Annotated in this window: 41 protein-coding genes and 4 pseudogenes (1 of these 45 only partly in view); 22 read left to right on the forward strand and 23 right to left on the reverse strand. The window is 44.4% G+C overall.

Annotated features, from left to right (window positions below):
• The 13 genes and pseudogenes from groL to F7734_RS14325 form a co-directional block, all read right to left on the reverse strand.
• Nucleotides 1-101, reverse strand: partial view of a chaperonin GroEL gene (gene groL / locus F7734_RS14260; RefSeq protein ID WP_155745333.1) — the 5' end (the start) only. 1,540 nt of this gene lie to the left of the window's left edge; only the first 101 of its 1,641 coding nucleotides appear in the window; the start codon lies at nucleotides 99-101; its stop codon lies off the left edge, out of view.
• Nucleotides 102-183: 82 nt separating this feature from the next.
• Nucleotides 184-495, reverse strand: coding sequence for a co-chaperone GroES (gene groES / locus F7734_RS14265; protein WP_155745334.1), 312 nt, complete (start codon nucleotides 493-495; stop codon nucleotides 184-186).
• A gap of 535 nt (nucleotides 496-1,030) precedes the next feature.
• Nucleotides 1,031-1,156, reverse strand: a pseudogene (locus tag F7734_RS63435) (methyltransferase); the annotation flags it as partial.
• Between the two features lie 109 nt (nucleotides 1,157-1,265).
• On the reverse strand, nucleotides 1,266-3,050 hold the full coding sequence (locus tag F7734_RS14275; protein ID WP_166481678.1) for a reverse transcriptase/maturase family protein: 1,785 nt from the start codon (nucleotides 3,048-3,050) through the stop codon (nucleotides 1,266-1,268).
• A 490-nt stretch (nucleotides 3,051-3,540) separates the two neighbouring features.
• Nucleotides 3,541-4,104 carry a CmcJ/NvfI family oxidoreductase gene (locus F7734_RS14280; protein ID WP_347566203.1) on the reverse strand — a complete coding sequence of 188 codons (564 nt, stop codon included), beginning with the start codon at nucleotides 4,102-4,104 and terminating at the stop codon, nucleotides 3,541-3,543.
• A 145-nt stretch (nucleotides 4,105-4,249) separates the two neighbouring features.
• Nucleotides 4,250-5,089, reverse strand: coding sequence for a sulfite exporter TauE/SafE family protein (locus tag F7734_RS14290; protein ID WP_155745336.1), 840 nt, complete (start codon nucleotides 5,087-5,089; stop codon nucleotides 4,250-4,252).
• Nucleotides 5,090-5,957: 868 nt separating this feature from the next.
• Nucleotides 5,958-7,142, reverse strand: coding sequence for an LLM class flavin-dependent oxidoreductase (locus F7734_RS14295; RefSeq protein ID WP_155745337.1), 1,185 nt, complete (start codon nucleotides 7,140-7,142; stop codon nucleotides 5,958-5,960).
• A gap of 146 nt (nucleotides 7,143-7,288) precedes the next feature.
• Complete coding sequence (locus tag F7734_RS14300; protein WP_155745338.1) at nucleotides 7,289-8,068, reverse strand: class II aldolase/adducin family protein; 780 nt, start codon at nucleotides 8,066-8,068, stop codon at nucleotides 7,289-7,291.
• A gap of 62 nt (nucleotides 8,069-8,130) precedes the next feature.
• Nucleotides 8,131-9,096 carry a TauD/TfdA family dioxygenase gene (locus F7734_RS14305; RefSeq protein ID WP_155745339.1) on the reverse strand — a complete coding sequence of 322 codons (966 nt, stop codon included), beginning with the start codon at nucleotides 9,094-9,096 and terminating at the stop codon, nucleotides 8,131-8,133.
• A 319-nt stretch (nucleotides 9,097-9,415) separates the two neighbouring features.
• The gene (locus F7734_RS14310; protein WP_155745376.1) at nucleotides 9,416-10,486 is read right to left on the reverse strand and encodes a glycosyltransferase family 4 protein; all 1,071 of its coding nucleotides are present in this window, start codon (nucleotides 10,484-10,486) and stop codon (nucleotides 9,416-9,418) included.
• A gap of 415 nt (nucleotides 10,487-10,901) precedes the next feature.
• A pseudogene (locus tag F7734_RS14320) lies at nucleotides 10,902-11,306 on the reverse strand (glutathione-dependent formaldehyde dehydrogenase); the annotation flags it as partial.
• Nucleotides 11,270-11,398 carry a hypothetical protein gene (locus F7734_RS65270; protein WP_279239713.1) on the reverse strand — a complete coding sequence of 43 codons (129 nt, stop codon included), beginning with the start codon at nucleotides 11,396-11,398 and terminating at the stop codon, nucleotides 11,270-11,272. The gene F7734_RS65270 and the pseudogene F7734_RS14320, both read right to left, overlap by 37 nt.
• Before the next feature lie 185 nt (nucleotides 11,399-11,583).
• Complete coding sequence (locus F7734_RS14325) at nucleotides 11,584-12,696, reverse strand: L-dopachrome tautomerase-related protein (RefSeq protein WP_155745340.1); 1,113 nt, start codon at nucleotides 12,694-12,696, stop codon at nucleotides 11,584-11,586.
• 141 nt (nucleotides 12,697-12,837) lie between these two features.
• Here F7734_RS14325 and F7734_RS60700 point away from each other — a divergent pair, with 141 nt between their 5' ends.
• Nucleotides 12,838-13,029, forward strand: a complete 192-nt coding sequence (locus F7734_RS60700; RefSeq protein ID WP_166481897.1) for a hypothetical protein — start codon at nucleotides 12,838-12,840, stop codon at nucleotides 13,027-13,029.
• An 18-nt stretch (nucleotides 13,030-13,047) separates the two neighbouring features.
• Here F7734_RS60700 and F7734_RS14330 read toward each other — a convergent pair whose 3' ends face one another.
• From F7734_RS14330 to F7734_RS14340, 3 genes and pseudogenes are all read right to left on the reverse strand, one after another.
• Nucleotides 13,048-14,226, reverse strand: coding sequence for a zinc-dependent alcohol dehydrogenase (locus F7734_RS14330; RefSeq protein WP_155745341.1), 1,179 nt, complete (start codon nucleotides 14,224-14,226; stop codon nucleotides 13,048-13,050).
• Between the two features lie 34 nt (nucleotides 14,227-14,260).
• Nucleotides 14,261-15,433: pseudogene (locus tag F7734_RS14335) on the reverse strand (zinc-dependent alcohol dehydrogenase).
• A gap of 7 nt (nucleotides 15,434-15,440) precedes the next feature.
• Entirely contained in the window at nucleotides 15,441-15,923 is a 483-nt protein-coding gene (locus F7734_RS14340) for an SRPBCC family protein (protein ID WP_038089550.1), read from the reverse strand.
• Nucleotides 15,924-16,960: 1,037 nt separating this feature from the next.
• On the opposite strand from F7734_RS14340, the pseudogene F7734_RS14345 reads away from it, so the two are divergent.
• From F7734_RS14345 to F7734_RS14355, 4 genes and pseudogenes are all read left to right on the forward strand, one after another.
• Nucleotides 16,961-17,236: pseudogene (locus F7734_RS14345) on the forward strand (helix-turn-helix domain-containing protein); the annotation flags it as partial.
• Between the two features lies 1 nt (nucleotide 17,237).
• On the forward strand, nucleotides 17,238-17,678 hold the full coding sequence (locus F7734_RS60705) for a hypothetical protein (protein WP_166481904.1): 441 nt from the start codon (nucleotides 17,238-17,240) through the stop codon (nucleotides 17,676-17,678).
• Nucleotides 17,650-18,201, forward strand: a complete 552-nt coding sequence (locus tag F7734_RS14350; RefSeq protein ID WP_347566200.1) for an ABC transporter substrate-binding protein — start codon at nucleotides 17,650-17,652, stop codon at nucleotides 18,199-18,201. The genes F7734_RS60705 and F7734_RS14350 overlap by 29 nt, the downstream gene beginning before the upstream one ends.
• 111 nt (nucleotides 18,202-18,312) lie before the next feature.
• Nucleotides 18,313-19,101, forward strand: coding sequence for an ABC transporter substrate-binding protein (locus tag F7734_RS14355; protein ID WP_155745344.1), 789 nt, complete (start codon nucleotides 18,313-18,315; stop codon nucleotides 19,099-19,101).
• 66 nt (nucleotides 19,102-19,167) lie between these two features.
• Here F7734_RS14355 and F7734_RS14360 read toward each other — a convergent pair whose 3' ends face one another.
• Complete coding sequence (locus F7734_RS14360) at nucleotides 19,168-20,298, reverse strand: LLM class flavin-dependent oxidoreductase (RefSeq protein ID WP_166481906.1); 1,131 nt, start codon at nucleotides 20,296-20,298, stop codon at nucleotides 19,168-19,170.
• A gap of 374 nt (nucleotides 20,299-20,672) precedes the next feature.
• Entirely contained in the window at nucleotides 20,673-21,329 is a 657-nt protein-coding gene (locus tag F7734_RS14365; protein WP_155745346.1) for a class I SAM-dependent methyltransferase family protein, read from the reverse strand.
• 278 nt (nucleotides 21,330-21,607) lie between these two features.
• Between F7734_RS14365 and F7734_RS14370 the strand changes: the two genes are divergently transcribed.
• From F7734_RS14370 to F7734_RS14390, 4 genes are all read left to right on the forward strand, one after another.
• Nucleotides 21,608-22,582, forward strand: a complete 975-nt coding sequence (locus F7734_RS14370; RefSeq protein WP_347566201.1) for a sulfonate ABC transporter substrate-binding protein — start codon at nucleotides 21,608-21,610, stop codon at nucleotides 22,580-22,582.
• A complete protein-coding gene (locus tag F7734_RS14375; protein ID WP_155745348.1) occupies nucleotides 22,567-22,755 on the forward strand; it encodes a hypothetical protein in 189 nt (62 codons plus the stop codon). Before F7734_RS14370 ends, F7734_RS14375 begins: the two co-directional genes overlap by 16 nt.
• A 1-nt stretch (nucleotide 22,756) precedes the next feature.
• A complete protein-coding gene (locus F7734_RS14380; protein WP_243146881.1) occupies nucleotides 22,757-23,665 on the forward strand; it encodes a DMT family transporter in 909 nt (302 codons plus the stop codon).
• A 326-nt stretch (nucleotides 23,666-23,991) separates the two neighbouring features.
• The gene (locus F7734_RS14390) at nucleotides 23,992-24,675 is read left to right on the forward strand and encodes an HAD family hydrolase (protein WP_155745349.1); all 684 of its coding nucleotides are present in this window, start codon (nucleotides 23,992-23,994) and stop codon (nucleotides 24,673-24,675) included.
• Here the strand turns inward: F7734_RS14390 and F7734_RS14395 are convergent.
• Both F7734_RS14395 and F7734_RS14400 read right to left on the reverse strand, forming a co-directional pair.
• Nucleotides 24,661-25,092 (reverse strand): deaminase, encoded by a 432-nt coding sequence (locus F7734_RS14395; protein ID WP_166481907.1) that lies wholly within the window; start codon nucleotides 25,090-25,092, stop codon nucleotides 24,661-24,663. The two genes, F7734_RS14390 and F7734_RS14395, sit on opposite strands and share 15 nt — an antisense overlap.
• Entirely contained in the window at nucleotides 25,089-26,102 is a 1,014-nt protein-coding gene (locus F7734_RS14400) for an NADP-dependent oxidoreductase (protein WP_155745350.1), read from the reverse strand. The genes F7734_RS14395 and F7734_RS14400 overlap by 4 nt, the downstream gene beginning before the upstream one ends.
• Before the next feature lie 363 nt (nucleotides 26,103-26,465).
• Between F7734_RS14400 and F7734_RS14405 the strand changes: the two genes are divergently transcribed.
• Both F7734_RS14405 and F7734_RS14410 read left to right on the forward strand, forming a co-directional pair.
• Nucleotides 26,466-27,494, forward strand: a complete 1,029-nt coding sequence (locus tag F7734_RS14405; protein WP_155745351.1) for an aliphatic sulfonate ABC transporter substrate-binding protein — start codon at nucleotides 26,466-26,468, stop codon at nucleotides 27,492-27,494.
• A 110-nt stretch (nucleotides 27,495-27,604) separates the two neighbouring features.
• Complete coding sequence (locus tag F7734_RS14410; RefSeq protein ID WP_155745352.1) at nucleotides 27,605-28,195, forward strand: carbonic anhydrase; 591 nt, start codon at nucleotides 27,605-27,607, stop codon at nucleotides 28,193-28,195.
• Between the two features lie 222 nt (nucleotides 28,196-28,417).
• Here F7734_RS14410 and F7734_RS14420 read toward each other — a convergent pair whose 3' ends face one another.
• Nucleotides 28,418-29,062: a Uma2 family endonuclease gene (locus tag F7734_RS14420; protein WP_155745354.1), complete on the reverse strand. Its 645-nt coding sequence runs from the start codon at nucleotides 29,060-29,062 to the stop codon at nucleotides 28,418-28,420.
• A 304-nt stretch (nucleotides 29,063-29,366) separates the two neighbouring features.
• Here F7734_RS14420 and F7734_RS14425 point away from each other — a divergent pair, with 304 nt between their 5' ends.
• The 10 genes from F7734_RS14425 (at nucleotide 29,367) to F7734_RS14470 (ending at nucleotide 38,322) form a co-directional block, all read left to right on the forward strand.
• Complete coding sequence (locus tag F7734_RS14425; RefSeq protein ID WP_155745355.1) at nucleotides 29,367-29,948, forward strand: pyridoxamine 5'-phosphate oxidase family protein; 582 nt, start codon at nucleotides 29,367-29,369, stop codon at nucleotides 29,946-29,948.
• 310 nt (nucleotides 29,949-30,258) lie between these two features.
• Nucleotides 30,259-30,876, forward strand: a complete 618-nt coding sequence (locus F7734_RS14430; protein WP_155745356.1) for a nitroreductase family protein — start codon at nucleotides 30,259-30,261, stop codon at nucleotides 30,874-30,876.
• 352 nt (nucleotides 30,877-31,228) lie between these two features.
• Nucleotides 31,229-32,860, forward strand: a complete 1,632-nt coding sequence (locus tag F7734_RS14435; RefSeq protein WP_166481908.1) for an FAD-binding protein — start codon at nucleotides 31,229-31,231, stop codon at nucleotides 32,858-32,860.
• A gap of 303 nt (nucleotides 32,861-33,163) precedes the next feature.
• Entirely contained in the window at nucleotides 33,164-34,030 is an 867-nt protein-coding gene (locus F7734_RS14440) for a CmcJ/NvfI family oxidoreductase (RefSeq protein WP_155745357.1), read from the forward strand.
• 24 nt (nucleotides 34,031-34,054) lie between these two features.
• The gene (locus F7734_RS14445; RefSeq protein ID WP_243146882.1) at nucleotides 34,055-34,849 is read left to right on the forward strand and encodes a sulfite exporter TauE/SafE family protein; all 795 of its coding nucleotides are present in this window, start codon (nucleotides 34,055-34,057) and stop codon (nucleotides 34,847-34,849) included.
• A 101-nt stretch (nucleotides 34,850-34,950) separates the two neighbouring features.
• Nucleotides 34,951-35,898, forward strand: coding sequence for a D-2-hydroxyacid dehydrogenase (locus tag F7734_RS14450; RefSeq protein WP_155745359.1), 948 nt, complete (start codon nucleotides 34,951-34,953; stop codon nucleotides 35,896-35,898).
• 76 nt (nucleotides 35,899-35,974) lie between these two features.
• Nucleotides 35,975-36,175: a hypothetical protein gene (locus tag F7734_RS14455; RefSeq protein ID WP_155745360.1), complete on the forward strand. Its 201-nt coding sequence runs from the start codon at nucleotides 35,975-35,977 to the stop codon at nucleotides 36,173-36,175.
• Nucleotides 36,172-37,011 carry a hypothetical protein gene (locus tag F7734_RS14460; RefSeq protein ID WP_155745361.1) on the forward strand — a complete coding sequence of 280 codons (840 nt, stop codon included), beginning with the start codon at nucleotides 36,172-36,174 and terminating at the stop codon, nucleotides 37,009-37,011. Before F7734_RS14455 ends, F7734_RS14460 begins: the two co-directional genes overlap by 4 nt.
• 11 nt (nucleotides 37,012-37,022) lie before the next feature.
• On the forward strand, nucleotides 37,023-37,826 hold the full coding sequence (locus F7734_RS14465) for a hypothetical protein (RefSeq protein WP_155745362.1): 804 nt from the start codon (nucleotides 37,023-37,025) through the stop codon (nucleotides 37,824-37,826).
• A gap of 229 nt (nucleotides 37,827-38,055) precedes the next feature.
• Nucleotides 38,056-38,322, forward strand: a complete 267-nt coding sequence (locus tag F7734_RS14470; RefSeq protein WP_155745363.1) for a hypothetical protein — start codon at nucleotides 38,056-38,058, stop codon at nucleotides 38,320-38,322.
• Between the two features lie 37 nt (nucleotides 38,323-38,359).
• On the opposite strand, the gene F7734_RS14475 is transcribed toward F7734_RS14470, so the two are convergent.
• The gene (locus tag F7734_RS14475) at nucleotides 38,360-39,025 is read right to left on the reverse strand and encodes a class I SAM-dependent methyltransferase (protein WP_155745364.1); all 666 of its coding nucleotides are present in this window, start codon (nucleotides 39,023-39,025) and stop codon (nucleotides 38,360-38,362) included.
• A 120-nt stretch (nucleotides 39,026-39,145) separates the two neighbouring features.
• Between F7734_RS14475 and F7734_RS14480 the strand changes: the two genes are divergently transcribed.
• On the forward strand, nucleotides 39,146-40,375 hold the full coding sequence (locus F7734_RS14480; RefSeq protein ID WP_155745365.1) for a sulfate ABC transporter substrate-binding protein: 1,230 nt from the start codon (nucleotides 39,146-39,148) through the stop codon (nucleotides 40,373-40,375).
• A 170-nt stretch (nucleotides 40,376-40,545) separates the two neighbouring features.
• On the opposite strand, the gene F7734_RS14485 is transcribed toward F7734_RS14480, so the two are convergent.
• A complete protein-coding gene (locus F7734_RS14485; protein ID WP_243146883.1) occupies nucleotides 40,546-40,884 on the reverse strand; it encodes a PEP-CTERM sorting domain-containing protein in 339 nt (112 codons plus the stop codon).
• Nucleotides 40,885-41,255: the final 371 nt, after the last annotated feature.

A 41,255-nucleotide genomic window follows, 5' to 3' on the forward strand; every position in this document is an offset into this window, starting at 1 on the left:
CCTTTCGGACCGAGGGTAACAGCTACTGCCTCAGCTAGAATATCAATTCCTTTTTCTAATGCACGACGAGCATTTTCGTTGTAAATGATGCGCTTTGCCATATTTGTCCTTTGTTATTTGTCAGTTGTCCTTTGTTATTTGTCTTTTGTGTTGTACTAATGACCAATGACCAATGACCAATGACTATGAAACAATTGCCAGAATGTCCTTCTCAGACAACAAGACATACTCTTCCGTACCAAGCTTGATGTCGGTACCAGCATATTTGGAGTAGAGGACTCGATCCCCAACTGCAATATCAATTGCCTGACGGGTACCATTATCATTAAGCTTGCCAAGACCGACTGCAACAATTTCACCTACCTGAGGCTTTTCTTTAGCGCTATCAGGCAGAAGAATACCGCCCGTTGTTTTCTCTTCGGACTCACTAACCTTGATGAACACCCGATCGCCTAGAGGCTTAACAGTAGATACGCTCAACGCTATAGATGGCATACAAAATCCTCCAAACTCACAAATTAAGGTGAACGAACGATGTAATGCTATGAACTAGCGCAGGTGGACTTTGGTTCAATAAAAAATTAACCGATTGGGAAGAAAATTCATCATGCGTCATGTTTCTCAAATTTAACGCTAGACGTGGACGATTTTTTGGATGAAACCAATCTGATTAACAGCGAGCAAAGTTAGAAATTGCTGGTAGTTCATACTTAAACACCAGTAAGTTTATCGGATTACTGGCTTTTGTATATTAAGTATAATGTCATATAGTCTTGTAAAAATCAAGCAGCTTAGAACAAGAATTAGCAGTTGCCGTCGGCAACTGCTAATTGTTCAGTAAAATCTTGTCCAAAGCTTTCTAGAAAAGCTTTTAAGGGTGAAGGGCGTATCGTGCTTCACTCCTTCACCCTGGGGAAAGGCATCTTATTGAGAATGACCCTGAATCCCTGGAAAACCTGTGCTTATCCTTGACTGGAATAGTTTTTCAACAGTTGGCTAGACGCGATAAATCGCTGTCTCTACAGAAAATTTATTCATAAAAAACTATCGTCCGTAATTCAATACTCTGACGTGGTGGGGCATCCAGAGGGCTTGTGGGATCGTCAAATCCAGTATGAGCAGCAAACCTTGCCCTTCCATCCTCTGCGGAGTCAAAAGTGGGTAGCTAGCTAGCGAGGTTTCCAATTATTGGCTCCTTTTCCAACTAGCCCCCGCCGAACCGTGCTTACGAGTTTCCAGGTACACGGCTCTCCAGTATTCCATTATCATGAGACTTGTTTACCTGCGGGGTTACCTGCGTGTATAGCATCATGGCATTGAGGGCAGACCATCAAAGTTTTTCTCCTACGTGCGGACATGATTTGCATCCATTGCGGTTTTTCTTTTCTACCTTTGGTTTTGAGGTCTTTGAGGGCGCGAATATGGTGAACTTCAATATCACCTCTTGCCCCACAAATCTCGCATTCATCAGCTTGAAGCCGTTTAATCAGTTCATTTCTGAACGCGGGCTTTCGCGCTCGTGGCAGGTCTTCTATGATTGTTTTTAGGTTGCGTTTTAGTGGTATACCACCGAAACGAGCCACTAAGGGTTTCTTGCCTTCTCTTGGGACGGTGATTTCGACACACTTTCTTAGACCGTGTGGCAGTTTTACCGTCTTGTGATACTTCGCGCAAATTTTAGCCACGCTAGTTTTGTGTTTACAAGCAAGAGTTTTCATCAACGAACTCCACATAACCCATTGGAGTTTTTGGAGCCACGCGATGTTTTGAGCAAGGCTGTAGAATTGTACGTACCCTCTATATTCTGATTGGTAAATGTTGATGATAGTGAAATCATCATCATTTATTAATTCAGGGCGGTGAATGGGTTTCCCATTTCTCATATAGAGAGAACATTTTTCTTCTACAAAGCTTGTGGGAATTCTTAGTCCAGTAATTCCATTAATTGAGCGCTTACCATTGGTATGCTTAGTGTCGGAATATTGAACTAGAATTTCGTAACCTAAGAAGTTCGCTGCTTCGTTTCTAGCATGAGTAATTAAGGTCTTTTCTTTAGATAATTCTAGCTGAAGATTTTCCGCTAGAAATGTCTTCAATTTTTCCTTGATTTCTTTTGCCTCTTGAAATGAACCAATGAATCCAAGTAGAAAATCATCAGCGTACCGCACATAATTTAGCCTTCTGTATTTAGGGTCACGAACATCTTTGGAAGGCATTTGCTGGTATTGAATTTCCAGTTGACGCGCTTTTTCAATTTGTCCCTTCTTCCTGTAATACCAGGCAAGTTTTACGAGTTTTGAGTATTCCGGATTTTCTGCCCTTGCTTTACCTCTTGTATACTCTGGGATAAGTGTCCGTTCGATAAATTTATCGAATTTATCAAGATAGATATTGGCGAGTATGGGTGATACTATCGCGCCTTGCGGTGTTCCGCTGAGGGTGGAGTGATATCTCCATTGCTCACAATAACCTGCCTTGAGTAAGTTTTCAATCAATCTCAGGAAGCGGTTATCTTGGATTTTCTCGCACAGAATTGACATTAAGATTTTATGGTCTATGTTGTCAAAACAGCCTTTGATATCTCCTTCAATAAACCACTTGGTTCCTTGCCAAGTGCGGTCTATTACTGTTAGCGCCGTATGGCATCCGCGTTTTGGTCTGAAACCATGACTGTTGTCGGAAAATTGGGGTTCATAATACGCTTCTAATATTAAACGTACTACTTCTTGAACCAATTTGTCTTTCCAAGTAGGAATACCTAGTGGTCGAGTTTTCCCATTTTTCTTGGGAATATTAATTCGCCTCACTGGTGTCCATCGAAAGCGTTCATATCGAATCTCTTCGATAAGAGTTTCAATCTTTTTCATGGACATTCCGTCAGCAGTTTCCTGAGTTATCCCAGGCGTCATTGCTCCAGCATTTTTATAAATGCGGCTATACGCTAAAAGGTACAAGTCGGGATTGAACAACTGTCTGTAGACATCATCCAGTGGTAAACCCCGGTACCCCCTGTCTCGGATTACATTTAACACCGTTTCGGCGTTTCGCATCTCGCGTACCTCTCGGTAACAATGTAAGAAATACCTGTTCCCCTTTGCCATGTGGACGGCTTTCCCGCCCTCGGACTACTATGGGAACTCTGTAGTCATAGGACTCGCGTCCCATAGACCATCCCGCGCTTCATCAACTCGGTACGTATCAGTGTGATTTAGGTGTCCCACTCATTCGTTAAGCCATCTCATCGGTGGCTGACTTCGTTTAAAGAAGTTGTGTGGTTCAAATGCTTAAAACTACACACAAACGATTATTCCTTTTAGGCGTTGTAGGAATAGGTAATCGAGTATACCGTCAGAATTGGGCTTCAGATAGTTTAATCTTCACCTTGTCACACAAGTCTTGCCGAACAATGGTTTTAACGCCTTCTCTCCATTTCCGGCTTTACCAACATGCTGTTGTCCCTTTTGTCTTTCGACTCCAGGTAAGTTGGTTGACTTAGAGACATTCTTCTTAGTCTCTCCCAACTTGGTTGGGAATACCGCGTTAATCGTCGCGGCGCACGCACTTAATAAATAGCGCTTCGTCTGGTTGCATCTGCGGGAAGTAGAACCATTTATGTGACGGGTTATAGGTGACTGAGTAGGTTTCGCCAGCGTAATTGCGGTACAAGAGATCTCCAGCCACAAGGTCTTTTGGTGCAATGCTTCGGGCGTCGCACACTGCCAATGGTGATTCCTCAATTGGTGCAATCGCTCGCCAAATATTAATCAGTGCAAATCTTTTTTGCAGCAATTTATCAATGTTATCTATCCCCTGCTCTGTCAACACCTTGCGTGCGCGAGTATAGCCAGATTTGGCTGTAAAGTCATTATGCACGTGCTTGACAGGCCCCCTGATTTCGTTCTCGTTTGGTCGGGAAAGTTGAGCGTTACGCAGAGTGCGATCGAAGATGAAAATCTCAGTTGCACCTACGACATCTTTTAAGAGTTGCTTAGCTTCAGGATAATAGACGTTGCGGATTTCATCTTCATCATAGAAATCGCATGTAACACGTCTACGCCTAGTAGATTTACTACTTAGTACTGACGAAATTAGTTGTTCAGAGATTGCTCAGCGGTTGGATATTAGCTTGTCCCTTTCTTGTCACCACTTGAAAGTTTTGACAGAAGCAGGTTTGGCAAAAACCTACAAAAAAGGTCAGACAAGGTATTACTCCCTAGATCGTGTTGTTTTAAATAGTACCTTAGAGAGTTTAAACATTCATAATTTTTAGCCAAAAAGCAGCACTAGAACCAGAAATTAAAGTCACAAAGTTGCTATTCTCTGAGTCCTGTTGTTGCTGGGATTTTCGCAATGTTATAACTGCTAAGATAGCAACTACTGTGAGGTAGATACGTCGTAACCAGACATTGCCTAATTTTAGAGCCATACGACCTCCAATTACACCACCTATGAACATTACAGCACCAAGGATTATTCCAAGTTGATAATCTATTAATCCTTGGTTTATGAAAATAAGGGTAGCTATAAGTGAGGAAAAAATATTAATCAGTTTAGTCGTCGCTATTGCTTCAACAAAAGTCATACGAAATAACATTACATAGACGGCAGTAAGTAGAGTTACATAACCACCACTGAAAAAACCACCATAAATACCAAGTAGAAAAGTGGCTATATAGCCTGCAATTTCTGCTCTTGGTGAAGGTACCCCTTCTACTGGGACTAGTCCTGCATTATGGTTGGTAATTGAAAATAGAGCGACTGCTATCATAGAGACAGAAATAACAAGTGGCATTGTTTTTGATGGGACAACGAGAACAAGCAATGCTCCTAAAATCGATCCAATGAGCGTCAAGAATATCAGTAATGGTAAACGTCTAGTATTAATCACGTTTTTCCCAAAAAAAGGTAGTGTTCCACCAACACTCATTAAGGTTAATGCCATCATATTAGTAGCTATGGCAATACGCGGCTCAACTCCAAACTCAAGCATGACTGGTACAGTAATTAGGGAAGTACTCCCAGCGATCGCGCTAATAATGCTAGCTCCCAGAAAAATTCCAGCAAGAATCAGTATTGATGAAACACTCATAAGATAGCAGTCTTTTATTGTTATTAATAACTATCTTGAAAGTATTTTTGCTGTTTATCAAGTCTTTTAAATTTTTCGCTCATTTTACCTACTTAGTTAGTACTAAATAAAAGTATTGGTAACAAATAAGTTGGTAAAAAAGATACTAAAACCAAATAATTAAATTGGAGTAGCAACATCTCAAGAAAGACGAAGTTAGTGGCAAAATGTTTGAAAATAAACTAGTATTCCACGATAAATATTTTCACAGCTTAAGTTGGTATAGCTCCCCAACTTTTTTGATAAGTCGAGGAGCTAGCAAATTTCAAAATCAATGTAATTCAGTACTAGTAGTTCACCACATAAGTTTTGATGGGTGAACAATTTTTCATTTCTCGTTCCTAGGTTCTACCTAGGAATGCATTACTAGAGGCTCTGCCTCGTAACAGAGGAGGCAAAGCCTCTCAATCAGGCGTTCCCAGGCGGAGCCTAGGAACGAGGTGATATAAAGTTCCGACTCATTTTCTTTTCCTCTTCCTTCGCGCTCTTTGCGTCTTTGCGGTTTTTTAATCACTCCTCAAATTCAATGTGATGAACCACTAGAACCTCTATATACTGTGATTGATAGTGTTCAAGCTAGAGGAGAAAATGGAGATTTCAAGACGCAAAGTATAAAATTTTACTAAAATTTTTAATAAACTTATTGGTTCGGTCTCAAGCAGCATCAATTTTAGCTAATGTTGTATCAATTGCTTTATCCCAATTTGGTGATTGTTTGATAAGTCCAAAACGAGCAAGTCATTAGGACTGGTTTATCAGTTCTTGACGATACTCTTCTGTTGAGGGTTCAAATATTAAGTGACGACAACCTAAACTTGGTACAAGTAATTTATAATCGAAGACCAGCCTGTTTCATCAGAGGTAGGATGCGATCGCCAAAAAATTCTAGGTCTTTCTTAAAGTCAAAAAAGCTCAATTGCAAGCCGTTAACACCAGCCTTTTTCAACTGTACAAACTGCTCGACCACCTGTTCGGGTGTACCTATGACCTCAATGTTACCACCAATAGCCCGACGTTTCGGTGCGTCTATACCCCGGCGACCCTTCCAAGCGTAGGCATCGCTGTCAAATCTGCTAAAACCCAAAGGTGCATCTGAATCAGCATGGGCGACTATAGCATCGTGGTAAGCCCAAGTTTCGCGCTCCCTTTCGCGGCTGATTACCATAGGGTTGAGGAGCGTTCGCACCTCGCGTCCAATGTCACGTGCTGCCTGCTTGACTCTTTCAGTATGTGCAGGCAGCACTTCGATGGCACTGGCGAAGTCCGAACCCCCTGGACTGGTGATGAACACAATGTCAGAATAGCGTGCGGCAAAGGAAATGCCAGCGTCTGAGCCTGTGGCATTGACAAGCACTGGACGACCGTATTTAGGCTTAGGTGTAACGAAGGCACCATTAAGTTTCCATGAAGACTTCCCTTCAAATGAGAAATTCTCGTCGTCACCCCACAGGCGTTGCAGCACTTCAATGAACTCGGCTGCTAGTTCATAACGGTGGTCATGCTCAATGCGTTTCCAACCAAACATCTCGTGTTCAACAGCGCGGTGTCCAGTGACCACATTGATGCCCCAGCGACCCCCTGAGATATGGTCTAATGTTGCACCATACTTAGCTAAGTGCAATGGATGAATTGGCCCATATAACACATGAATAGTAGAGATTAGTAGGATCTTTTGTGTCAGGCTTGTTAGAGCAGCTGTGGTAACAAAAGAGTCCAGTGCTTGACCGTTGAACACGCCGCCATAGCCACCTTTGGGTAGCCATTGTGACAGCGCAAATACCAAGTCAAAGCCCAGCGCCTCAGCGTGCAGCACCAGATCTTTATTGTATTCAAAGCTCCAGTCGGTGGTGCGTGGTAGTTTAGAGGCGCTCCAACCTCCTGCCTGGATTGGCAGAAATAACCCAAGCAAGACGGGCTGCTGCAATGCTTGGGAGAGGGGGCTGAGAGGAAAGTCTGTCGGAGCCGCAAAGCGATCCCAACCGACAATCGAACCGGGGCGGTGGTTAAGGGTCATCCTTCAGATTGTCTGTATAAACGGTTACGCAAATTTCTTCTACCAAATTGAAGAAGAATGCAACAGATGGTCTGGTTGAGATTAAGTCTAAGCAAGGCTTTCTCAATCCAAAATCCAAAATCCAAAATCCAAAATCCAAAATGGTATTAATCCAATAAATCTGGTTGATCGTGAGTAATTTCATCCCACAAATACTGGAATCCGCGCCAACCTGCTTCGTGAGTTCCGTTACGTTTTTGAATCCCTAAAGCGATATCGTGGTCAATAAGAATGGGTTTACCGACAGATTCTGCTAGCAATTGGGATTTAGCTGCATCTTCTAAACGGATGAACCACCAAGCGGCTTCGTCTACACTGCGTCCTACCGTTAATAATCCATGATTGCGGAGAATCACACCTTTGCGATCGCCTAATGCTTGAGCAATGCGTTTTCCTTCACTTGTCTCCAACACAATACCTTTAAAATCATCAAATAAAGCATGATCTTGGTAGAAGGCAGCAGAATCTTGGGTAATGGGATCGAGCAATCGACCTAGTGATGACCACGTCTTGCCATAGAAGGAATGAGCATGAGCTGCAGCAATGACATCTGGGCGGGCTTCGTGGATTTGTGAGTGAATAGCAAAAGCTGCTTGATTGAGTGCGCCATTACCTCGAACAACTTCACCTTGAGGATTGACCAGGATCAAGTCTGAAACACGAATGCGACTAAAATGAATCCCAAAGGGATTGACCCAAAAATGGTCAGTGAGTTCGGGGTCACGGGCTGTTATGTGTCCTGCTAGCCCTAGGGCAAAATCGAAGCGAGCAAAGACTCGTAAAGCTGCTGCCAAGCGTTCTTGGCGATGACGACGCTCTGCTTCGACAGAGGTAAAGGTTGGTGGCTTAACAAGACTACCATTGCGGACGAAAGAAGTTTGTACCATAATTCTCAACTGCTACTAAAGTGATTCCGGGAATCCCCCGCGCTGTTTGGCGGGGGAGGATGTTAAGAAAGCACTTTTACTCCTACCTTCTTGGCGTTCTTCTTCAAGACAGTTGGTAATTCATTGGTTAACGGCTCACCTTCAACCACCTGCGAGCGGAAACCATCGGGACCGACTGGAATATCACCAGTGATAGTAGTGCGATAAAGTACGCGCTCAACTTCTATATGATCTAGATCCTGTGGAGCTAAATGTGCGGTGGCGCGGTTGTCCCAGAATGCAATATCACCGTTGTTCCAACGGAAGCGGGTGGTGTAAGCAGGCTTGGAGATCTGGTTGAAGAATAACTCAAGCAGGAGATCGCTCTCCTGTGGTGACACGTCAAGAATGTGCGAGGTGAAGCCAGGGTTCACAAACAATGCGCGTTCACCTGTCTCTGGATGAACCCGTACCACCGGGTGGATGGAAACCTGGGGATTAGCTGCAATGCGCTGAGCAAGCTTGCTGTTGCTAGGTATTCGTAACCGTGCATTGAAACGATGCTCTGCTTTCAATGTGTCTGCTAGCGTCCGTAGAGGTGCTGACAAACCCTCGTAAGCTGCGACTAGATTAGTCCACTGTGTATCACCACCAAAGCTAGGAACGTTAACTGCACGCAAAATTGACGCAGCCGGCGGGTTGACAACCGCTGTCACATCCGTGTGCCAACGGCTCTCGTAACTGGAACGGCGCAAACCATTGCGTCGCTCATAGCGGCTGCGGTCAACCGGCAGTATTTGTTCAAAGCCTTCAATCGGCTCATCCTCATGCGGATGTGCGTAGGTTACTTCGCCAAAACGAGCCGTGAACGCAATTTGTGCAGCATGATCTATGTTCTGACTCCGAAAGAACACAACTTTCCACTTTAATAGTGCTTGACGAATTTCTTTAACCGCATCATCATGCAGAGGACGCGAAAGATCCACTCCGGTGATTTCGGCACCAATGAAACCAGCTACCTGTTTGACTTCAATGTGTTTGTAGCTCATATGAATTATCCAATGTTTTACCCGTAGAGCGGTGTTCGCACTCGTTCACTTCCTTTGTGTTGCTATTAAGTGCAAGCAAGATATCGAAGGGAGCGATCGTAGCCGCAAGATTATTGTACAGTATATTGATAAATTTACCGTGTTTTTAAAATAACTAACGCACTGATTCCTCTCTTGCAGCGCTAAATTCATTAAAACCTCGGGAAACTTCATGACTGGGGTGAGGCGAAAAGCCTCCCTGCCACTTAGGAGATATGGCATAAGGTATTGGTAAGTCTCTCCCAAAACATATTTTGTAAGCAGCGACTCTATCTTATTCCTATGTCCAGTTTTCGGGGTACATCATACTAAGGTCTTCGGTTGTACGACTAGCAAGCTTGCTGTAGACATCTTCGTAGCCATCTGTCATCTGCTTAATCGTGAAGTTTCTCAGCACATGCTCTCGGCAGGCGTAGCGGTTTAGCTCAGGCACTTTATCAATAGCAGAGAGACAGTCTTTGACTGAGCGACACAAGAATCCTGTCTTACCGTGAACAATCACTTCAGAGGTGGAGCCCAAATTCATAGCAATCACAGGTGTACCTGTTACCATCGACTCAATCATCACCAGTCCAAAGGGTTCACGCCAGGTAATCGGGAATAAAGTCGCAACTGCTCCTCCCATCAGGAGGCTCTTTTCAGCATGGTTAGCTTCTCCCAGGTATTCAATTTGCGTTCCATCAATGTGAGGTTTGATCTGTTGCTCGAAATAATCCACATCAACTACATCGACTTTACCTGCTATCTTTAAGTGCCAGCCCAAACGTTTAGCAATTTCGATCGCTAAATGCACCCCCTTCTCAGGTGAGATTCGACCCAGAAATGCAAGATAGGGAGACGACTCTGCCTGCGGGTAAAACTTGTAAGTCATTGGATCAATGCCGTTGTAGACAGTGGCAACGTAATTGAGTCCCACTCTTGGTTCTCGCTGCGCGTTGGAAATGCTGACAAACGGCTGAGAGCGAGCATACTTGAACACCTTTTCATTATCTGGCGTCAAGATGCCATGCAGCGTATGAATAGTCGGTGTCTCCATCAATCTGGCGTAGGGTAGGGCAGGGTAGCCAACGTGAGAGTGAATGACATCAAACTTGTGCGCCTGTTCGTACACTTGCATTAACTGCAGTGTTTCGTAAACGTTTGGTTCCTTAACGGTAGGGTCTAACCTCAATGCCTGTGAGTGAACAGATTCTATCTTGGCAAAACTACTCGAATCACCCGATGCAAACAGAGTCACTTCATGACCACGACGAATGAGTTCTTCAGCCAGGAGACTAACTACCAACTCAACTCCTCCATAAGCAGGAGGCGGTACTTGTTCCCATAAGGGAGAAACTTGAGCGATTTGCATCATGATCTCCTCAGAATGTATACAACTAGACCTAGGGCAAACCATAGTGCTCGGCGGCACTGTAAGATGGGTTAGAGATAGAGAATTCATACTGAACCAAGAGTCCTGCAGCAAAGTCGTTAGACACTACAAAAAGCTAACCTGCTTCGCAGCACGAGCGCGTAGCTTGACAAGGCTTTGTTTTCCCGATTCCTAACCCACTCTCTTGAAAGGCTGACCGATTGAGCAACTTCCTTAAGCGATCGCCTGGTGCCGTCTGAGGTGCCAATGCCTCAGCGCGACTCAATGATCTGGCGATCGATTTCTGGTAGGCAGTCCAGCAATCCTCCAACCTGCTCAGATAGGAGCAATTGAACTACCAATGATTCTGGACTGGCTGAATCATCAGCAATTCTAAGGTTGCTTCACTTGGATTTCAGGCACTCTGACCTGGCTTGAGTACAACTTTGATACAGTTGTCCTTCTTGTGTTTAAAAATCTCGTAGCCGTGCGGTGCTTGCTCTAGCGGCAAACGGTGAGCGATCGCGAACGATGGGTCGATCTCGCCATTTTGGACGCGATCGAGTAACGGGCGCAAGTACTTATGAACGTGCGTTTGTCCCGTTTTAAATGTTAAGGCTTTGTTTATGGCAGCACCCATCGGTATCTTGTCTACAAAGCCACCGTAAACACCAGGAATCGACACAGTGCTACCTTTGCGACAAGCCACGATCGCTTGCCGTAGCACAGGGGGGCGATCGGTTTCTAACCGCACTGCCTGTTTTGCTTTGTCATAGAGTCCCTCTAGACCCATACCATGTGCTTCCATTCCCACAGCGTCTTCTCTTTTTGACTGGCATCGCGAGCCTGTTGCAGTTGTTTCTTCAACCGGGCTTCACTCTCTTCAATCTCAAGTTTGAATGGGCGACTCATGGACACCTCAACCCCTTGTGTTTTACCTCCTATATTCTATGCAACTTCATCTCAATCTGGTATAAAGTGTGCTAGAAGCGGTAGAAGAACTCTACTAGCTTGTTACACCGTCTTTTCAACTTTGATCGATTGGTTCATGGCCATTGCCTCTTGTGCTTGTTGTGCAACCCTTGCGTTTTCGAGCCTCACCGCAGTAGAACAGGTTGAGCGTCGATGCGAACGCGAAAGAGCGTATACGGCTTTTGGCGCAAGTCTTTTCCCTTTTGGTATTTCGCCTGACGATGCAACTGATTTGCTGTGACGTAAAGGTATCCATCTGCCGCAACGGACATCGTATCGGGCCACAGAAGGCGGGGGTCGTGTACTACCGTTTCCCACTCCCCACCAGAACGGTGACGCAGAATCGCATTATGCTCGTAGTTCGTCGAGTAAATATACCCTGCCGCGTCTGTTTCGAGTCCATCTGCAGCACCGCCCTTGTCTCCTTCATCAATTACGGTTGCAGCAACAGCGCTATCGTCAATCGAGCGATCCACGAGTGCATCAATGGCAACACTGTAGAGCCGTCGGCTAGCAAGCGGACAGTAGTACAGGCGTGACCCGTCTGCACTAATGGCAATCCCGTCTGACCCCATTTTGATTGGCTTGGTCTTCCCGTCCGGCTGGCGTTCCAACAGTGGACGACCCTCGACGATTGGGCAGAAACTTGATAGCGCCTCAGCCTTTGTAGATGGATGATCGTGCAGCTTGCGCCAGCTCTCGCCTGATGCCAAATCTACTACAATAATTCCGTTTGCCCCTTGGTCAGACGAATCCGTAATGAATGCTATGCCTTCGGTACCGCGCCGCAGGTCGAAGCGGACATCGTTCAGGTAAGTGGTAGGCAAGGCGACATCTTGGGGAAAGAGGATTGTTTTAATAACGCGATCGCTCGTCAAATCCACACAGACGAGCTTCGGTCCACCATACTGCGTTGGCTGGAACATCGGACTGCCCGTGTCGAGAATCCATAGGCGATCGACCGGATCGACAACCACACTTTGCACAGACACCAGCGTGCCAGCGAGGTCATTTGGGTCTGTACGATTGATTGCCTCGTCAGGGTAAGCCACAGGACGACCTTCCCGGATTTCCGCCACTGTGAATGCGACCTCATCACCCCACTTCGGAAAATTGACGAAGATGCGCCCCTGATGTGACACTGTCACGCCGGTTAGCATTGCGCCGTCAAAGTGAGCAACTGTCTCCAGTGTGCCTAACGAGTCATCGGTGGGTAACTTCTGCAACTGACTAACCATTTTTCTATGTCTCCTCTAAACGTCGGCTGTTTGAATCTCGATTCCGTCTGCTCCACGCTGGTTTACCCTAGCTTGCTTCTCCCTTGCTGCCAGCTAGATTGTGTGAGCTTGCTGTTTCAATTTCAGCCCTCTCAGCCCAGGATGAGCCACGCTTCTGGCAAACCATCATCGTTTTCATCGCTGTGCTGGCGATCTATGCACCATTGCTCGCATGGCTATACGTATCTGCGCGATCGCTTTCTGGTAGGCAGTCCAGCAATCCTCCAACCTGCTCAGATAGGAGCAATTGAACTACCAATGATGCTGGACTGGCTGAATCATAAGGAAGGATAAGGTTGCCTCACTGGGATTTTAGGCACTCTGTCCTGGCTTGAGTACGACCTTGATGCAGCGATCCTTTTTGTGCTTAAAGATCTCGTAACCATGCGGGGCTTGCTCTAGCGGTAATCTGTGGGTAATTACAAACGAAGGATCGATATCGCCCTTCTGAATGTGCTCCAGTAGCGGGGTAAAATACCTGTGAACGTGAGTCTGTCCCGTTTTCATGGTCAAGGCTTTGTTCATAAAAGCCCCCATTGGAATCTTGTCTGCAAATCCACCAAATACACCGGGAACGGACACAGTGCCTCCTTTACGACAGGCAACGATCGCCTGTCTGAGCGCGTGCGGGCGATCGGTTTCTAAGCGCACCGCTTGTTTGGCTTTGTCATACAGTCCTTCTACGCCCATCCCATGCGATTCCATCCCCACTGCATCCATCACGGCATCAGGACCACGACCTCCCGTCATTTCTTTAAGAGCTTCCCCAACATCAACCTGTTCAAAATTAAGGACTTCTGCCCCACCGTCTTTTGCCATTTGGAGGCGTTCAGGCACACGATCGATCGCAATTACCCGTTCTGCTCCCAACAAAAAAGCGCTGCGAATCGCAAATTGAGCAACCGGTCCACAGCCCCAGATGGCAACAATGTGACCCGGTTGAATATTGCAGTTCTCCGCTGCCATATATCCAGTGGGAAAGATATCCGAAAGGAACAGCACCTGTTCGTCTGTTAACCCGTTAGGAATCTTGCATAGACCGACATCAGCATGAGGAACGCGGGCATATTCTGCTTGACCGCCCGCATAGCCCCCCAACATATGGGAGTAGCCAAAAATGCCTGAGGGTGAATATCCCATAATCGCTTCTGCCATAAAGGCATTGGGATTGGTGTTGTCGCACAGAGACGTTAGCCATTGTTTGCAGAAGAAGCACTGACCGCAGGCGATGGGAAATGGATTGACGACCCGATCGCCAACCTTAATTCGCTTAACTTCACTGCCGACTTCAACGACTTCTCCCATGAATTCATGCCCCAGAATATCGCCCTGCCCCATCGTCGGAATGAATCCATCGTAGAGGTGTAAATCAGACCCACAAATTGCGGTTGACGTAATTTTGATAACAGCATCTCGTGGGTTAATAATTTTGGGATCGGGGACCGTGTCAACTCCCACTTTATTAGCCCCTTGCCAACAAACTGCTTTCATGATTTTTCTCCATTGTTTGTAGTGAGATGAGCCACTAGTCGGGTTGCAACATTACTTTGATGCATTGGTCTTTCTTGTGCTTGAACATTTCAAAGCCCTGCTTTATTTCAGCCAGAGGCAAGCGATGCGTCAGCACAGCCGAGGGGTCCACGTCGCCGTTCAAAACGTGCTCCACCAACTTGGGAATATACTTCGGACCAAACATCTGCCCTGTTCTGAAGGTGAGGGCTTTGTTCATGGCTGCCCCCATTGGCAGCTTGTCCACAAAGCCGCCATACACTCCCATGATCGATAAAGTGCCGCCTTTGCGACACGCTACCATCATCTACCGGAGCACATGCGGGCGATCGGTTTCCAAGCGGACGGCTTGTTTGGCTTTGTCATACAACCCCTCTGGGCCTGTACCGTGTGCTTCCATGCCGACCGCATCAATACAGGCATCGGGACCCCGTCCTCCTGTCATTTCTTTGAGGGCTTCGCCAGCATCCACCTCTTCGTAATTGATGGTCTCTGCTTTGGCAAAGTCTCTCGCAAGTTGCAGTCGTTCGGGAAAGCGATCGATGCCAATAACGCGCTCTGCGCCCAGCAGGTAGGCACTCCGCATGGCAAATTGCCCCACCGGACCACAGCCCCAGACAGCAACGACATCACCCGGTTGAATGTTGCACAAATCTGCCCCCATATATCCTGTGGGAAAGGCATCAGAAACAGGCAGCAGTTTTTCATCCGGAATGTCTTTCGGCACAGGGATGGCTGTGAAATCTGCAAATGGGACGCGGATGTAATCAGCAAAGGAACCCGCATAACCTCCAAAGGCATGGGAGTAACCGAAGATTGCCCCTGTTCCATAGCCATAAACTTTTTCTTGCATCCAGCCATTTGGATTAGAGTTGTCACACAGGGACCACTGCTGCTGTTTGCAGTACCAGCAGTGACCACAGCCGATCGCCGAAGACACAACCGTGCGATCGCCAGTTTTCAAGCGCTTGACTTCACTGCCAACTTCAACGACTTCTCCCATGAATTCGTGACCAATAATGTCACCGGGTTGCATCGTTGGGATGTAGCCATCGTAGATGTGCAAGTCAGAACCGCAAATGGTTGTAGAGGTCACCTTGACGATCGCGTCGCGCGGGTTGAGGATTTTGGGATCTGGGACTGTTTCCACCCGCACATCGTGCGTACCTTGCCAACAAGCTGCTTTCATAATGGATTCATCCTTGACCTCTAGGTTGACCTTCGTTTGTTGCAATTTCGCCCGCCTCCATCAGCATTTTGAAGCGGGCAAGATCGTCTCCAATTTGCTGTTTTGGGTTTTCACCAAACAGCTTGGCAATCGCATCTCCAACGACTCCAGCAGGCGCATCATAGGTTGTGATGACTTTTACCTCAGTCCCCCGATCGCCAGGAGCAGGTTGAAAGTGAACCGAACCAGAGTTCGCAATGTCTGCCCCTTCCACTGAAGTCCAGGCAATCACTTCATTCGGTCGATCCTCAGTGATTCTGGCATCCCATTCAACGCTGTTGCCCATCGGTGCGCTAGTAACCCAGTGCGATCGCCCATCGTCATAGACATTCACACTTTTTAGATGCCTGGTAAAGCGTGGTAAGTTTTCTAAGTTGTGCCAGAAGCGGTAAAGATCTTCTGCGGATTTTTCAATGGTTACCGTTTTTTCGACTTTGATAGGTTGAGCCATCTCAATGTCCTCATAATATCATTTGTGAGTAGCTGTTGTTCATCAAACAGTTAGCAATGCTTCACTTTCAGGATTTGCCCCTTCGGCTGCCATCTGTAAAAACTTAGATTTCCTTCGTTTGGTTGAGGTATCTCAAGTTTAAGATGGCAGCGCTAAATGTCCTCTGTCCGAGTTATGAAAACGGTTTTTGTTTTGTTCTATACTTATTTTGTTTACAATGTCACCATACCCAAAAGATTTCAGGGTCTGGAAGCATAAGCTAGCATTTCAGTGTCTGAAACCCTTATTGTTACGTGACCAGATTGTCAGAGAGTCCTAACAATGGAACCATAACTTGGTTCTTGGCAGATTTTGGTTTACCAGTTATACTTGATTGCTCGTCAAAATAAGGTTTTAATAGGCTGAAACGATGATTAGCGTTAATTAAATCAAAGATTATTATAAATCTAACTTAGGAAAGAGTAATTTAGAAATTGTAAGGAATTACACTAAGAAATTAAATCTGTGCCAGCTTAGAAGATTTTACTAGAATGGTGAAAATTCTCATACAATTTTCATCATACAATTGAGAAATTAAGAGAGCCTCAGCACAGTAATTGGACTTTAATTAAGCTGTATTTCACCCTGGTTTGTATGTTCAAAGGTAGAACACTAATAAAGTCGGAAACATTAGAAAATTAGTTGAATATCACCTAACTATTTAATTAGCCTTTTAGGGCATATTAAATATGCGTTTATGAAATTTTCTCATTGGGGATTTCACAAACTAAGTAGGTAGGCACAATTAAACCGAACTATGTGAATTTATGTAAAGCGCTGAGAAGGCTTTAAAAACAAGCTTTTAAGCGATTTACATTTCTTAATGTAGTTGTGTTTTTTAGCGCCCACCTACTTACTGTGTGCCAAGAAAGCCTCTGAGGAATTTTCTAGGATTTTTCCACGGATGGCTTAGCTACAAGGATGAAACCTGTGGTCTTATCCGAATTGCATTGGTATGAACCCCTACATTTTACAATTGGGTGCAATCGGTAATAGTTATGACACACGAAGCCAATCAATTTCAAGATTTTGAAAGCTACAACGTTAATAACGGCAAGTTTTTAACGCCTTTTCAGCGGAAAGTTCTGCTGAAGGCTTTGCAAACGCATTTACAACCAGAATACCGTCGTCGCATCGAAGTTATGTTGCTGGCAGATCGGGGTAAATCTCAAACCCACATCTGTGAAATATTAGGTTGTTCCTACCATATGGCGCGGTACTGGATTGGTGTAGCAAAAGCTGGTTTAGCTCACAAATGGCAAAGCGTTGGGAGAATTGTCTAAGGTTGGTGATTTGCCAACAGGTCAAGTGTTTGAGCAAGATGTCACAATTGAGTGGGAAAAAGTTTCCATCACTGCTCGTCGTGTCGTTGTACGCTTAAACGAACCAACTCGTGATGGGGATACAGAAGTAGCTGTGTTTACCAATCTTAATAGAGCTGTAGCCAGCGCTATTGTCGTCTCACAAATTTATCTCAAACGTTGGACTGTAGAAGGTTTATTCCAAATTGTCAGTGATACTCTAGAATGTGAAATTAAGACTTTAGGTTATCCAAAAGCCGCGTTGTTCAGTTTTTGTATGGCGTTAGTTGCCTACAATATTTTGTCTGTCATTAAAGCTGCTTTGCGTAGTGTTCATTCCGAAAAACTCTTCGATTACAACGGTAAAAGACTTAGTTGGCAAAAAAGTGATTGTGAATCGAGGAGGTACTGGTGAGTACCTGCTAGCAAAGGGTTTGGAAAAAGCAGGAGTTTCTATAGAACAAGTTCAGAGAATTTATCTTGGTCCAGCCGATGCTGCACCCGTCTTTGCTTCAGGAAAAGCAAATGCTTGGGCAGTGTGGGAAACTTTTTTTGCTAACGCAGCAGTTAAAGATGGCGCTAAGATTTTAGCGACGGCGGGAGAGATTGATTCGGAGAATGATAGCATTTATATTGTTCACAATGCATTCTTAGAGAAGCATCCGGATATAGTGAAAGCTGTGTACGATGTTTTGCTACAAGAAAGTCAATGGGTGTTATCGAATGCAGCCCAGGCAATGCAAATCTATGGTAAGGAATTTAAGCTGTCTGAGGGTGTACAAAAGTTTATGAGTGAAAGGGTAGAGGGAACACCAATACCCGTCGGTGCAGCAGAAATAGAAAAGATGAATCGTGTCAGTGACTGGTTTTTTAAGCTGGGCATTATTCCCAAAAAGCCCACTATAGAAAACTTCGTAGTTGATGTCACTAAGTTATAGACGATAAATAATTGTCCTTTGCGTCTTTGCAGTTCATTTAAATTAAATAATCTTCTAACGAGACAGGAATAACTCACTCACTTTGTCCTAAAAACAACAAGGAGAAAAATTATGACTCATTCAATTCGTATTGGTGTTCATGTCCATAATATATCAGTATTTACACTTAGGAAAAAACCTGAGTTACTGGAAGATTTGCTTCAGCCAACAGGAGTATCAGCACAGTGGCTCTCAGAAACAGGTGGCAATCAAACAGTAAAGCTATTGAAGGCGGGAGAAATTGATATTGGTGCGACAGGTACAACTCCGCCAATCTTGGCACAGGCTCAAGGAGTACCAGTAGTATATTTAGCCACATCTCAACCTCGCCCAGTACATGGAGCTATTGTCGTCTTAGAAAATTCGCCTATTCAAAGTTTAAGCGATTTGAAAGACAAGACCATTAGTTTAAGTGAAGGATCTTACCAACAACATTTACTCGCGATCGCTCTAGATAAAGTAGGGCTGACCTATCAAAATGTCAAAACTATCCCCCACACAGCAGATTCACTCCAAGCCTTTCTTAAGGGTGAAATAGATGCTTGGATAACATCAGACCTAAACTTGGCACAAGTTCAGAAAAGTCATCAAGTTAGAGTACTGCTCTACAGTTCCCAGCTATTCAGCAATCGCTCTATTTACTTTACCCATCGCGCTTTTGCCGAGCAACACCCAGATGCCTTGTCAGCTTTTATTAGGGCACTAGAACGGGTCGAGCGCTGGATTGCTACCCATTTTACTGAAGCAGCTGAACTACTAGCCAAAGAAATTAACAACGGTATTGATGCCCAGGGTTGGGAGCAGTCTCTGAGAAAAGGACAAAAAGTTAACGCTGACTCTCAGCCAGAATCCACCAAATAGAATTTGGTGGTGTGGCTCAATTATCCTGATTACACCCCTGATTGACCTAGCCATGCATCAGTCAGATTATACCGACCCGCCAGTGTACCCATTCGGTGTCGTCCCTTGCGCGGCTCGATCAATCCGGGGCAAGACCTCGTTCGCCATGAGATCCATGGAGCGCCGCGCGAGCGCTGGATCAGTCCAGTCATGGCCCGTATAGAGCAGGGTACCGAACGCGCCGACCTCTTCGCGGAATTCGAGAATCTGGTCCGCGACGCTCTCCGGAGTTCCCGCTATCACAAGACGCTCGATGCACCGCCGGGTTGTGAGATCGGAATCCGGCTGGTTGGAAAAGTCGCGCATCACGTCCAGCGCGCCGGCCTTCGCAAGCTTCGTCCGCATGACGTTGAAGTAGAAGCCGTGGGCACCGTCCTCGCCATACGCATAGCGACGCGCCGTAATCTCGTCATCGGCCACGAAGACGCTGCGCGCCACGCGCCACCCAGAGGGATCGGCGGAGAGGCCCGCCGAGCGTCGGCCTTCCAGGTAGCTCTGGATCTGCGCGCGGACGACGTATGCACCCACGTAGGTCGCCGAGATTCCGGTCCAGCCGCGAGATCCCGCAGCGTGCGGCCCTTGTCCATCCGGCCGGATTGAGGTGATTGCGATCGGCGGATGCGGTTTTTGCAGCGGGCGGACTGTGACGCCCAGCCCGATCTGCCGATCGAGCGAGCGCTCCGTGGTCGTCCGGTAGAACTCGCCTGCGATCCGGTATGGCGGCTCTTCGCTCCAAATCCGGCACATGTGATCGAGCGCCTCCTGGGTCTTGCGGTTGCGGTCCGATCCCAGGTCTCCGATGGCCTCCGCGTCGCCGCGAACGCCCGGTCCCACTCCCAGCACGAGCCGACCATGCACCAGGTGGTCAACCATCGCGACCTGGGCCGCCGCCATCGCCGGGTGGTAGTTGGCAAGCGGCAGCACGCCGGTGCCGAAGGTGATCGACGGGCACGCATCGGCCAGATGCGCGATGAAAGCGAGGCTCGATGCGATCGTCTCGGCCGAGTCTACGAGATGCTCGCCGATGAACGCTTCTCGATAGCCGAGTCGATCCGCCAGCACAACCGCTTCGCGGTCCTCGCGGAGAACGTCCGCATAGGGGCGAAGAGGTGGATGGACGGGCTGGATGAAGAATCCGAGCTTCAGAGGGTTCTGCATGGTGGGTCTCCTCGTTGGTATGGCCATGTTGAATGCAGGCGGTGACGTCGTTTCTCTATTCCCTGATAAACATGAATTAGCACATGTTCGGGAATTATTGTCGCGGCATTATTATGTGTGACTTAAAGGAAAAGTTTACCGTTTATTAAAGTATAAGTTTGCCGGATTATGTGTAGCGGACCGCAATACTAATCGTTCCAGCCCGCAATCAAGACAATTTTGAGACCACATTAATTGCAACCAAGGCAGCGCTGCTCAAATCGGCAGTCCCGCAGCCAGCATTTGCTCCTGTAGTTCACGGGCACGCGCTGGTTCAAGCTGTTTAAAAAGGATTTGGGATTTTAACATTGTCAAATCCTTAATCTTAAATCGTATTACCTCGCTTTATTAGGAATGCCAGAAAATACAAATAACTGTTGCTCTTTAGGTGCAGGTAAATTTTCACCAAGGTAACGATGAATACCCACACCCATGTCTCCTGTTGCGGTAAGTTTGAACTTGACTTCTTCAAATTCAAATGCCTGCAAAAATTTCCGCACATTCTCGGAGTAGGGAATACCGTTAGAGTGTCCGCGAGTCCAGATGACAAAAGCACCTTGTTTGCTAAGAAACCTCAAGTTGTCTAGCAAGCGTTTGAGTTCAACTTCATCAGCAACATTGCCAAAGACACCACATACAATTACAATCTCTGCTGGTACGGCTCCTACATAGTTAGCGGAGATCGTTGCATCACCATTAACAAATTCAATTTGCTTTGCTAAACCCAATGATTCTATAGTTGCTTTTCCACGTTCAACTAAATTTGGGTTTAGCTCAACGAGTCTTGCATAGACATCTTGGGCGCGGGGGTGATTTTTTAGCGTCCCTAGTAAATCCCGTCCATCACCAGCGCAAACACTAACTATACGTATTCTTCCTGGTGGCGATGCATCCAAGCTGTAGGATATGTATTCCCGCACGATTTCTAAACGCTGTTGTAATTTTGGTTCAGTATTATAGAGCTCGTGCCATTCAAACCAATCTTTTGGCATAAGGGATAATTCTCATTTCTTGCAAAATGTGGCTTTGCAGAGTGACAAGCACACTGTACGTTCAATAGAATACGATAAGTTTATCGATTAATAGTATTTTAGCTTATATCCATGTGAATATTATCTCCAGATTGTAAGTACGGTTATTTGTCCAATTTGCCGTATTATACATTTTAAGATAGAGCGTGAAAGCAGAATATATGTTGACAAAACTCTCCTCAGTTAGATTTTGGGGAATTTTCAGTGGCTTATTGTACAGACTATCCAAAATTCGTATAATGGCTCTATTCTTTGCAGTGGGGCTAATCCTGAGTTCAGCTGTCTCTGGTTTTTCTTCCACCAATACGAGTTACTCTGCGCTGACACTAGCACAGAATTCAGCAAGTCAAAGCGTTGTGGTTCGCATTGGCTATCAGAAAGCAGCAACTATTCTTAACGCTCTAAAGGCAAAAAAAGACTTGGAGAAAGCTTTGCCTGCTGGTTCTAAAGTGACATGGACAGAATTTCCAGCCGGTCCGCCGATGTTAGAGGCAATCAATGCTGGAAGTATTGATTTTGGGTACACTGGTGAAGCACCGCCTATATTTGCCCAAGCCGCAGGTATTCCCTTGGTTTATGTTGCTTACGATCCTTGGAGTCCAAAAGCAGAAGCTATCATTGTGCCGAAAAATTCACCTATTAAAACAGTAGCAGACCTTAAAGGTAAAAGAGTCGCTTTTGCAAAAGGCTCAAATACTAACTATCTAGTGGTCAAAGCATTAGAAAAAGCAGGATTAAAGTATAGCGATATTAAGCCAGCTTTTCTCGCACCTCCCGATGCTCGTGCGGCATTTGAAGGTAATAATGTAGATGCTTGGGCAATTTGGGACCCATATTTGGCTGCTGCTGTAGCTGCAACAGGCGCACGTACTCTGACTGATGGAACGGGACTTGTATCGAATCGTGGCTATTATCTTGCAGCCAAATCTTTTGTCCAGAAACAACCATTAGCGTTGAAAACAATTCTCTCTCAAGTGACAAAAATAAGTGACTGGGCGCAAAAGAATCCCACAGATGTCGCGAAATTTCTCTCGCCAGAATTGGGTATTGATGCTGCTGTCTTGGAGGTAGCTGAAAGGCGGCGCAAATATGGAGTGCTACCGATAACAAAAGAAGTGATCGCTGGACAACAGCAAGTAGCCGATGCTTTCTACAAAATTAAGCTATTACCAAAACAAGTTTCTGTCAAGGAAATAATTTGGCAGGGGAGTTAAATTTTAGCATTATCGTTTTGATTTTCCACAAGAAGAATGACGATGAATGGTTTTGCCACGTGAATTTGAAAAAAGACGAGTCAGGGAAAATGGTGTTGTTTAAACGTGCTACAGAGCTTTATGGGCTGGATCTGGATTTAGGAAAAGAGGTTTATAAAGTGACTGTTAGGTGACATGAAAACCCAATCTGTCAAGAACCCAACTATGAGGGCTAAAGAATGGATGCTCCTCTTCATTCTGTCTTTATTATGGGGCGGTTCTTACTTTTTTATTAAGATTGTTCTCGTGGAACTCCAACCGTTTACGGTAGTATTAGGTCGTGTTAGCTTTGCTGCGATCGCTCTAATTTGCTTTGTCTACCTTAGCGGACAGCGAATGCCTGTTTCACCTGGGATTTGGAGAGCGTTTTTTATGATGGGTGCTCTCAATAATCTGATTCCGTTTAGTCTTATCGTCTGGGGACAGACGCAGATCGACAGCAGCCTAACTGGTATTCTCAATGCCACAACCCCATTGTTTACAGTGGTGCTCGCACATCTACTAACCAATGACGAACGTTTGACACTCAATCGCTTGTTTGGAGTGCTATTTGCATTATGCGGTATATTTTTGTTGGTTGGGCCAGAAGTTATGCGTGGATTTAATTTACAAAGTCTTGGGCAATTTGCTGTTCTTGGAGCTAGTTTTTGCTATAGCTGCGCTAGTATCTACGGACGGCGTTTCAAGGAATTGTCACCCGTTGTGACTTCAGCAGGAATGCTGACTAGTTCGACAGTGATGATATTGCCAATAGCACTTATATTAGATAAACCGTGGACATTAAGACCAAGTGCTATGACTTGGGGTGTGTTATTGGTACTGGGGCTATTTAGTAGTGCGATCGCCAACTTAATTTATTTCCGTATACTTGCTGTTGCAGGTGCAACTAACGTCTCGTTGGTAACGTTTTTGATTCCAATGAGTGCGCTCTTACTCGGTGTATTTGTCCTTGGAGAAAGGTTGGATTGGAATACTTTTGCAGGTATGGCATTCATTTTTACAGGATTAGCCGCCATTGACGGACGGCTCTTGAGATTACCATAAAAACTATTACATTACTGGCTAGGAGAAGGTTTAAACGCACTTGAGAATATTCTAGTTAACAGTAAATTTTGCAGCAATTTTTGTTATGGTGACTCTCCAACGCTCGCGGATGTATTTCTCGTACCTCAGGTTTATAATGCCGAGCGATTTAAATACCCTTTAGAGCCATATCCTAATATTCGCCGAATTTATGAAATATGTATGAATCATCCCGCATTTATTGCCGCACAACCGCATTTACAACCTGATATTGTGGAGTACAATCCAGAAGATGAATATTAAGAAATGAACGTTGCAGTTATTGGAGAAAAAATCAGAACCGCACGATGACGACACTACCAATCAAAACCAAACTTACCATATTCGATATTGATGGAACACTGACGGATTCTGTTGCTATCCACCAACAGGCTTTTCGTAAAGCTCTGGAAGATGCTGAGTTAATGCCCTACGACAATAATTTCTCAAACTATAAGCATCATACCGATCGTTACATCTCAAATACAATTTTTTTTGAACATCACGGGCGCGACATGACCGACGAAGATATTGCCCGATTCGAGAATGATGTGTATAGGTTAAGCTTGGATCTGTTGCAGGGAAAGCCTTTTGCGGAAATCAGTGGAGCGGTGGCTTTTGTTCAATACTTGCACTGGCATACACCTTATGCGATCGCTTATGCTACTGGCTCATTCCACCAACCAGCCCAGAACAAACTCTCAATTGGTTTTCCAAATTACCTGGAGTCCATGCTCTTTTCCTGTAACCGTCAGCCAGTGAGAGAGGAGATTATTCAAGAAGCCATCAAAGCCTCTAAATACATTTATCAAGTGCCACATTTCGAGGAAATCATTGCGTTCGGAGACGGAATTTGGGATTGGAAAGCTGCACAATCCCTTGGAATTGATTTTATCGGAATCGGTTCCCGTAGCCGCACAATTTTTGCGAATTGTTCCTGCCGGGGGTGCTACGATGACTTCCATAGTCAGCAAGTATTACTCAGGGAATAGATATTGATTGAGAAAATTATTCACCTCATCAGTACATAATCCAAGATGAACTACCTTCCCTGCTTTTCTCAGAATGTCCAATCCTTTCCCCTTATTGCGAGGATCTGGATCTACTAAAGATACATAAATCTCATCTATACGAGGGTCTTCAGCAATGGCTAAAGCACATGAGGGTGTCCGTCCATAAAAAGAACAAGGTTCCAAAGTTACGTACATTTTCAAGCAGTCGAACGCTTTGCCTTGAATCTGGTTCAGTGCATCAGCCTCAGCATGATATTTCCCTGGCGATCGGGTGTATCCTTTTGCCACTATTTTTTCAGTACCTACAATGACACAGCCTACTGGTGGGTTGGGCAAACATTCTGGCAAAGCTTTTCTGCTTATGGCTAAAGCAGTTAACATAAATGTTTCATTCATTTTTCGTCCCCTACCTTCACAATCAGCTTGCCAAAGTTCTCACCTTGCAGCAACCCAATAAAAGCACGCGGAGCATTTTCCAATCCCACAACCACATCTTCTTTATACTTGAGTTTCCCTGACTTTAACCAATTGGAAACATCACTCAAGAACTCATTCTGACGGTGTTGGTAGTCCCGAACTAGGAAACCTTTAATTACAGCGCGGTTGATTAGCAGTGGTCTTAAATTAGGACCAGGGGGAGGAGACACCGCATTATATTCTGAAATCAAACCCACAAGCGGAATCCTTGCTCCCAAGTTGATTTGATGTAACACAGTTTCTAAAATTACACCTGCGGTATTATCAAAATAGACATCAATGCCATTAGGTGCAGCTTCCTGAAGTGCAGCATTAAGTTCTTGCTTTTTACGGTTAATAGCACCATCAAAACCTAATTCTTTCACTACAAAATCGCGCTTCTCATCACTACCCACAATACCAATAACTCGACTACCTTTGATTTTAGCAATTTGACCTGCTACCGAACCTACAGCACCCGAAGCAGCAGAAATTACAACGGTTTCACCTACTTTTGGTTGTCCAATATCTAAAAGCGCAAAATAAGCGGTCATTCCAGGCATTCCCAGTACACCGAGAGCATATGATATAGGAGCTTGAGTGGGATCGAGTTTACGAAGTGACTCAGCTTTGGACACACCAAAGGTTTGCCAACCATTATAATCAAGCACAAAATCTCTGGCTTGAAAGTGGGGATGATTTGATTTCACCACTTGGCTGACTGTACCACCGACGATCGCGGAGTTTAGTTCTACATTAGTTGTATAAGATTTACCAGCACCGATCCGACCACGCATATAGGGATCGAGAGATAGATAAATTGTGCGTGTTAAAATTTCGCCATCTCCTGGTTCGGGAATTGATGTTTCAACAAGTGCAAAATCACTTTCAGTTGGTTCGCCAACTGGACGACTTTTCAGTAAGATTTGTTTGTTAATTAAATCAGACATAATATTCTTTCTTTGCCAATCTTTTGCATTAAAATACAACGATAGGAGAGTGTCTTGCTTTTTACCTGTAACCGTGCCAATATTAATATTACTATATTTTAATCAATTAACCGTATATTATCAGATTTAGTCTGACTTACAACTCCTGAGAGTCCTAGTAAGAGCGAAAATCGCAGACAGTTGTGTTGGTATGAATGATTTGAAAGATGTGTTTCTCGCTCTTCTATAATTTTGACGTGATGCCAGGGACAAAGCTATCTGAGCATTACATTGCTTGCCCAAAAAGTTTTATTTCGGTTGCAGTTAGTCACAGCAGCAAGCACTATAGCTGTTGATACACATTAATAAGGAGAATTAACGCGCATGACTTCTATTAAACGTCGTCACATACTAAGTTTGAGCCTTTCAACAGTTGCTTCATTCGCTTATAAGTCCCTTGCTTCCACACATGAAGCGACATCTTATGCAGTAGATTTAGCTCAAGCAAATCCAGGCTTAACCAAAACAGGCAAAAATGCGTCAAAATTGCGTCTCGGCTTTCAGCCACCTTATGTAACAGTGTTTGCAATGCGAGAGCAAAAACTATTGGAGAAGGCATTTGAGGGACAGTCAACTAGTTTTGAATACCGCCGATTGCTGTCGCTTAAGCCAGTTACCGAAGCATTAGCAGCCGGAGCATTGGATTTGGGTTTAGGTGGTACGCCAATTCCTGCGATCGCAGCAGGTTTGCCTATTCGTGTTATTGCTCTCATTGAGCGCAGCCCTAAAACCCACGCCTTACTAGTTCGACCTGGCTCGCCTATCAAAAGTATCAAGGATTTAAAGGATAAGAAGATAGGGACACCTACCGGACGAAGCCATTTATTGGTGGTGCGAGTACTAGAAAGTATTGGACTAAAAGATACTGATGTACAGTGGGTTCAATTAGAAAATGATGTAGGTCGTGCAGCATTGTTATCAGGCGCGATCGATGTTTGGGCAACTTGGGACCCCTTTTATGCCAGCGTACAAGTCGCGAAAGAGGCAGTTGCGATCGCCGACGGGACTCAATATGTTTTGAACTATGTAGCATTGTTTGGACGCACAGAATACATAGAACAGAACCCAGATACTGTGCTACGGTTTCTTAAAGCTTATCAACAAGCAGTAAACTGGGTCAAACAAAACCGTCAGAAAGCAGTAGAGATCCTAGTTAGAGAAAATAAACTTGCGCCGGCAGCTGCTGCTTTAACCCTCTCCCGTCGTAACATACTGTTACAGCCGCCCAATCAAGAATATCGCACCGACCTTGCTAATCAGGCAAAACTGCTGGCTCGTTTAGGACTTATCAAACAGGAACCAGATTGGAGTCAGGTGATTGATACAAAATTTGCTGCATCTATTAGAACATGAACTTCACGTAAGACTGAACTTTCTTTTGGAATGAACTGATGATAAAGTGTTCTTTATAAAACCTCATATCTGTATCGGTTTACCGAATTTTATAGAGAAGGCGGAAATTTATGAGTAACGTTTTGGAAGAAGTTTTATCAGCCAACCAAAATTACGTGGAAACTTTTGGCGAAAAAGGTAGTCTCGCTATGCCACCGAAACGCCGTTTTGCTATTTTAACCTGCATGGATGCCCGTCTCGATCCCGCTCAATTTGCTGGATTGGGTGAAGGAGACGCCCACGTCATTCGCAATGCAGGTGGACGTGTGAGCGATGACGCCATTCGCTCTCTGGTTATTTCCTACAAACTTTTAGGGACTCGCGAATGGTTTGTGATTCACCATACTAACTGTGGCATGGAAACCTTCACTAACCAAATTATCAGCGATTTACTTAAAAGTAGCCTAGATACTGCTTATGTTGATGAAACAGGTTGGCATGATGTTGGTTCTGGTTCTGGATCGGGCGAAGGGGCATATATTAATTGGTTGACAATTGACAATCTTGCTCAAAGCGTGTATGAAGATGTCAAGCGCATTCGCTTGCACCCATTAGTACCATCTCAAATTCCTATTTATGGTTATATCTATGATGTCAAAACGGGGAAATTGATTGAAGTTCCTGAAGCAATTGAAGTTGGCAAAGCTAAGCAGCAACAATGACCATTAATGATTGAAAATAATAATTTCTTATCATCTTCGGTTAAAAGCTTATAATATTCGTAGGTTAGGTTGAGGAACGAAACCCAACATGAGCAGAGTTTGTTGGGTTTCGCAAAGCCTCAACCCAACCTACGTTGACTGATTGAATTGCCACAAGTTCATTAACTAGACCAGCCGTAACTATAACAGTTCTGACAAAAAGCGAAATGCAATCGGCTTCTATCACTCCTTGGAGTGCAAAAAATTTCTCAACCACCTTATTGCCTCACTTGTTGTCTGCTCACTTGCAATTAGAAGACATTGCCGTACAATTTCTGAAATATTAGGAAAATAGCTACTTTCTGTAATTACGTAACTTTCTCCCTGCAATCTGTAAATGAATAATTCGTTATTCTTCAGCAGCCAAACCTCTGGTACTCGATAAGGTAAATAGTCATTAATATCTGTATAACTGGTAATGTCTACTTCAATTACCAAATCGGGGGGAGGGTCATTCTGCCAGTCGATACGGTTTTTACCTACTACGGCTCTCCAATTTTGAATATAAAAGCAATAGTCAGGTTCAATCCCACTGATTTCTGGCAAACTCATGGTAATTGGAGTAAATGAGTCGTATCTTTGCCCCAAGCGATCCAGCAAAACCTTAGCAATATCTCCCAGCAAGCTCGCATCTCTTCCATGCTTTGGTAGCGGTGCCATCAGCCAAATCTCTCCTAGTCGATATTTGATGCGAGGTACAGTGCGCGAGCCTAACTGTCTTTGCAGCTTCATGTAGTCTTGCCAGTCTCCCAATAGTTTCAAGACAGCGCCAGGAGGCAATTCGATTCTTTCTGGTGTAATTACGGTATTTATTTCAGAGCCGATCATGATTGTCCTTACCTTCAGACATTTCAACAATTCAACACTCTGCTACTAGGATAAACTGTTGCCTTTCTCAAAAAAACTGTTTAACTTAGTTAACAACTGTAGAACTCACAAACTAGGATAGCAAGTGTGGAGGTAAAATATACTCTTGATGCGAAGGAAACAGGAGAAAGCATTTTGGATACGTTAGCCCTTGCAAGCGCACCCAAAGCATTAACATCATCCTAAATCGAAGACTTGCGGTTCGCAGCATCGAAAATGAATGGAGTAGAACGTCGGGCATTTATCAACAGGAACTATTCAATCTATGGCTAAACTTTTTGAATCCATCACTGAAGAACTGCAAGAATTTATTGAAGCTCAACACCTTTTCTTTGTAGGTTCTGCACCCTTAAGTTCCACTGGTCATGTTAACCTTTCTCCTAAAGGTCTAGGCGGTTTTCGCGTTCTTTCTCCCCATCGTGTAGGTTACTTGGACGTGACAGGTAGTGGTAACGAAACCTCAGCCCATTTGCAAGAAAATGGGCGAATTACTTTTATGTTTTGCGCTTTTCAAGAACCCCCAAGTATTCTGCGTCTCTACGGTAAAGGATACACAGTTATTCCCAGTTCGCCAGAATGGGAAACTCTGTATCCCTTGTTTCCAGAGATTCCCGGAGCGCGTCAAATTATTGTAGCGGATATCTCAAGAGTGCAAACCTCCTGTGGTTTTGGCGTACCACTTTACGAATATAAAGGACAGAGGGAGACTTTAGTCACATGGGCAAAGAAAAAAGGTGAAGCCGGACTTAAAGAATACCATCAGCAAAAAAATCTGGTCAGCATTGATGGTTTAGCAACTCCATTGAGTAAGCCAACTAATTGTGGCACAACTAGACCTCTCTCATAAATCTTGCCTAATTCCCTCAATGTTAAACCTTGTTCTAAAAAAGTACGATTAATTTGTCAAGAAACCGTATTATGTGTTAAGTTACCAATAAATAAAAAACTTACGGCTTAGCGCGTTTTTAGCCTTCAGAGATTTCCAAGAAATAAATTCCACAGAATGTGGGATGTTGTTTGCAGCTTGTCCCACAACATGGCTTATTAGACATCTACGGGCGGTTGCCTACAGGAGTAAGAAATTCATTCTTTTCTACTCCCCACCCGACCCTTTGAACTGCTTAAACATAAACAGAGCACAACCAAAGAATACTAATATGACACAGAAACTTGCGGAAACAGAATACCCCATTCATGACTTTATTCGCCGTCGCTGGAGTCCTAGAGCATTTGCCGACCGTCCTGTTGAGCAGGAAAAACTACTCACTCTGCTAGAAGCCGCTCGTTGGGCTCCTTCTTCCTACAACCATCAGCCCTGGAGTTTTATCGTTGCAACCAAAGATGACCCAACGGAACATCAGCGTCTACTTAGTACTTTAGTTGAATTTAATCAAGGTTGGGCAAAAAATGCTCCAGTGTTAATACTCGCCGTTGCTAAACTGCATTTTGACGACGGGAGGGTAAATCGACATGCGCTACATGATGTGGGACTTGCATTAGAAAATTTAGTGATTCAAGCAACCGTTTTTGGTTTATCTGTTCATCAGATTGCAGGATTTGATGTGGAGAGCGCTAGAAAACAATACAATATTCCTGAAGGTTATGAGCCTAGTACAGCACTGACAGTCGGTTATCCTGGCGATCCCCAGAGCCTTTCCGACGGGCTACGCGAACGAGAACTGGCACCTCGTATCCGCAAGCCGTTGAATCAATTGGTATTTTCTGGAGAGTGGGGAAAAACTTCACCTTTGTTGGCAGTGACCAGTAACCAGTGACCAATGACCAATAGACGAAATTTGTTGCAATGCCTGGTCACTGTTTACTAGGGAGCTTGTTCAGTTCCATGGGAAAAATATTTTGATAAACTAATAATTTGTTTATCAAAATTTTAAAGTATCATATATCTTATTGTTAAGGAGCTTGAATTTTACCCATGCTTCGTGAGAGACTATAAAATTAAACTACGGTTAATTTATCGGTAAAGTGTATTTTATATGCAAAGCCAGTGCTCCACAGACAAATCATTGTCTTTTCCAAAAGCTTATGTACGGGCTAATAACTATAGATCTGTATCTGTGCTCTTGATGGCTGGTGGAAACAAGTTTTGAAAATTAAGGGGTAAAGCTCGTGAGCGTAAATCAATTAGCGCATGAACAACTATCTACTACTAACTCCGGTCAAAATTTAGAGACGGATGTCCTGGTGATTGGTGGCGGTCCCGCAGGTACTTGGGCAGCTTGGAGTGCAGCAACCCGTGGAGCAAAAGTCGTTTTGGTAGATAAGGGTTACTGCGGTACAAGTGGTGCCGCCGCCGCTTCAGGGAATGGTGTGTGGTATATTCCACCAGATCCGGAACAACGCGAATCAGCAATGGCAAGTCGGGAGGCGATGGGAGGATTTCTCGCCAATCGCCATTGGATGACTCGCGTTCTAGACCGAACTTATGACAACATTAATTCACTGGCAGATTGGGGTTATCCGTTCCGAGTTGATAATAACGGAGTTGCGATCCGTCGCTCTTTGCAAGGTCCGGATTATATGCGCTTCATGCGGAAAAAGATTAAGCAAGCAGGAGTGAAAATTTTAGACAACAGTCCAGCTTTAGAGCTGCTTGTAGACGCAGAAGGTACTGTTGCGGGCGCATTGGTTATTAATCGCCAATCTGGAGAACGCTGGAAAGTCCGAGCAGGGGCAGTTATCATTGCGACAGGAGGTTGTGCTTTCTTAAGTAAGGCTCTCGGCTGCAATGTGCTGACTGGAGACGGTCTGTTAATGGCTGCAGAAGTTGGTGCAGACTTCTCTGGTATGGAGTTCTCTAATGCTTATGCTATTTCTCCTAGTTTTTCCTCTGTCACCAAAACTCGTTACTATGACTGGGCATCCTTTACCTACGAGGATGGCACAGTCATAGAAGGCGCAGGCTCTAAGCGCGGTCGCTCTGTCATTGCCAAAACTTTGCTGACTCAGCCAGTTTATGCCCGCCTTGACCAAGGTGTCGATGAAGAAACGAAGGCATGGATGCGGGCATCTCAGCCTAACTTTTTTGTTGTCTTCGATCGCGCTGGAATTGACCCCTTTACCCAACGCTTCCCCATCACTTTGCGCTTAGAAGGAACTGTGCGCGGTACGGGAGGAATTCGGATTATAGATGACACCTGCGCCACTTCAGTGAGAGGGCTTTACGCTGCGGGAGATGCCGCAACTAGAGAGCTAATCTGTGGTGGATTCACAGGTGGAGGTAGCCACAATGCAGCTTGGGCAATGTCCTCTGGCTACTGGTCCGGTCAGTCAGCAGCTACCTATGCTTTGAGTTTGGGAGAGAAAGCAACGCAGCGCAAGGTACGAGGAGTGGGTGAGGTCGGATTGCAGAGTGCAGGAAACCGTGCTTTATCTCCAGATGACGCGATTTCAGCAGTTCAAGCTGAGGTTTTTCCCTACGATCGCAATTTATTCCGTACTGCATCAGGCTTAAGCGCATCTCTAGAGAAACTCGATCACCTTTGGCAAGAGATCCGCAACAGCCAAATTCCTACCGATAACCAAGTTATCCGCATACGGGAAGCTGCGGCGATGGTCGCCACCGCCCGTTGGATGTACAACAGTGGTTTGCAACGTCAAGAAACCAGGGGAATGCATAAACGGATGGATTACCCCCAGCAAGACCCCAAGCAGCAGTATCGATTGTTGAGTGGAGGGTTAGACAAGATTTGGGTCAAACCTGAACCAGCAGTTGCAAGTAAGGAATTAGTTGCAGTTTGATTTACAGCTATTTTCTGGTAAATGAACTACATCTTTTTTATCTCACGCAAAGGCGAGGCAGCGCTAGCTTGTGGTTACCACCAGTTGAAGCGCCTGCCGTCGCAAAGGCGCAAAAGAATTAAGAGTGTGGTCTAAATAAGTGAAAACCGCTGTAACAAAGACAGCAAGCAAAAAGCAATTACGAAGAGGTCTGAATTACAATCCCAAATCTAAAATCCCAAATCTAAAATCCCAAATCCAAAATCCAAAATCCAAAATCCAAAATCCAAAATCCAAAATCCAAAATCCAAAATGGTATGACCTATGAGCTTAAGCAGTCAAGTTATAGACAGACCGATTTCTAAGGATTTGCCCTACGTAGAGGCTAACCTCAATTACTTAGTCCCAATGGCAGAAAGACCTGTCAACTACACCTATGAACCGCCATCAGGGATTCCCAGACATAACGGAACTTATCAGACACACAGGCTGCCAATTTATAATGCTCGCTCCATCTCAGAAAATATCTCGCTAGATAGAGAAGGCTTTGCCTTGAAAGAGCATAATACCAGTGTGCGGGACTTTTATGACGAAGACGAAGTGCGCCATGTTTACTACGCAGAAGCAGAGCAATTATTGAAAGACGTAACGGGTGCAACTCAAGTAGTGATATTTGACCATACTCTTCGTAATGCTCAAAGGACGAAGCCAGGAGAGAATGATATTAAAGAACCTGCCAAACGCGTACACAACGACTTCACTGCCAAATCCGGCTATACTCGCGCCCGCTTGGAATTAGCAGCACGGGGTATCGATAATATTGACGAGCTATTGCAACAACGGTTTGCCATCATCAATGTTTGGCGGGCGATCGCTTCACCCATTCAAGAATCACCATTAGCAGTGTGTGACGCGCAAAGTATTGCACCAACAGACCTTGTAGCGACTGACCTTGTTTATCGGCATCGCGTTGGTGAAACTTATGCGATCGTATACAATCCAAGACATCAGTGGTTTTATTTTCCGCAAATGCACAGAAACGAGGCACTATTTATTAAGTGTTTCGATTCTGCAGAAGATGGACGCGCACGTTTTGCGGGTCATACGGCATTTAACGATCCGACAAGCCCACCAGACGCTCCTCCACGGGAAAGTATCGAACTGCGAACATTCGTGTTTTATCCCGCATAGTTATAGCGGATGCTTCACTCAACAATGCTAAGTACCATTACTCCCCAACTCTTAACCCTTCCCCATACCTTACTTCTTTTCAGTACTGCTTTCATCGCAGGCGGATTAAATGCTGTAGCGGGTGGTGGTAGCTTTATTACCTTTCCAGCACTCATTTTTACAGGTGTGCCGCCAGTTGTAGCAAATGCTACGAATAACACTGCTATATGGGTAGCTGCTTTAGCAAGTGCTGGAGCTTATCGTAAAGATTTGGGCATCAAGCGGCAAGTTTTTTTGCTTTTGTGTGGCATAAGTCTAGTTGGTGGTGTTATCGGCTCCTTAATTTTGTTGTATACTTCAGCAGATTTTTTTAAAAAACTGATCCCCTATTTATTACTGCTGGCAACATTAATATTTACTTTTGGTGACTCTTTCAAGAGATGGCTTCAGAATCAGAACCAGAAATCATCTCCTGAGTCGGTACCTTTATGGAATTTGGTGTTGGCTCAACTCGCGATCGCTATCTATGGGGGTTTCTTCGGTGCGGGGTTGGGGATTTTAATGCTAGCCACCTTATCGTTTTTAGGTATCAAAAGTATTCATACTATAAATGCCTTTAAAACGTTTTTAGGGAGTTGTGTGAATGGGATTGCGATCGTCCCGTTTATTTTTGCAGGTGTCATTGCTTGGCAGCAAGCGATTTTGATGGCTGTGGGTGGTTCTTTGGGAGGCTATGTAAGTGCTCATTATGCGCGTCAACTAGACCCCCAAATGATTCGCAGATTTGTCATAATCGTTGCTTTTAGCATGACTATTTACTTTTTTATTTATGACCAATAACCAATGACAAATGACAGCCCTGACTCGTTAACTTTAATTGTGCCGACTTAGTTAAATTTTTCAGATTTTGTTGTGTCATGCGATCGCAAGGAGGATGGGTTTTGAAAATCATTCTACCTGTAGAACTGGCTGCTGATATCGAGCCACTGTTACCTTCAGATGTTACCTATGTGCGTGTAGACAGTGATGGTAACTTTGAAGGCGATCCACGGGACGCTGAAGTTTATCTCAACGGGTTCAAGTTGAAAAATACTACCCTGCATACAGTACTAGCAGCAGCGCCTGGAATTCGTTGGCAGCATACTCCAAGTTCTGGCGTGAATCATATCCTCACGCCCACTTTTTTAAAACATGATATAGTTCTTACCAATGGTTCAGGAGTTCATGCCATTTCTATGGCGGAATTTGTGCTGAACTTCATGCTTTATCATGCTAAAAAAGTCCAAAAATTACAAGAGTTACAGTTTAGTCACTATTGGTATAAGTGGTTGGAACTGGAAGAATTGTACAAAAAGACTCTGTTAATTATTGGTACGGGAAATATTGGTAGAGAAATTGCTCTGCGTGCGAAAGCCTTTGGAATGCGGATTTGGGGTAGCCGCCGCCATCCCGAACCATTACCAAACTTTGACAAAATAGTTGGTGTCAATGAGTGGCGATCGCTTCTTCCAGAGGCAGATTATATAGTCATTGCTACACCTCTCACACCAGAAACCAAAGGCTTAATTGATGTAGAAGCATTACGGTTAATGCGTCCAAGTGCTTATTTAATTAATATTGCTCGCGGTGCAATTGTGGATGAATCGGCATTGCTAACCGCTTTAGGGGAAGGTTGGATTGCAGGTGCTGGATTAGACACCTTTGAAACAGAACCATTACCGCCAGAAAGCCCTTTTTGGTCTTTACCTAATGTATTTATTACTCCTCATTGTTCAGCACTTACACCACAATTGCGCCAACGTATCGTGGCATTATTTATTGACAATTTGACACGATATCGCAACGGTCAACCCTTACGCAATGTTGTAGATAAAACAGTAGGTTATTAGGGCTTGAAATACTGCCTTGAAAAAGGGAGCGGGGAGCGTTCAACAATTACAGTTTACTTCTAACAATGGTACACCTATGTTTCATGAAATAGAAAGAGAATTGTCAGATGAAGAACCTTGGTCATTTAGATATCAGTCAAAATTACCAAATCATCTTCAGTTACTAGTGGAGCAAGAACAGGGAAGACAAGATGTCTGGGAATTACCAGATAAAGAACCATTAGCAAAGAAACCAAAATTAAGCCATACAACTCACAACTCATGGAGTAAATCATGACAGCAACCTTAACCCGTCAGGCTTGGACAGTTGAATTTGAAACAGAAACTATCGATAGATTAATTGATAAACACGCTCCCCACATTCCTAAAAAGCGGTTGCAAGAAGCAAAGCCCATTCAGACAGAAGAGGAACTGGAAAATTTTTACCACTTTCGTATTGGAGGTGCAGCCCATGACTTATTCATTGTTCAAGTTTGTGCAAAGGTAATTAACCAAATTCCCGATCCTGAATTGCAGTTATTTTTAAGTCGTCAAGTGGGAGATGATGGCGCACACGCTGAAAATACCCGCAGGCGTGTAGAGGCATTATTTGGTCATGACCCCATTGAGGATATTCAAAAGCAAGTGCAAAAACACTGGGACTTTATGGAGGATTTGCCGATTCGTAATTGGTTCGGTTTTTTAGCCTTTGAGTTACATTATGAACATCATATTGTTGCCACTGCCATTTTAAATCGGCGTTTGTCACGGCTATACGATCCAGCATCGACAAGTTTTGCCGTAGAGAGAATTATCCCAGACGAAGCCTTTCATCGTGTGGGAGTGGTGGAATGGTGGCAGCGTAAATTTGACAAAGCTTCGCCTACTGAAAAAGCTGAGCTAGTGGAACAGGTACTAGCAGTAGATGAAGAAGCTCAACGTCGGCGGAATACTTATCTCAAAGAACACGGACAGATTACCCGTCGCGCCCTTGGTATTGAAGTTGAGGGTTCAGATTTAATTTATGATGCTTGGCGGCGAGAAGTACTTGCTTACTTCTTCAATATCCCTGAGACAAAGCTCCCAAAACTTGTCAGTATTAACGATGAAACATCTCTGGTATCCAATAGTTAAAAGGCACTTGTATGACTGTAGCTTTAACTCGGACTTGGAATGTAGAATTTGAAAAAGAAACTCTGAATAAACTGATTAGCAAGCACGCACCTCACGTCCCCTTGACTCGCGAACATGGTAGTCGTCCCCCACAAACACAAGAGGAAAAAGAAAATTTTTACCAATACTGGGCGGCTACAGGTGGACACGACTTGTCTATTGTGCAGGCTGCTAGCAAAGCAATCTCGTTGATTCCCGATCCTGACTTGCATTTAATTTTGAGCAGACAAATTGGCGATGATGGCGCACATGCGATCGCTTTTCGAGAACGAATTATTGCTTTGACTGGACGCGATCCTATTGATGATATCCGCAGGGAAGCCGAACGTCATTGGGAATTTTTAGAAGATGTCCCCTACCGGAACTGGCTGGGGTTCGTTGCTTGGGAGTTTCACTACGAGCATCATATTTTACCTCAAGTTTGGTTTAATAAACTCACATCACAAATTGGTGATGCTGTTTTGGCTGAACAAAGTAGCGAAAGATTCACCGATGATGAAGCAATTCACCGCGTAACGATCGCCAATTGGTGGCGCAAAAAGTTTGAGCAAGCTTCACCTGATGAACGGGCTGAACTTGCAGCAAAATTGTTAGAACTGGACGAAGAAATTCAGCAAAGACGTGCTGCTTACATCAAACAGCGCTGGCTGGATGCAGAAACCTTCAATGGGGCTAATATTGAAGGGATAGAACCAGTTTACGATGCTTGGCGCAAAGAAGTCATTTCTAACCTGTTGAATATTCCCAATCCTCAACTGACTTCTATTAATCAGTAGGTTAAGTGGATAAAATTCAATTTCCCCCCTTTATAAGGCTGCGGTGTAAACACAAGTTAGATTTACCCCACCCTAACCCTCCCCTTGGAAAGGGGAGGGAACTAGAAATTCAATTTCCCCCCTTTCCAAGGGGGGACTAAGGGGGGTAAATATAACGCTAGAAAGCCCAAGCTTTTACTATGCTTCTCCAGATTTTATCCGCAACCATCCAGATATTGTTAAAATAATTTTGCAAGAGCTAGAAAAGGCTGGTTCTTGGTCTAGAAACAACTATCAAGATTCTGCCAAGCTACTGTCTAAGTTGTATAAAATAAATTTAGCAACAATGGAAACTGTTGAAAAGCGTGGTGGTCAACGTCAAGTATTACCCGTAACTGATGATGTTCTGAGTGGATTGCAACGCATGGCAGATACCTTCTACGAACTAAAAGTTATTCCCAAAAAAATTGATGTCAAGGATAAAAATTACAACTGGGTTTCTGACCAGAAGTGGTAAAATTGTTGCTTACCGTCAAAGGATTAACCACTATTAATTACCGCTTACGTGCTAAAGTCAGTCCATCTGCAATAGGGAGCAAACTCAAGTCTATACGGTTGTCTTGAGACAGCTTGTTGTTGAAATCTCTGATAGCTATAGTAGCTGAGTCTTGTACGGCTGGTTGGATAACACGTCCAGACCAAAGCACATTATCAATCACAATTAATCCACCCGGTCGAACTAATTGCAGCACTAGATCGTAATAATGAGGGTAATTTTCTTTATCAGCATCAATAAAGGCAAAGTCAAAAGATTCTGCCTGACCATGTGCTAATAAATTCTCTAAACTTTCTATTCCAGGAGCAAGCCGCAGCTCGATTTTGTGTGCTACTCCTGCCTGCTGCCAGTATCGACGGGCAACAGATGTAAACTCTTCACTGATATCACATACTACAATTTTACCATCTTCTGGCAGTGCCAAAGCCACACTGAGAGAACTGTATCCTGTAAAAACTCCCACTTCCAAAGTTTTTTTTGCACCAATCAGTTTAGCTAAAAAAGCTAAAAATTGCCCTTGTTCGGGAGCAACCTGCATATTTGCGCGAGGATAGCAGGCTGTTTCTTCTCGTAGTTGAAAGAGTATCTCTGGTTCCCGGAGTGAGACAGATAGAAGATATTCGTAAAGACCATCTGTCCAATTGAACCTTTTTCCAGTAGACATAGCGCTTGTTTATTCTAAAGAAAAATAACTTTTAGTTAAAAAAAATGACTCATTGACTTATATTAACACAAAAATACGGTAGTTAAATAAACATACCGGAATATGTGTGGGGGCAATTTGATGAGCAAGTGGCAACGGACAAAAAAACCAGGAACTGATTGGATAAGGGAATTTCAGACCTATTTTGTTAAAGCTTTGCAGGCGATCGGACAATGGAGCCGTAAAGCAGGAAAAAAATGGTTAAACAGATATTCTCTTGGAGGCTTTTTGAGCCTTTTTTTAGTAGGAACTACCTTGAGCGTAGTGGTTGCTGCTTCCAATACAAGTATTAGCAATCCTTCAGGAGCGATTCACTCTGGAAACAGTCACAATCTTATCGCTCAACAGAAGAATATTAAACTTAACCTTGTTTCCTTCTCTGTCACCAAAGCTGCACATGACAAGATTATTCCCCGATTTGTCGAAAAGTGGAAAAAAGAGCGGCAGCAAAATATTACCTTTCAGCAAAGTTATGGTGCTTCTAGTCCTCAAGCTCTTGCAGTGATTGAGAGAGGATTGGAAGCTGATGTCGTCCATCTATCTCTTGCTCCCGATATTCAAAAGATTGAACGAGCAGGATTGATCCAACCGGGCTGGGAAAAAGAGTTTCAGAACAACAGTATCGTCAGCAAATCTGTTGTCGCAATTGTAACTCGTCAGGGCAATCCTAAAGGCATCAAAACATGGGAAGACTTAGCAAACAAGGGAGTCAATGTGATGACACCCAATCCCATAACCTCTGGTAGCGCACGTTGGAACTTTTTAGCATTTTGGAATGCAGCTATTAAAGCTGGAAGGGACGAGTCTAAAGCATTAGACTTTGTTAGCAATATTTATAAAAATACTCCTAATTTGCCAGAAAGTGCTCGTAACGCAACTGATGCCTTTTTCAAGGGGGGTGAAGGGGATGCTCTAATTACTTATGAAAATGAAGTGATTTTGAAGGCTCTCAGCAGTGAAAAACCTTCATACTTTATTCCTGATGTCAATTTCTCAATTGATAACCCAGTTGCTATTGTTGATAAAAATGTAGACAAGCACGGTAACCGTGAAGTGGCAGAAGCATTCATTCAGTATTTGTATACTCCAGAAGCTCAGCAGATATTTGCCGAAACTGGTTATCGACCAATAGATTCAAGCGTAGCACAGAAAAAGGAGTTTGTTAATAAATACCCTCGGCTAAAAAGTTTGGCAACAACTAATGACTATGGCGGTTGGGCTGCAATTCAGAAAAAGTTTTTTGATGATGACGGCATTTTTGCTAAAATTATCAGTAACATCAATACAAGTGCCAACAAAAGCTTGCATTAAGGTAGTTTAGTTACATTATTACCCCCCTTAATCCCCCCTTGGAAAGGGGGGAAATAAGAGAAATTCAGTTCCCTCCCCTTTCCAAGGTCTGGGTTAGGGTGGGGTAAAAAATATTTGATACATCAATCATGACGTTTAAAACATCCTCTAAGGTGTAAGTGTAAGCCAAATTAGCTTGTAACTGTTTTCTGACGTTTTAAGATAATTCCCAAACAGCCAGCCATTAGCACACTTAGAATTGTAGTAGGTTCAGGAATGGCTTTTGCTGCGACAATTTTGAAGTCAGGTCCGTTGTCATTAGGAACATTAGGAAGAAGCCCATCATTGTTAGCACTTGTTAATCGCAATGTTTTTGTCGTGATTCCATCCAAGCGAATGCCAAGTGAACCAATATTGAAGGGTCCATTGTTAAGGATCGGAATGACCTGAGTACTGATATTGTAGTCAGCTTTCGTGTAGTTTTGCCTCAAGATTTTGTAACTTGCTATAACCGCATTATTGTCGTCCAACGCTTCAACCAATAGATCGCTATCGCCCGCAACTGCTCCGCCTGCGGTTCCACCACGTTCCCAGACGAAGAAGGTATTTACAGGATTTTCAACTAACCCGTCAGGAGTCCCCCACGCTCATTTGGTACTCCGGTGCGATTCGTTGTTAGCTGAATCACGGTAACCAGTCCGTACATAAGCTAACTAAGGTGAAATCCTAGAGTAACCTTAAACTCTCGGTCGGATGTAGGTGAAAGTCCTACTCATCAAACTCAGATGTAACTCCTTATCTGCCCACAGTGACCGCACTCGGAATTGCGGAGGCTGAAGCTGGGAACAGGGCGCAATCAGACGGCTGTTATGGGTTGACACTGGCGCTAACAGGGAGTTCC

The organism is Scytonema sp. UIC 10036, from assembly GCF_009725235.1.

Excerpts from the sequence above, each read along its gene's own strand:
- groES (WP_155745334.1), bottom strand. The coding sequence starts at position 495 with ATGCCATCTATAGCGTTGAGCGTATCTACTGTTAAGCCTCTAGGCGAT.
- F7734_RS14275 (WP_166481678.1), bottom strand. The coding sequence starts at position 3,050 with ATGCGAAACGCCGAAACGGTGTTAAATGTAATCCGAGACAGGGGGTAC.
- F7734_RS14290 (WP_155745336.1), bottom strand. The coding sequence starts at position 5,089 with ATGAGTGTTTCATCAATACTGATTCTTGCTGGAATTTTTCTGGGAGCT.
- F7734_RS14295 (WP_155745337.1), bottom strand. The coding sequence starts at position 7,142 with ATGACCCTTAACCACCGCCCCGGTTCGATTGTCGGTTGGGATCGCTTT.
- F7734_RS14300 (WP_155745338.1), bottom strand. The coding sequence starts at position 8,068 with ATGGTACAAACTTCTTTCGTCCGCAATGGTAGTCTTGTTAAGCCACCA.
- F7734_RS14305 (WP_155745339.1), bottom strand. The coding sequence starts at position 9,096 with ATGAGCTACAAACACATTGAAGTCAAACAGGTAGCTGGTTTCATTGGT.
- F7734_RS14310 (WP_155745376.1), bottom strand. The coding sequence starts at position 10,486 with ATGCAAATCGCTCAAGTTTCTCCCTTATGGGAACAAGTACCGCCTCCT.
- F7734_RS65270 (WP_279239713.1), bottom strand. The coding sequence starts at position 11,398 with ATGAGTCGCCCATTCAAACTTGAGATTGAAGAGAGTGAAGCCCGGTTG.
- F7734_RS14325 (WP_155745340.1), bottom strand. The coding sequence starts at position 12,696 with ATGGTTAGTCAGTTGCAGAAGTTACCCACCGATGACTCGTTAGGCACA.
- F7734_RS60700 (WP_166481897.1), top strand. The coding sequence starts at position 12,838 with ATGAGCCACGCTTCTGGCAAACCATCATCGTTTTCATCGCTGTGCTGG.
- F7734_RS14330 (WP_155745341.1), bottom strand. The coding sequence starts at position 14,226 with ATGAAAGCAGTTTGTTGGCAAGGGGCTAATAAAGTGGGAGTTGACACG.
- F7734_RS14340 (WP_038089550.1), bottom strand. The coding sequence starts at position 15,923 with ATGGCTCAACCTATCAAAGTCGAAAAAACGGTAACCATTGAAAAATCC.
- F7734_RS14355 (WP_155745344.1), top strand. The coding sequence starts at position 18,313 with ATGACTCATTCAATTCGTATTGGTGTTCATGTCCATAATATATCAGTA.
- F7734_RS14360 (WP_166481906.1), bottom strand. The coding sequence starts at position 20,298 with ATGCAGAACCCTCTGAAGCTCGGATTCTTCATCCAGCCCGTCCATCCA.
- F7734_RS14365 (WP_155745346.1), bottom strand. The coding sequence starts at position 21,329 with ATGCCAAAAGATTGGTTTGAATGGCACGAGCTCTATAATACTGAACCA.
- F7734_RS14370 (WP_347566201.1), top strand. The coding sequence starts at position 21,608 with ATGGCTCTATTCTTTGCAGTGGGGCTAATCCTGAGTTCAGCTGTCTCT.
- F7734_RS14380 (WP_243146881.1), top strand. The coding sequence starts at position 22,757 with ATGAAAACCCAATCTGTCAAGAACCCAACTATGAGGGCTAAAGAATGG.
- F7734_RS14390 (WP_155745349.1), top strand. The coding sequence starts at position 23,992 with ATGACGACACTACCAATCAAAACCAAACTTACCATATTCGATATTGAT.
- F7734_RS14395 (WP_166481907.1), bottom strand. The coding sequence starts at position 25,092 with ATGAATGAAACATTTATGTTAACTGCTTTAGCCATAAGCAGAAAAGCT.
- F7734_RS14400 (WP_155745350.1), bottom strand. The coding sequence starts at position 26,102 with ATGTCTGATTTAATTAACAAACAAATCTTACTGAAAAGTCGTCCAGTT.
- F7734_RS14405 (WP_155745351.1), top strand. The coding sequence starts at position 26,466 with ATGACTTCTATTAAACGTCGTCACATACTAAGTTTGAGCCTTTCAACA.
- F7734_RS14410 (WP_155745352.1), top strand. The coding sequence starts at position 27,605 with ATGAGTAACGTTTTGGAAGAAGTTTTATCAGCCAACCAAAATTACGTG.
- F7734_RS14420 (WP_155745354.1), bottom strand. The coding sequence starts at position 29,062 with ATGATCGGCTCTGAAATAAATACCGTAATTACACCAGAAAGAATCGAA.
- F7734_RS14425 (WP_155745355.1), top strand. The coding sequence starts at position 29,367 with ATGGCTAAACTTTTTGAATCCATCACTGAAGAACTGCAAGAATTTATT.
- F7734_RS14430 (WP_155745356.1), top strand. The coding sequence starts at position 30,259 with ATGACACAGAAACTTGCGGAAACAGAATACCCCATTCATGACTTTATT.
- F7734_RS14440 (WP_155745357.1), top strand. The coding sequence starts at position 33,164 with ATGAGCTTAAGCAGTCAAGTTATAGACAGACCGATTTCTAAGGATTTG.
- F7734_RS14445 (WP_243146882.1), top strand. The coding sequence starts at position 34,055 with ATGCTAAGTACCATTACTCCCCAACTCTTAACCCTTCCCCATACCTTA.
- F7734_RS14455 (WP_155745360.1), top strand. The coding sequence starts at position 35,975 with ATGTTTCATGAAATAGAAAGAGAATTGTCAGATGAAGAACCTTGGTCA.
- F7734_RS14460 (WP_155745361.1), top strand. The coding sequence starts at position 36,172 with ATGACAGCAACCTTAACCCGTCAGGCTTGGACAGTTGAATTTGAAACA.
- F7734_RS14465 (WP_155745362.1), top strand. The coding sequence starts at position 37,023 with ATGACTGTAGCTTTAACTCGGACTTGGAATGTAGAATTTGAAAAAGAA.
- F7734_RS14475 (WP_155745364.1), bottom strand. The coding sequence starts at position 39,025 with ATGTCTACTGGAAAAAGGTTCAATTGGACAGATGGTCTTTACGAATAT.
- F7734_RS14480 (WP_155745365.1), top strand. The coding sequence starts at position 39,146 with ATGAGCAAGTGGCAACGGACAAAAAAACCAGGAACTGATTGGATAAGG.